The organism is Aquimarina sp. AD1 (assembly GCF_003443695.1).
Taxonomy (GTDB): Bacteria; Bacteroidota; Bacteroidia; order Flavobacteriales; family Flavobacteriaceae; genus Aquimarina; species Aquimarina latercula.
In genome coordinates this window covers 1,985,515-2,043,185 of the sequence record NZ_CP031966.1, presented here as the reverse complement: position 1 = coordinate 2,043,185, position 57,671 = coordinate 1,985,515, and the positions used below count along the sequence as shown (strand labels likewise).

Genomic DNA, 57,671 nt, shown 5'->3' with positions numbered 1-57,671 from the left:
TATTGATTGTCGTCGCGGAATTGTAGTAAATCAATACTTGCAATCCAGTGATCCAGATATTTTTGCTGTTGGTGAGATTGCAGAATTCGAAGGTAATTTATTTGGGATAACAGCAGCGGCTGAACAACAAGCAGATATTGTAGCTAAGTATATTTTAGGAGATTTTAGTGCAATATATAGAGGGTCGGTATTTATGAATATTCTAAAATTCGAAGACTTGGATCTATGTAGTATCGGTAATATTGATATGCCTAAGGATGATCCATCATATGAAGAGGTTATTTTCATGGATGTTGGGAAACGATTTTATAAAAAATGTATCGTTAAAAATGATTGGTTGGTAGGTGCTATTTTGATGGGAGATAAGAGTGAATTTGCAGATTTTAAAAGATTGATCGAAGAAAAGATAGAATTGTCTGAGAAGAGAGAAGAATTACTTAGATCATCCCAACCCGATGAACCTGTGTTGGGTAAATTAATTTGTTCTTGTAGTCAGGTTGGTGAAGGAAACTTGGAAGAAGCTATCAAATCAGGATGCGAAGATTTCTCCGAATTATGTATTAAAACAGGAGCTGGATTAGGTTGCGGTAGCTGTAAACCTGAAGTAAAAGAGGTGTTGAATAATGTAATGCAATTAGCTTAGTTATGGAAGAGTTTATGCATAGAGTAAATATTAAAGGAGGAATTTTATCACCAAGTGAGTTGCAGCGGATTATAATGTATGCAGAGGAACTAGGGTTAGATACTTTTCATTTTGGATCCAGACAAGATATTATTTTTCCTTCTAGAGATAATAGTAATACTGTAGTGGCGGAACATGAATCTTTTAATATGGATTTTTTTGCTCCAGAAGCCGAACAAAACATTAGTTGTTCTTATGTTTCGATAGATATTTTTAATTCTACGGTTTGGTTACGTGGTACTACGTATTTATATATTTTAGAACAATTTAGGTATAAACCAACATTAAAAATAAATATAACTGATCCGCAGCAACAGATGGTTTCTTTATTTTCTGGAGATCTTAATTTTATTGCATCTAGTCAAGAAGATTATTGGTACTTGTTTTTAAAATTACCAGGCTGGGAAGAAGTTTTTTATCCAGTTTTGATTTTTACTTGGGATATAGCTAAGGTAGCTCAAGAAATTGAAAATATTTACAAAAAAGTAAATAACGTAGATGAACTTTTTCAATTCCTTAATGAAAGTATAGATACTAATAACCGAACTATCGAGAAACCGTTAAGTGTTGGTTTTAAGCCATTTCCATATTATGAAGGAATGAATAAAATGGGAATTAATCAATATTGGTTAGGGTTGTATTGGAGAAACAATAAGTATGATCTAAAATTCTTAAAAGCACTGTGCGAGTTTTGTATAGAATATCGTATTGGTAAAATATGTTTGACACCATGGAAGTCGTTTATTATAAAAGGAATTCCGAAGGAATGTAAATTAGCTTTAGAAAAACTTTTGGGACAGTTTGGTATTAATGTAAGACATTCTGCTTTAGAGCTAAACTGGCATTTACCGGTAGGAAGTCAGAAAGCATTGGATCTTAAAAAGTTTTTGGTCATGAATTTTGATCAAAATGATATCAGTACTTATGGAATGACATTTTCTATTAGTATTAGACGCAAACAAAAAAGGTATTTTACATCTGTTGTTATTGAAGAAAATAAAACACCTGAGGCAGTCAAAGATTTTGTAGTAAGACCTACTTATAATGTTTTATATGCCAAAAATTTTAACCCTAACACTAGGCAATATATAGTATATGCTCAGGATATTGATCAAATGGATTTGCCAGGAATATTATTAGAGTTAACTAAAACTTATTTTCAGAATCTAGGAGAAGGAGATGAGGAGAGTTTTGCTGGGATTACTTCCAAGAAGGAGAAAACGGAGATAGAGGTGTTTCAGTGCCAAGAATGTCAAACCATATATGATCCGTTGGTTGGGGATGCAGTATCCACTATTCCAGCTGGAACGAAATTTTCAGAGCTTCCAGATTCCTATCACTGTGCATTATGTGAAGCTCCAAAAGATAGCTTTGAAAAAATGACTTTAGAGATTGTATAATTGTAGTGTACTGCTATTATTTGTTATGAAAATCTCTGTTAGGTGCTATAATATTTTCTTGTACATATAGATCGACAATTGTGCGTACTTGACCAGAAAATTGGGCATGCCTATATCGTAATTCTAAACTGTCTTTATTGAGATATGTGATCTGAAAGAACTTGTAATCTTTTTCTATGTTCATCAATTCTGGAAGTTGATCACTTTTTAATTTAATAAAATAATGCCCTTTCTTATTTTGAATGATTTCCCAATTAGCTTTTAATGATGGTCCACAATCTCTTTGTTTTTCATTATTGTCTTTAACTGTCATATCAGGGAAATAAGTATTTCTGTATGATAAGAAACAACCAGCCATATTCATTCGGGTACCATCATTATGTCGTTTAGCAATTTTCCATGTCTTTCCAGATGTCCCGGCAATTAGATCCACAGCATTATCAGGAATTTGATAAGGTTTTTTATTGGTGTCAGAACAAGAAGGTACTAAGATCAATATACAAATCAGAAGTAGGATAGGATAGTATTTTTTCATATGGTTAAAATTAGTAAAAATGAGTATCAAAAATTATTCCGGTTTAATTTTTTTCTGTTTACGAATATTAGTTTGAAAGTAATTATATATGACTTTTGTTTTTGGGATACCTTCTTAATATTTATTCCTAAGTTCGCAAGGAATCATTAATGGATTGTATTCTTATGAAAGCTGCTACGGTAAGAGAATTAAAAATAGAGTTAAACAATTGTTCGCAACAAGAATTGGTAGCGTTATGTCTGCGATTATCTAAATTTAAAAAAGAAAATAAGGAGTTATTTACCTATTTGTTATATGAAGCTTCTGATGAGGATAATTATATCGCCTCGGTGCAACAAGAAATTACCAAAGAATTTGGGTTGATTAATACTAGTAGTTATTACTACATCAAAAAAAGCGTTCGTAAGATTCTACGTATTAGTAAAAAGTATATTCGATATTCTGGCAAGAAAGAAACAGAGGTAGAAATATTATTACATTTTTGTACGGAGTTAAAAAAGGTACGCCCTTCTATTAAAAATAATAGAATGCTAACCAATATCTATGATAGACAAATCAATAGTATTACTAAGATCATAGGAACATTACACGAAGATTTACAGTATGATTATGAGTTGGTTTTAGACTCATTGGCGTAATATGCTTTTATGTCAATAGTTTTGTGAATAATTCAGGGAATTTTGCATCTTTTTTTAATAAAACACGGGAAAACACTTATAGTATATAATGATGATTTTGAGTTAGTTTGTATGTGCACAAAAAATAAGTACTAACAATTTTCAACTTAAATTAATCATTATGGGTATTAGTATTAGTATAGTTGCTGGTCAAGATAAAGCAGCATCAAGCGTAAATGCAAGTGGATCCGTTCAACACGTGATTACCGATGAGGAAAGAACAACCTTTAAATTGGGTGATAAACAATTAAAAGATGCTGTAAATAAGTATTTTGGAAAATCTCCTAATGATGCGTACTTACATAGTCCAACTCCCTGGGGAGATCTGTATAAAAAATATAATTGGCCTCAGGTGCAGATGGTTTTGATAGTGCAAAGTGCAGAAATATTAGGAATTACATCAGAACCTGTAATTGTGAAAACACAAGATTTTACAAACAACAGTAGTATAAAAGGAACATTTAATGTTGCGATTTCAGAATCATTAAACAATACTACTTCGTCTAATTGGAGTACAGGAGGTACATTAACCATTGGTCAGAAGTTTAGTTATGGAGTAAAATTTCTTGGAGCTGGAGCAGAAGGAGAAACCTCATTATCTTATAGCCAATCATGGGGAGTTGGTGGTCAAGAGTCTAAATCAATTACCGTAGGTTCTACATCGGGAGTAAGTGTAGAATTGGATCCTGGAGAATCTGTAGTAGCAGAGCTATCTGCCAGCAGAGGAGTTATGAAAGTAAGGATTAGATATAATGCTTATCTGATAGGTAATACAGCGGTAAATTATAATCCTACATATAAGAAACACCATTTCTGGAGTCTAGGAATCGGTGGTGTGATGTCTAAAGGAGGAGTTTCTAACTCAGTGCAATCCACAGAAGATATAGAAATTGGATACTATTCTAATTCTAAAATAGAACTAAAGAATAAAATAAGCGGTAAGATAAAAGCGAGTCATGCATTAGCAGATGCTACTGCTGGCGAACTTACATTAGCTTAACAGGTATATTAATTTTGTTTTTCCCGACTTCGATAGGGTAGTGTACTATTATACTGCTTTGTCGAAGTTTTTTACCCTTTTATTAATTTAAAAATATAATCAAGTTGACTATCCTTGCCTTTAATAAGATCCTCTACAGAAAATAGTATCGTGCGATCAGGAATTACACCAGAACCTTTGGGTAGGCTATTGTCTTTTACATAGTGAGTAATTCGTTCCATAGACATTACCATAATAATCTTAGCGTTAGGTAATTCATAATACACAGGAAACTGTCCGGTATGAGAGTAGTAACCACCACCTGTTTCTTCTCCAACCAAAAGAATATCTGGATCGTTTTTAGCTAATAAAGCAAGTGCCGATCCAGCAGAAAATGTAGTGCCACCTGCCAACATATACACCTTGCCCTTAAATCTATTTTTGTTAGGTACCATCATAGTCTCTAAATCATCAAAATCTAGTTTCCAGCCATCGTATTTTGGATGGTTATAAAACTTGTCTTTCAAGAATTCTTTTTCTCCATACGTTCTCGTAACATATGTACGTTCTGGGATTTCTAAAGAAGATACAAAAGAACTAGTCCGTTGTTTGTATAGTTTATCTGTGATAAAAGAGAAAAGATGTACTGAGTTGGGTCTAAAACCTCCATCATTATTTCTGATATCGATAACTAAATGTTTTATTTTCTTTTTCTTAATTTCTTTAAATAGTTTTGTTAATCGTGATTTAAACGCTCTAATATCTACGCCAAAAGAGTTAGCAACCAATACAGCTGTTTTTAGATCATCTCTATAGTAAACAAAAGGTTCTTTGGTATTAACATGCTTTGAAAAAAAAGCAACTTTATCTGTAGCATTATGATATTTAGAAAAATAAGAGTTACGGTTGATATTTCTGTGTTTGGAATTCACAAAAGATTCTGCAGCTAAGGTGATTGTCTTTTTACTGCCATTAGGTGTTATGTAATCAACTGTATATTCTTTTTGTACGCCATATTCGTACATATAGAATAGTCCGAATTTTAATTCAATGTCTCTATATTTTCTAGTAAGATTATATCCATCAGTGGGAGCATATTTTTTTAAGGCTTCTAAAATAGTTGTAGTCGGAGTATTATTGATAGTGGCTACTTTTGACCCAATCGGTATATCAAAATCATCCGTATCTATATAAAACTCTGCCTGTATAATTTTTAGTATTAGTGGAAAATAGTATTGTGTAGTGTTTAATGTGTTAGGAGCAAAAAGTAATAGATGACCATCTTTTATTTGATCAGTAATTTGTTGCATTTTTTTAAACAGTTCGATATCTGTAATATCTTCGGATAAAGATCCTTTTGTAGTACTTAGTATAGAATCTAGTGTTACTTGATCAATATATTCATAGAGTGCAGGATGTCCCTGTTTTAATATGTTTTCAAAGATTTTAAAATCTTCTTGCGCTTTTTCTGGTGTGAGTGTTTTTTGAGCAAAAAGTGAAGTAGATATAGTAATTAAAAATACAATGCACCAAATGCGATTCATGTGATAAATTTTGATATACAATTTTTAAAGACGTCACTTAAGAAAAAATGTGACAATTTCTCGTTTCCCTGAGGTGTAAAAATAAGAAATTACATACGAGCAATGATTATTTATAGATTAAAAAAAAACAGGTGTTTCGTTAGCACCTGTTTTTCTATATTGTATGTATAAAGTATATTAATTTAATTTTCGTAATTGTTTCTTTATTTTTCGAATTGCGGATTCGATAGACTTTTCTGGTTCAATTACATTATACTCTCCCCAGAATTGTGGGTCAGAGAAACCAGAGGCTTCATCACTAATTACTACAGATGATTTTAAACGATCTTTAGGCCGTAAATTTTCGTTCTCTGGATTCTTTTTCCAATCAGTAACCGCCATTTCTATATTTAGCTTATAGGTAGAGTTAAATAACTTCTTTTTCCAGTTTACCTTAAAAACTAAATCGATTTTACCGTATCCGTAGTACCACCTTCCATTCTTTTCTCTATAATTCATGTTATAAGTGGCAACGGTTGGGTATACTTTGGCTCTGGTAGGTTTTTTTCTAACAAATAATTTACTTGCTTCTTCTCGGTCATCCAACTTAAGACTGAAAACAGCTTTTGTTAATGCTAATGTTTCTGAATCTATATATAACTTTCCGTAGTAATAAAGATCCTTGATGTAAGGTCTTTGTTTAAACTTAAGAACATAAATATAGCGATCATTAATTTTAGTGGATTTATCAAAGCTGAATTCATAAATTTTCAATATATCCTCTGTGAACAAAAGGTCTGGGTTTTTCATTACATCAATGAATAAGGTACTTGATGGTCCACCTTGAAGCTTTAGTGTTAGTGTATCTAACTTTTTGTAATCAGCGCTTTTTCTGGCTTTGTATAGTTTAATAACATCATTTTTATCAGATGCATAAGGCTTTTTATATACATCTACAACCGCTTCGGAAAGCGAAACATACGTTCGTCTCCTTTTTATAGTTTCTCTGTAAAAAGCTGTCATAATTGTATTATCACTTTGATAATTAGCACCACGTTTTTTCATTACTGCTTTAATAAGAGCTTCTGGATCTCTAGGGTCAATATTTATTTCTGTAAGTTCTGTGATTGATGCAGATAGTTGGATTTTTGTTTTACTACCTTTTAGTGTGGACAGTGATACTATTTTGTCCTTATACCCCAAGAATGAAACAGTAATATTGGCACTGGCGTTACTTTTTGGAACTTTTAACAAAAATTCACCTTCGTTATTTGTAATCGTAGAAATGTTAGTTCCGTTAAGAGAAACTGTTGCAGAAACCAAAGGCTCATTATCGGTTTTGTCTACTACAAATCCTTTATATTCATTGTAGTTTGCTTCATTGGGGATGCCAGTGTCTTGAAAAAAGCTAAACGCTTGAAGACTATTAGAATACCCAATAATTAAAAATATACTAAGTAAAAAGGTAAAACCATTTTTACTTAAAAAAGTACTTTTTTTATTCATATCATATTCGTTCAGTTAATACTATAATTCTTAAATTTTTGAGGTAAAATGTAAAGTATACAATATACTAAATTTACGAGTGAATTTTAATGTACAATAGTTAAAAATGAGCTAATTATGAGTTTGTAGGTACTAGTTTTGTTAATTGCAAAGTGATAAATTTCAGTTAATTATCATTAAAAAAGGATTCGGTTAATGAGTGATTCTCTTGTTGAAAAAGAATATGAATAAATGTGTTAGTGATATCCACTATGATCACCAAACCAATTTTTGAGCTTTATATTTAATATCTCTGTAGTAAAAGGTTTGGTGATATAATCATCTAACCCTTTTGCAATAAATCGTTCTGCGTCTCCTGGTAATGCATTAGAAGTAATTGCGATCACTGGAGGTACTTTTTTATATCCTTGTCGGATTAGTTTGCAGGTTTCTACACCATCTAGTTCTGGCAAGTTGATATCCATAAGAATAAGATCGTATGTATCTTCTTCAAACATTTCTATTGCTTTTCTACCTGTTTTAGCAACATCAGCAGTACATCCCAAATATTTAAGTATTTGTTTAGAAACGATAATGTTTGTTTCTGAATCTTCTACTAGTAAAGCATGAAGATTAAATTTTTGATCATTACTTTTATCAAAAGCTTTCTCCGTAGATGGTATAACAGCGTTAGATATTTTTGTTTTAAAAGTGAACCAGAAGTTACTTCCTTTTCCGATTTCGCTTTGCACTCCTAGTTTACCATTCATTAGGTCGACTAACTTTTTGCTTATTGTTAATCCTAACCCAGTTCCTTCACCCACAAGAATAGCTTCATTATGTACTTGGCTAAATCTGTTAAATAATGATTTTTGGTCCTCTTTGCTTATACCAATTCCAGAATCTATAACTTCTATCTTAAAGGTTAATTCGTCATTTTTTTTAGAAACCAACGAAGACTTTACGGTAATGGTACCTTTATTGGTAAATTTAATAGCATTACCAATTAGATTAGAAATCACTTGTTTTAATCTATTATCATCGGCATAAATTTGTTCTGGTAATGTGTCCGGATATTCAGAAATTAAATCAATACCTTTCGCTTTGCTATTAGCAAGGAATAGGTCAATATTTTGATGTATTAATTTTTTAAGATTAATACCTTTTGGGGATAAAGAAAATTTTCCTGCTTCCATTTTGGATAAATCCAGAATTTGATTTAGAATATCTAATAAATTCTGTGAGGATTGGTGGATAGTACTTACATACTCCTTCTGTAAATCATCTAATTTTGTGTTCTTGAAAAGTAAATCAATCATACCAATAACTCCAACCATAGGAGTTCTGATTTCATGACTCATATTAGCTAAAAAATCTTGTTTAAATTTTGAGGCTTGAAGAATCTGCTTATTTGTACCTTTCAGTTTATCTAAATTACGCCCACCAAACATTGCAAAAAGCCCTAGAAATATGGGTGCAGTATCTATTATATAATGTATCGGGTGTGTTTTTTGTACAAATAGAATAGATTCCAATGAAAACTCTAAACCTAATTTAGAAATATCTATACTGGTAGCAACAATCGGGAACATTAGTCCGAATAACATTCCGTAAAAGGTATATTTTGCGGCTTCAGATTTTAACCATGATTTTTGACTCATAGATGGTTTTTTGACTACGATCTTACGTTAGTTAATGATCCGATAAGGTGATTTTGGGGCCTTACTGGGATATATGCTAAATATAGTGGTTTTTTTGTAAATGAATAATATCTACTTTTTCGATTACTAGCCGCCGATACTAATCATGCTTCTATTTTGAGAATGAAGTTCCGGGTTTTCTAGTTTATCAGGAGTATCCATTCCTCCTCGAGAAGCAAATTTATGCTTTAGAGCAGATTGTATTGTTGGAAGTATTGATTGATTATCCCTAAGTGGTTTTAATAAGGAAAACTCATTATTAGAAAATAAACAGTTTTTTAGTTTCCCATCTGCTGTAATGCGTATTCTATTACACGTATCGCAAAAAGGATTCGTAACAGAACTTATAATAGCAAAACTACCTAAATGCCCATCAATTTTATAATTTCTAGCAGTGTCATTAGGTGAGTCTGTTAATCTTTTCAGTTGCAACGGGAAAGTATAATGTACTTTGTCCAATATCTCTTGCTGTGTCACTAATTTATCCATATTCCATTGATTACCATCAAAAGGCATGAATTCAATAAATCGAATAGTAAGATTTTGATTCTTTGTTAGATTAATAAAATCAATGATTTCGTCTTCATTGAAATTTTTTATTAAAACAATATTTAGTTTAACATGAAAACCTTCCTTTTGAAAAAGTTGAATGGTATTCCAGACTTTATCGAATTCATTTCGGCGGGTAATCTTCTCAAACTTATCTTTATGCAGTGAGTCGATACTTATAGTAATTGTAGTAACATTGTTTTCTTTTAGTAATGGAAGAAAACGATCTGCTAATATCCCATTGGTAGTAATTCCAATCTCTACTGGGAGTGCGGCTAGATTTTCTAAAATTAAAGGGAAGTCTTTTCTTACCATTGGTTCTCCGCCGGTTAACCTAATCTTAGTAACACCAATATTAACAAATTCTTTTGCAATTGTATGGATTTCATCTGATGTCATTAGATGTTCTTTCGGTCTCAATGGTATTCCATTAGCAGGCATGCAATAGGTACATCTTAGATTACATTTTTCTGTCAAAGAAATTCTAAGATATGTGTGTTTTCGACCGAGATTATCTGTTAATATGTTCTGATTATTTATATCCACTTTCAATTAAGATTAGTTTCCATCGTGTTTAGCTCCTTTTAATATTCGAAAGGTATGCAATACAGCAGGGAAAATAGCTTCCATAGATTCTTTTGCTCCATTTGTTGATCCTGGTAATGCAAGTATTAATGATTCTCCAATCACACCGGCAACACTTCTAGAAAGCATAGCATATGGCATCCGATTTTGACCATAAGTTCGGATTGCTTCTTCTATTCCAGGAATTCTACGTTCTACTAAAGGAAGCAGTGCTTCTGGTGTTACATCCCGCGGTGATAATCCGGTACCACCAGTAAAAATGATAAGATCATTTTCTCTTAATTGCTTTACTTGCTGTTGTATTTCATTTATCTCGTCTGGGATTATTGTATATGTGCTAATAGTAACCCCACACTCTTCTAATTTTTCTATAATTGCTTTACCTGCTTTATCTTCTTTATGACCCTCAGAAATTGAGTCGGAACATACAACAACTCCGGCTTTAAAAGGCTCTCCGTTATCTTTGTAACTGGATTTTCCTCCTCGTTTTTTAAGCAATTTGATATGCCGGATTTCTACATTTTTGTCAACGGGCTTGAGCATATCATACATTGTGAGAGCTACTACAGATACTCCATGCATTGCTTCAACTTCTACACCTGTTTTATAAATGGTTTTTACCGTCATTTCTATAACAATTTCTAGATTATTAATTTTATAATCTATACTAGTGTATTCAATAGGTAAGGGATGACAATCAGGAATCATATCGCTGGTTCTTTTAACAGCAAATAAACCTGCAGTTTTAGCCATTTCAAAAACATCTCCTTTAGGAATACTTTTAGAGATAATGGCTTCTATAGTTTTGGAATTTCCGACTTTAACAATGGCTTGAGCTACTGCAGTACGAAGAGTATTATTTTTATGTGTGATGTCTACCATTCTTAATTATTTACTTTCCAAACATGGGTTTCGTCTTCAAAAATTTCTTTTCCAAATACAGGGACATCTTTTTTTATTTCTTCTACTAAAAACTCCAATGCTTCAAAAGCTGCTCTTCTATGCGGAGAAGATACAAATACAAAAAGACAAATTTCGCCAGCTTTTACTTTTCCTAAACTATGATAAATATGCATACAGGTAAGATCATATTTATCAAAAGTAGCTTCACGTATTTCGTGAAATTTTTCTTCGGCCATATCCTTATATGCAGAATATTCAATCGCTTGTACAGTATTACCTTCAATCTCATCTGCTCGTACTTGACCTAAAAAAATATCGTGAGCACCAATGGTTGTCTTAGTTTGATGTTTTTCGATAGAGTTTGCTATAAAACTTGGACGTATCGGTCCTTCTACAAAAACAGTTTTTCTTTTTTCCATGTATTACTTTTTTTAACCACCAGAAAACGGAGGTAATAATGCTATCTCACTTGTGGAGCTAAGTAGTGTATTATTTGACTTAATTTCTTTATCAATCGCAATTTTAAATGATAATCCTTGCAATTTTTGATATTTGTTTTTCAGTAAATTTTCTAATTGATCTACTTTGCTACCTTTTTCTAAAGAAATAATTTCTTCTTTGCAATTAGTAGCTTCAGCAATCATCCCGAAATATAAAATCTTTAATTCCATTGCGTTGCCTGTTTATATTGTTGCTGTGTATTTATGTTTTTTACGTACGGAGCTATAGTATCTTCTATAGGAATACTTTTTACTTTTAGTGTAGATAGTGTTTTTCTTAGGCTTAAACGTTTTTTATTAATACTTTCTAGAAAAGTATTAATAACAGATTCATTATATAACGTAATCAATGGAATATCTTGGAAAGTGATTATATCAAAATTAGGTTCATACGCTGAAATTAATTTATCTAGAACCATATGATTAACAAAAGGAACATCACAACTAAGTACTAAATTCTGTTTTGTTCTAGTATGTGTTAATCCAGTATAGATCCCTCCAACAGGTCCTAAATCAGGAATTATATCCGAAATACACGGATAACCAAAAATAGTATAAGCTGGATTATTAGTAATGATTAGAATTTTGTCTGTAATTGATTCTAGTGCCTTTAGAATATGAGCTATAAAAGGTTTTCCTTTGTGCAGTTTTAAACCTTTATCTTCTCCCATTCTACTACTCTTACCACCAGCTAGTATAATACCTGTTATGTCTAAACCTTTTAGAGAACTCATAATTGTAGCTCTTTTAGTTGTTGATCTAAGAAATCCCAGCAATTTTTATTTATGTTTTCGAATGCATTAATCATTTTTAGGCCGTATTCAGTTATTTCTGTACCACCACCACCGCTTCCCCCTGTATTTGTAATCACAACAGGAGTAGAAGCATTTTTATTAATGGAATCAACTAAATTCCAAGCTTTCTTATACGACATCCCAAGAGATTTTGCAGCTTTAGAGAGAGAACCTTCAGTTTTTATGGCTTTTAGAATTTTAATTCTTCCTTCGCCAAGAAAAACACCCTTCTCACCTTCGATCCATATCCTGCTTTTTATGTGGTACATGCTAGCCGTTGTTTCCTGCAAGATATAACGAAAAAAATAAAGAATACACTCTTTCAGAAATTTTTATGATTTATTCAAAATAGAAAGAGTTTGATAAGGTAAATTGAAATTATAGTTGTGTTCTTTTTTGAAAACATAAAATTAATCAGGTAACAAAATAGTTTCTACCAAAGAATCTTTATCAACTTTACTAATATTTTCTGGAATAAAAACTAAAGCATTTGCTACAGCATAGGAATATAACATGGCAGAACTTTGACCATCTAGAATTTCTACAGTTTCATTAGAAACTTTAGCTTTTAAAAACTGTGCCCGATCTCCTTTTTTGATAAAATCTTTTGTTAAAGATTTCATAGTCCTTTTAAGACCATCAGAAGAGGAATCACCCATTATTTTTTGAATAATAGTAATTACATAAATATAAAAGCAAGTAAGAGAGGATGCAGGATTACCGGGTAAAGCAAAAATGAATGTTTCCTTATTTTTTCCAAAAAACAATGGTTTACCAGGTTTTTGTTTGATTTTATAAAATAATTCTTCGGTGCCAAGTTCGGATAAAGCTTCTTTTACAAAATCATAATCACCTACAGAAATTCCTCCACTGATTAATACTAAATCATTGTTTTCAATAGCTTGCCTGATTGTTTCTTTTGTACTTTCATATTCATCCTGAACAATATATTTATTAATTTCTTTTATTTGAAATTGCTCTAGAACAGCTTGTAGTTGAACAGAATTACTTTCATAGATTTTTCCTTGTTGTAATTTTTGTCCAGGCGCTATTAATTCATTTCCAGTTGTTATTATCGCTACGCTTGGGGGAATAAAAACTTCCAAATCAGTAATCCCTAATCCTGCTAAAAATCCAATACCAGCAGGAGATATTTTTGTTCCTTTTTCTAATGCAATATCTCCTTTTTTTATCTGTTCTCCAGTGGCTCTAATATTTTGGTTTTGGTGTATTTCTTCATTTATGGTAATAGTGTTTTCTGATCTTATTACCTTTTCTTGTATTACTATAGTATTTGCATTATCAGGAACTCTTGCACCTGTAAAAATGCGAACTCCTTGTCCTGGCAATAATGAATAATCATCTGCATCACCTGCTTTTACTTCACCAATAATTTGATAGGTGTTTTTATCATGAAGTAACAAGGCGTATCCATCCATCGCTGATTGACGGAATGGTGGCATATCTATGGGAGTGGGAATATTTTTGCTAAGCCTTAATCCATTAGTATCTTTTAATAAAACGGTTTTTGTTTTAGGAGTATAAAGTACTTCAGAGATTATGGACAATGCTTTTGATACAGAAATCATTTTAAAATTATTTTATATCAAAAATATTGCTTTGTTTGGAGGTAACCTAAATTTTATAACGCATAAAAAAAGCACGGCAATAAATACCGTGCTATCATAAAACCTTACTTTTTATGATTGATTTAACCTTTAAAAACGATTTTTTTTAGTTTGTAACCTTCAATTTTGATGAAGTATGTTTTTGGATCTCTATAATTATGAATGTAATCATCAATTATACCGTGATCTAATAATCTACCTGTTAGTGTATAAAGACTATAGTTAAGACCTTGGGGAACTTCTTTAATGTCTTTAAATGTTTCTAAACCAGTACTCTGTTGACAAGTTGAATCCGCTAGAAATCTATCGATAAAGGTAACTCGTCCTTTTTTCTCTCCTTCTAAAGTAACTGTTGCTGATTCGTCTACGTCAAGAATTCCGCTTCCAGAAATATCTCCTAATATAATTAAGCACGCATTTCTGATTTTAATTCTTGCACCGTTTTCGATATGTAAACTTTCTGTTATAAAAATAACACCTTCTTCGGTATTCTCGTCTAAACCATTAATTATGGTGTTCTCAGTCACTGACATTAATTTATAAGAAATGTCAATTTTTACATTCGCAAATGCAACACTTGCGAAAAGTAATGTTAATAGGGGTAATAATTTTTTCATAAGGTTCAGTTTTTGGGTTAAACTGCAATTAAAAAAGTAAGTCTTTTCTTACCAATCAAGTGTTTTAATCGTTGTAAAACACATAATCAACGACAAGATACAACTTTTTATGTTAAAACCGTAATTTTTCGCATTTAAATATTGATTTTATTACCATAGATTTTGCAAAAATTCTCATTTAACCCATAAACACTGGTGTTTAGACAAATGTTAAATTTTAAAGGTTTATTAACAAATTGATTTCCAATTTATTGCTTTTAGTGATTTTCGCTGTAAAATGATAGACCCCGTTTTTTTTAAGTTTATTTTTAAATATTAGTATATGATTTAAGGATATTTAATTTTAAATTTGATTATAATGATGATCAAACTATTATTATTTTCCCAAGGCTTTAATATTTGGTTTAAAAACCTACTAAGAGAACTTTCTAATAATATAATCAGTCTTTTTTTTATTGGGTCTGTTTATTTAGCTTTATGGCACTTTCCGCAGACAGTAGATTTATTATTAATTCTAAATCAAGCAGATGCTTTTTTACTAGAAGTTCCATTATATTTTACGCTACTTATTATTGCTGCATTTTTAATTTGGAACGCTCCTAAGTATTTTTATTTTCACAATTATAAAGACATTACTCTTACTAATCTCATAGGGTTTATTCCTAATCAACATTATAAATTTCAGGATAGAAGTGAATCTGCTAGTTATGCTTACATGACTAGAATTCATATGAGAAAAACATTACCAAGAATTTTAGCAATTTTATTATTAGCCATATCTGCATTGAGTATTCTTAATGCAATGGAGTTATTTGGTTTAGAAAACACATATACGGAATTTTTAAATCCTACAAATACATTAGTCTTGATTGTTTTTTTGCTATTGTTATTGTCTGAACCTAAACTATACAAGGTGCTAAAGGATTTTCTAAATCGAAGTGCTAAAACTAAAGTTTTTATTTTTATAGTTTCTATTGGATTAATGATTTTAATTATATCATTGGGAACACTAAATACTCAGACAGAGAAAGATTTAGGGAATCTTTTTCTTTCTAATAGTGCATTGGTACTGTTGTTTTTTACTTTGTCATTTAATAGTTATAAGTTCTTAAAGCATTTTCCTAAAAAGTTCTTTTATACTTTTATTCTAATGTCTGGGTTCATTATGTTAATGACATTTCTATTATTTAATTTTTATCCTAGTCTGGTAACCGGAATAAATCCATTATCCGTTTTAATTCTTTCGCTTTTAAGTCTTTTCATGATTTGTTTTATATTGATTTTGATCGGGAAAAAAATACGCCTTCCTTTATTATCAATTGTAACGGTCTTTTGTATTTTCTCTGCCAAGTTTTTTTCAGACACTTCGGATCATTATCAACTTAATTTGATGGAAACAAATGTTGATAGACCTTCATTAGATACTTATATATATTATTGGTTAAAGAGTAGGGAGAACATCATTAATGATAGTGAAACTACTTTTCCAATTATTATGGTTTCTGCTGAAGGAGGAGGGTCGAGAGCGGGACTTTGGGCTTTTTTAGTACATAGTTATTTATATGAAAACACAAAAGGGGATTATTTTGAAAAACATTTACTTTCATTAACAGGAGCCTCTGGCGGTGGTGTTGGTAATTCCATGTTTTTTGCAGAAGCTAGAAATACCAGTTTAGAAGGAAAAAAATCAAGCTTTAAAATTGATGAGAATGCTCATAAACCTATTGTAAAGTATAAAGCTAGTGGTATTTACAAGGAAAATTATTTATCGGTAGCATTGTTGTCTTTATTAGGACGCGATTTATTTAAGGAAGTCACTAGTTTATTTAAATTTAAAAATAGAGGGCAATTATTAGAAGAACATTGGAACCAAGCTCATGAAAAATACTTTTTAGATTCTAAAGGTAGGAGTATTATAAATAAAGAGTTTCTATCTTTTTACGATAATATTTTTACCGGTGATACCATGGATTTGATTTCTCAAAAAATACCACCTTTATTGTTTGTCAATACTACACATACGCAAACAGGAAATTATAATATTATTAGCCCAGTAGAATACTCTCAAGTAAAAGAATTCACGGGAATGAATGATTTTTTAAGTACTATACAATCTAGTTATCCTAATAATTCCATTGCACTTTCGACTGCGATGAGGATTAATGCAAGCTTTCCATTTATTACTCCTGTTGGAGAAGTTAGGAATAGGACACAAAAGGATATATTCATTTCTGATCAATATGCAGATGCAGGATATTATGATAATATTGGAGGGAGAGTATCTATTGGTGTTGAAGAAGTGCTTAAGAAAGTATTAAATGATTCTTTTCCTTTGTTGAGAAAGAAAGTGAAAATTAAACAGTTGATTATCACTAATGAAGAAGAACTAAAAATAGCGAAAACAAGCACCCAACTTTCAGCCCCATTAACAACTCTTAAAAATGTTAGATATGGTCATACAAAAGAGGTTATGGAAAAATTGGGAGATGATTATGTAATTAGTTTAAAACAAACAGAAATTATGCCTTTCTCCATTAATTTGTTAACAAGAGATATTAATAAAGAAGAACTTTTTATAAGGCCAGTACTGCCGCTAGGGAGATATTTATCTACCGTAGCAATTAGGTCTATGGAAGCTAGATTAGATTCAGTAAAAGTGGATTTGGATTTAATTACACAATAAGCAAGTCAATTGTCGTTTTTTTTTGTACATTTGTCAATGTAAAAAATTCTTTTGGTTATGAGCGCAGTATCACCGTTAGATTATGATGGTTTAGAAAGTAAAGGGTTATTGAGGTACCTAAATATTGATATTCCTTTGCACAATGTTTATGATTTTATTGAACTATCTCGTAATGGTATTGATAAGCGAGCATTATTACATCTTGCTAAAACGATAGATTTTGATTTGAGTGAGTTGGCCCATGTGTTGCATTTGTCGGAGCGCACGATACAGCGTTATGAGCTCAATAAAAAGTTAAGTACCGAAGCAAGTTCAAAAGCTTTGCAATTGGCAAAACTTTATGCGAGGGGAGAGAATATTTTTGGAGACTTAGATCGTTTTAAACGGTGGATGGAACATCCAAATGTTGCGTTAGCAACTAAAAAACCCAAAGAACTTCTTGATACCACTTTTGGATTTCAGTTATTAAACGAAGAGTTAATTCGTATAGAGCATGGAATTTTTGCATAATGTTGGTATATAGAATTGCTAAACAAAAGTATATAAAAGACCTTACCGGTATTGGAGCTAAAACCGTTGGAGGCAGATGGAACCCAAAAGGGGTTGCTGTCCTATATACAAGTACTACTGCGGCTCTTTCTGTTTTGGAAGTTCTAGCACATTTACCAGCTGCATATTTTCCGGATGATATGGCTATAGCCACCATCGAACTACCGGATGATAGAATTTCTACAATAGATATTAAAGAATTACCAAAAGATTGGAATAAAATACCACCTTCTACAGGAATTCAACATTTTGCTTTAAATTGGATATCGGAAAATATAAATTTAGGATTAAAAGTTCCCAGTATTATAGTACCAAGAGAGCAGAATCTTCTTATTAATCCATTACATCCAGATTTTAATTTGGTAAAGCTAATAGAGATTGAACCTTTTAGTTTTGATACACGACTACTTAAATAATTTCCTGTATTTAATTTTTAAAACCAATATTTACAGACTTAATTCTAAAAAATAATGATCATTATTAATGATGTTTTGTAGCTAATTTTTTGTTAATAAGATAATGTAACTTACGGTTTAAGCATTGTTTTTCAACGGTTTAATGGTTTTGTTTTTGTTTTTGATTAGTTAAATTTTTAAAAAGAGCTTCCTGTATTTTTACAATTTGCCTAACTTGCAAGATTGGATATGAGTAACGAATCCTCAATTTTTACGTCTTATTCCAAAGAACTAAACTTAATTTATTAATAAAATGAATACAAAAATGAGAAAAGTGTATTTTTTGGCTGCATTCGTCATTGCATTTGTCAGTTGCAAGAATGAAACCAAAAAAGAGGAAGAAAAGGAAACCGAGGCTGTGGCCGAAGTTGAAAAAGTTCCAGGTATCGTTTTGGACAATATGGACCCCACCGTTAGTCCAAAGGAAGATTTTTATAACTTCGTTAATGGTAGTTGGATGAAGAATACAGAAATTCCGGAAGATAGAACTAGCTGGGGTGGTTTTGGTGTATTAAGAAAATCTACGGATAATGATGTTTTAGAAATCTTGGCTAAAGCAAAAAAGAGTGGAAAATATAGTGCAGATACTGATCAAGCTAAGGCTTTAGCAATTTTCGATACTAAATTAGATACTACAGCTAGAAATGCTGCAGGAGTAAAACCACTTCAACCAGCATTAGATGCTATTGCGTCTATTAATAATCTAGAAGATCTTCAAACAGTATTGGCAAAAAACCCTTCAGTTTCTTCACCTTTTATTGGATTGGGAGTACAGGCAGATCTTAATAATAGTGCTATGAATGCAGTATATCTTGGTCAAAATGGCCTTGGTTTGCCAGATAGAGATTATTATTTAGATCAGGACTCAAAATCAAAAGAAATTCGCGAAGAGTATAAAAAGCATATTGTAAGAATGCTTGGGATGTTAGGAGATACTGAGGCTGATGCAAAAATTGCGGCAGATAAGATCCTAAAGATGGAAACTCAACTTGCAGAACCAAGACTAAATAAAGAAGAGAGTAGAGACGCTCGTAATTATAATAATCCAAGAACGCTTGCAGAAGCGGATAAAATGTTGTCAACTTTGGATTTAAATAAAATGATCTCGGATCTTGGTGTAACTAAAAAATTCGATACTATTATAGTTGCTCATTTGAGATATACAAAGTCTTTAGATGGTTTTTTTAAAAATACACCTATAGAAGATATCAAAACACTTGTAAGATGGGATACCTTTAATAGCGCTACAGGTCTTTTATCAACTGATATAGAAAAAGCAAACTGGGAATTTTACAGTAAATATTTAAGAGGTCAGAAAGAGCAAAGACCGGCTGATGAGCGTGCTTTAGCAACTGTTAATGGAACAGTAGGAGAAGCATTAGGTCAGTTATATGTTGACGAAAAGTTTCCGCCTGAAGCAAAAGAAAAGGCAGAAAAAATGATTGCTAATGTTATCACAGCTTTTAAGGCTAGAATTGAGCGATTGGATTGGATGAGTGATACCACAAAGGTAAAGGCAATAGAAAAACTTGATAAATTTACAGTTAAGATTGGATATCCAGATAAGTGGGAAGATTATTCTAAGATGACAGTTTCTGCGGATAAATCTTATTTTGATAATATGGCAGCTGTTAGCAAATGGGCTCAGGATAGACAATTTGATGATATTGGAGAACCAGTAGATAAAACTAAATGGGGAATGTCTCCACAAACCGTTAATGCTTATTTTAATCCTCTTAATAACGAGATTGTTTTTCCTGCGGCAATATTACAACCTCCATTTTATAACTATACTGCTGATGAAGCTGTAAATTATGGAGGGATTGGAGCTGTTATTGGTCATGAAATTTCTCATGCTTTTGATGATTCTGGTGCTCGTTTTGATGCAGATGGAAATTTATCTAATTGGTGGACAGAAGATGATCTTAAGAAATTTACCGAAAGAGGTGATGCTCTTGCTGAACAATATAGCGCAATCGAAGTGTTAGATAGTGTATATATCAATGGTAAGTTTACTCTTGGAGAGAATATAGGAGATCTTGGAGGTGTATTGGGAGCTTATGATGGATTACAGATGCATTTAGCAGAAAATGGGCGACCTGAGGATATTGATGGATTTACTCCAGAACAACGATTTTTTATGTCTTGGGCTACTGTTTGGAGAACGAAGGTTAGAGAAGATGCGTTAAGAACGCAAATTAAGACAGATCCACATTCTCCTGGAACTACTAGAGCAATTCAACCATTGTTAAATGTTCAAGCATTTTATGATGCTTTCGATATTAAACAAGGAGATAAAATGTATTTAGAGCCGGAGAAGAGAGTGAATATTTGGTAAACAAATAAAAATAAATGAAAAGCCCTGATGATATCAGGGCTTTTTTTATTGAAGATTTTTAATTTTCTTTTATTTCATTCATTAAAAGAAATGCATCATTTACATATTCTTTTTCTAAAAAAAGAGTGAAGTAATTAGAAGTCGATATAATTTCAAAAACTGGAATTCCTTCATATGCTAAAAGCTTAAATATATAGAAATATAATCCAATCGATCTAGAACTATCATCAGGAAGAGCAATAGACATAGAAGATAAATCATCTTTGACGGATATACATGTTTCATCCTTAAAATGATCTTCAACCACTGACTTAAGGGATGAAGAAACAAGTATATTACTTTCTTGGAAATTACTAGAATATGTGAAATAGGTTTTTGATTTATCTTTCACAGTATTTAATAGATTAGATTGACTGGTAAGAATTGTATTAGAGTTTAGAAAAGCATATTCTGTAATTCCTGACCTTACCACAATATCGCCTAAGCTTCCAAGATTTTCTGAATGTTTAATTCTTTTAGGATGATATCTTCGTAAAGCCATTACAATGGAACCTGACTTTACGGGTTTTCTCATTTCTTTTTCTACTTGCGGCAATAGATCGGTAGCGAGTGAACTAAAATTAATAATATCTCGTGATAGTGCGTCTTCCAAAAATGGCTGATGCCTCAGTATATTGTGAACACAATCTGTAATAGTTTTCATTCTGTTAGATATTTAACATATTGTGCAAATATATACTTTTTTTATCAAAATATTTATTCTTTATGCTCTATTGTCTAATTATGCATTGTAAAAAATAAAAATTGCTATGAAGATTTTAAAGTTTGGAGGAACATCTGTTGGGTCTGTAGAGAATTTGTATAAAGTTAAGGATATACTTATAAGTGATAATGACCAAAAGATCGTTGTATGTTCTGCGATGTCTGGAGTTACTGATCAGTTGGTAAATTTAGTAGCATATATAAAACTAAAAGATGCAGAAGGTATTACTAGAAATCTTCATAGATTAGAGAATAAACATTTAGAGGTAGTTGATACCTTAGTAGATGACTTAATGCTAAAAAATAGTCTTAAGGATGGAATTTCTTCAATGATAACAGAAATGTTAGAGTTGTCTAACCAGGAATATACAGAAGTGTTAAATGCTAGGGTTCTTACTTTTGGTGAGACATTGTTAACCTATATTTTCTCGAACTTTTTGAGTACTATTGGAGTTACCAATCAATTAATTTCGGCAAAGGATTTTATGTGTGTTGATAATGTGGATAATCCAAATATTAAAAAGGTCTCTCAGAAATTAAATGAAGTTCTGGAAAGCAATGAAACTTCTAATATATATATAACGCAGGGATTTGTTTGTAGAGATCATTTACATCAAATTAGTACGCTTAAAAGAGGAGGTAGCGATTATACCGCTACTATTATAGGTGCTGCACTAAATGCCAGTGAGATTCAAATATGGACAGATATCGATGGGTTACATAATAATGATCCTAGATATGTAGAAGGTACAAACCCAATTGCTCATCTTACATATAATGAAGCTGCGGAATTAGCATATTTTGGAGCTAAAATTTTACATCCACAAACAGTTTCTCCAGTTGTAGATAAAGATATTCCTGTACTATTAAAAAATACGTTCGATCCTAAGGCAGCTGGAACAGTAATTTCTAATAAAACATATAGAAAAGGATTAAAAGCCATTTCTGCGAAAGATGGAATAACAGCCATTAAAATTAAATCAAATAGAATGTTGATGGCACACGGATATCTTAGAAGGATTTTCGAAGTTTTTGATAATTATCATACATCCATTGATATGATTACTACATCAGAAATAGCAATTTCTTTAACGATTGATGATGTTACTCACATTGATGAAATAGTAAAAGAAATAGAGGGGTATGCAGAGGTTACGGTTGAACAGAATCATAGTATTATTTGTATTGTTGGAGAATCTGTAATTAACGATAAAAATTCTCATAAACTTTTTGAAATCCTTAATTATATACCTGTTAGAATGATTTCTTATGGCGGGAGTAATAATAATATATCTATTCTTGTAGAAACTAAAGATAAAATACCTACCCTTAGGTTTTTAAATGAGAGGTTGTTTCTTTCTCATCAGGAAGCAGTTCTCTAAATTGTTTGTTATGTAATATGATGAGTCTTAAGTAAAAGGAAAAACGCAGTATTTGTATTGTTTTTTCAAGACAATAAAATTTTACTTTTATAAAGATTATTATTTTTTTATTTAATCCCAACAATTAACCAGGTTGGGATTTTTTTAATAAATATAGGGTAGAAAGATAATTAGCTGTTTTATATATAAACCAATAAACTTAAACCACTTCCAATGTTAAAGAGAATCGTAGAAAAATATCGTCTAGAAATTGTTTTGTTTGTTTTTTATTCGGTTGTTACCTTTACTTTTATTAAGTTGTTTTTATTTTAAAGTAATTCGTATCAACGCATTAATTTTAATAGGGCTGATTATTTTCTGTTTTTTTGTTGGTTGTAAGTTTCTATATTTTGGGTAGTAAAATTTCTTACGACTACTAATTAAATATTGCCTTTTCGTAAGTCCTAAACAATAGTATTTATAGGGTGTAATAATTAATACAGATCTAATCTGTAATCCCTTTTTATAACAAGTTTTTAAAATTTTTTGAAAAAAATAGTGATTTGCCAGTAACATATAGATCGGAAATGACATATACTTATAGCGATGGTATCACATAAGGAGATATTCTAGTTATAATTTAAAAAAAGAATATGCTTATTAAGGTCTTTGGAAGTGCCGTTTTCGGTGTTGAGGCTACGACAATAACTGTAGAAGTTAATATAGATAAAGGGATTGGATATCATCTAGTAGGATTGCCTGACAATGCTATTAAAGAAAGTAGTTTTCGAATTGCAGCTGCACTACAGAATAATAATTATAAACTTCCAGGTAAGAAGATTACCATTAATATGGCTCCCGCAGATCTTAGGAAAGAGGGATCAGCATATGACCTAACATTAGCTTTGGGTATACTTGCTGCCAGTTCTCAAATTAAGGGAGAACATATTTCTGATTATTTAATAATGGGAGAATTATCGTTAGACGGAAGTCTTCAACCTATAAAGGGAGCTTTGCCTATTGCTATTAAAGCTAGAGAAGAAGGGTTTAAAGGATTTATTTTACCTACTCAAAATGCAAAAGAAGCTGCAATAGTGGATAATTTGGAAGTTTACGGTGTAACAAATATTAAAGAAGTTATAGATTTTTTCGATGGAAAAGGAACTTTGAATCAAACCGTTGTGGATACTAGAGAAGAATTTTATAAAGAACTAGATAATCCAGAGTTTGATTTTGCGGATGTAAAAGGGCAAGAGAGTATAAAAAGATGCATGGAGATTGCTGCTGCAGGTGGTCATAATATTATTTTAGTTGGACCCCCAGGTAGTGGAAAAACAATGTTGAGTAAGAGGTTACCAAGCATATTGCCTCCAATGTCTCTTCAAGAAGCATTAGAAACGACGAAAATTCATAGTGTTGTTGGAAGAATAAAAGATAATGTTGGATTAATGGCACAACGTCCTTTTCGTAGTCCTCATCATACAATATCTAATGTTGCTTTAGTTGGTGGAGGTAGTTATCCGCAACCTGGTGAGATTTCTTTGTCACATAATGGTGTTTTGTTTTTGGATGAACTTCCTGAATTTAAACGAGATGTATTAGAAGTTATGCGTCAACCATTAGAGGATAGAGAAGTAACAATTTCTAGAGCTAAGTTTACTGTGACTTACCCATCCAGCTTTATGTTAGTAGCGAGTATGAACCCAAGTCCTGGAGGGTATTTTAATGATCCCGATGCGCCAGTGACTTCTTCTCCTGCAGAAATGCAACGATACCTTAGTAAAATTTCTGGACCTTTATTGGATCGAATTGATATTCATATCGAAGTTACTCCGGTTCCTTTTGATAAATTAAGTGAAGAAAGAAGAGGTGAGAGTAGTGTTATGATAAGACAACGTGTTATTAAAGCTAGAGATATACAAACAAAAAGGTTTCTAGATTTAAAAAACATTCATTATAACGCCCAGATGGGTGTGAGACAATTAAGAGTTTATTGTCAATTAGATGATGCTTCAAAAGAATTATTAAAAACCGCTATGGAAAGATTAAACCTTTCGGCTAGAGCGTATGATAGAATATTAAAGGTTTCTAGAACTATCGCAGATTTAGAGGGTTCTCAATCAATTAATGGAGATCATATTTCTGAAGCAATACAGTATCGAAGTTTAGATCGTGATGGGTGGTTGGGTTAAATTTTATTGGATAGGCAGAAATTTTTTTACATTATAAGTAGGGTAATTTTTGCTAAAACTGTTGTAACTAGACAAGACATTTTTTTTGAATTAAATAATTCTATATATTTTAAAACATTTATTAATCTTTTGCACAAATTATGAAAAATTTTTATCTCTTTTTCGCTCTACTTTTTTTCGGAATAATTAATGCTCAATACAATCAAGATGCTCCTTGGATGCGGAACCTGAGACAAAGTAAGACCAACAAGGAATTAAGACCTACTTTTCAAGAAATTCAACAAGCTTTTAATGATTATTGGGAAACAAGAGACCCTAGTAAGAAAGGTAGTGGATATAAACCATTTAAAAGATGGGAATATATTTGGGAGGATGTTGTTGATGGAGAAGGATACTTGCCAACTCCTGAAGATAAATGGATTGCTTGGGAACATAGGAATGAAATAAATAATAAATTAATATCTACAGATTTAAGTAATTGGGAAGCCATAGGACCTTTTACCCATACAAATACAGGGTCTTGGTCTTCAGGTCAAGCTAGAATTAATGCTATAACTGTAGATCCGAATGATGCAAATATTTGGTATGTAGGTACTCCTGCGGGAGGATTATGGAAATCAGTTAACGCTGGAAATGGATGGATGCCTTTAACAGATAATTTACCTCAAATAGGGGTTTCAGGAATTGCTATAGATTATTCTAATTCTGATATTATTTATATCTCCACAGGAGATGATGATGGAAATGATACTTTAAGTGCCGGTGTTTTTAAATCTACAGATGGCGGACAAACTTGGAATCCGACTGGATTGGCTCCAAGTAATACACCATTGTCAATGAATGAAATTTATATACATCCAACCAATTCTAGTATATTATGGGTAGCTACTAATACAGGAATTTTTAAATCAATAGATGCAGGTGTAACTTGGAATGTTACTTTACCAGGAAATATTAAAGATATTAAATTAAAACCAAGCGATCCTAATGTAATATATGCTGTAACTCCTAGCGAATTTTATAAATCGACCAATGGAGGAGATTCCTTTAATATTATTACCAATGGAACTCCAACAGGTAGTGGTAGAATGGTAATTGAGGTAACACCTGCAAATAACGAATATGTCTACATATTAAGTGTTAATGCGGACGAATCTTTTCAAGGTGTATATCGCTCTGAAAATAGTGGAGAGTCTTTCTTAGAAAAAAATAGTTCTACGGATGTTATAGAAAGTCAACAAGCTTTTTATGATTTAGCCTTAGGTGTTTCACAAACAGATGCTGATGAAGTATTTGTAGGTTGTCTTAATGTTTGGAAGTCAGATGATGGAGGTACATCTTTTAGTAAATTAAATGAATGGTCTTTCCCTCAAGGTGCTTCTTATACGCATGCAGATATACATATGATTAGATCTTTTGGAGGAACTGTTTTCGTATGTTCGGACGGAGGTATTTATTCATCTACTAATGGTGGGAATGTTTTTACAGATCATACAGCTGGTATTCAAGCAAGTCAATTTTATAAAGTGGCTGTTTCTCAAAATGATCCAAATAAAATGGTTGGAGGATTACAAGATAATGGAGGGCACGCATATAATAATGGAAATGGAAATTGGCTTAATTACTATGGTGCAGATGGAATGGATACAGCAATTGATCCAACAAATGATGATAAGTATTACGGATTTATTCAAAATGGAGGAGGGCTATATTTGTCTTCGAATGCAGGTAGTAGTGGTTCAGGAAGTGTGCCCCAACCAGCTGGATCTAATGGGAATTGGATAACGCCATTAGCAATAAACGCAACAGGAGAGTTATTTGCTGGTTATGATAATTTATATCGTTTAAATGCAGCTGAAAATGGATGGGTACAATTAGCGGATTTAGGAAGTTCAGCAAGTCAAATGGAAATAGCGTCATCTGATAATGCAATTATGTATATTTCAGTAAGTAGTACACTTAAGAAAACAACTGATTCAGGAAATAATGTTGTAGATGTATTTAATTTTGGAAGCAGAATAAGAGGAATAGCTATTCATAATACAGATCCTAATATTGTATGGGTTACTACGGCATCTGCCGTTCATAAGTCAATCGATGGAGGAAATACTTTTAATAATATTTCTTCAAATTTACCAATAAATGACAATTACTTTTTTATAAATGATATAGTGCACCATTCTGGTCAATCACAAGATCCAATATACATAGGTACGAGTATTGGTGTGTATAGGAGTGTTAATGATGGATCTTGGACTCCATTTTTAAATAATTTACCAACTACTATAGTTAATGATTTAGAAATTAATATAGCTGATAATTCCATTACCGCAGCTACTTATGGAAGGGGTATATGGAGATCTTCACTTCCTAATTGTCTTACAATTACTGCAAAACAAGAATTGTCAATAGATAATGGAGCTGTTGAAGAAGGGTCCTTAGTAGGCTTATGTACTGGACAATCAATCAAATTTCAATTAGATGTACTTACAGGAGCTAATCCAACTTATGTTTGGTCTGGACCAAATGGCTTCTCTAGTGCAGATGCGTCTATAACAATTAATGATCTATCCTTAAATGAAGCAGGTCAATATTTGGTGACAATTGATTCAGATGGAACGTGTGGATCAATTGAGTATGCATTTTCGTTAGACTTGGAAGAAGCTTTACAACCTTTAGTTTCTGATATTGATGTTTGTGCTAATGATCAAGCAACACTTACAGCCTCGGGGAGCACAGATTATAAGTGGTATACTGCGGCTACAGGAGGTGCTGAAATAGCAACAGGGACATCTTTTATAACCCCAGCTATAACAGGTCCTACTACTTATTATGTTTCAGGAGTTTCTTCAGTAATAGTTTCAGAGAAAACACCTGCGCCAGATATTAGTACAGCTGCTGATTATGATTTTTCTCAGGGGTTGATTTTTAATACGAATGATGATATTACTATTGAGTCTTTTATGATGTCAGCTATGTCTGCTGGATCTAGAACTATACAAGTTGCTGATGCAGCTGGAAATGTAGTCGCTTCAACTACTGTAGATATTCCATTAGGGGAATCGTTAGTAATTGTAAACCTTAATGTTCCTAAAGGGAATAATAATATAATATCTGTAACAAGTGATTTAGTTTCATTAAGAAGAACACCTGCAGGAAATGGAGTTAGTTATCCTTATACTTCACCTTCCAATGTAGTTTCAATTGTTGGAAACACAGTAAATGCATTAGAATTCTATTACTTCTTTTATGATTGGAATTTTACATCAAAAGGAGGGAGGTGTGAATCGATTCGAACACCTGTAAATATTAACATTGCAGCTGATACTCCTGATTTATCGGATGGAGACACAGTATATAGTATTGATGGAGGAACAGCAGTATCATTTAGTGACGGAGAAACAATTGAAGTTTTAGAAGATTTAAATATAGAATTGACAATACCAGCTTCTCCGTTTAATGCTTCGGTAGTTTGGACTGCACCTGGAGGTCAAACATATAATACCGATAGTATTAATTTTGATAATATAGAACTTAATGGGGATGAAGATGGAGATTGGACAGTAGAAGTTACTTTTGGAGCAAATTGTGGGGTAGCACAACAGGTAATTAATTTTACTTTAAATGTCGAGCCTACTACTCTTAGTGTTGAAGATTTTAATTTAGATACTATAAAAATCCATCCAAACCCTACTCGAAGTAGGTTGTACATAGATAATACAGTTAACTTTGTTAATCCTACTATTACAATTTTTGATATAAGAGGAAGGAAATTAAATAAAACTCTTGATATCCAGAAAATAACTTCCAAGCAGGTTGAATTGAATATATCATCTTTGTCACCTGGAGCTTATTTTATTGTAATAGAAAATGATCAAAGAAGATTAATTAAGAAAATGGTTAAAGAATAGTCAATACTTAATTAATTTTTATAATTACGAATTATAAAAGCTTTATATATTTTGTATTGTTATATATAATATATATAGCTTTTCTTTTTTTAAGTTTAATATGGAATGAGATATAGAGTAATGTATTTATAAAAAAAATATTATAAAGGGATTTATATTAGGATCAACAGTTAAAATAAATAAATCTTAAAATTTTAATGTATACAGAAACTTTTTTGAATAAAAAACGACCTTTTTAACGTTTTTTTAATAATATAACAATATAAATACTCATTTCCTTAAACTACATTTAAACCTTAATCAAAAAAATAAAACATGAAAACTCGAATATCTAGGACGCTTTTAGTAGCATTATCCTTTTTATTTGTTTCCGTTATTTCTTGTAAAAAAGAAACAGCAGAAACTAAATCAGAAAACGAGGAAGTTGGTAAATTATCTATCGATTTCGAAAAGTACGAATTAGAAAATGGCCTTCAGGTTGTTTTACATCAAGACAAATCAGATCCTATTGTTTCGGTTGCTATACAATATGGTGTAGGATCTAATCGAGAAAAAACAGGAAGAACAGGGTTTGCTCATTTATTTGAACATATGCTATTCCAAGAATCGGAAAACGTACCTCAGGATCAGTTTTTCAAAAAGATTCAGGATGTAGGAGGAACTCTTAATGGAGGTACTTGGCAAGATGGGACTATATATTACGAAGTGGTTCCTAAAAATGCAATGGAAACAGTAATGTGGTTAGAATCTGATAGAATGGGATTCTTGATTAATACAGTTACCGAAAGTGCTTTTAATAATCAACAAGAGGTAGTTCAAAATGAAAAAAGACAACGAGTTGATAATAACCCTTATGGTCATACAAGTTGGGTAATTGATAAAAATATTTTTCCAGAAGGTCATCCTTATAATTGGCAAGTGATAGGGGAGTTAGTAGATCTTCAGAATGCTACGGTAGAAGATGTAAAGGAGTTTTATGATAAGTATTATGGTCCAAATAATGCCACACTGGTATTAGCAGGTGATTTTGAAACAGCTGATGCTAAGGCAATGATTGAAAAGTATTTTGGTGAAATCAAAAAAAGACAACCAGTAGAAAAATTAAAAGTTCAGAATGTAACTTTGTCAGGGACAAAGAGGTTTATGCATGAAGATAATTTTGCTACAACTGCTCAACTTAATATGGTATGGCCAACTGTAGAACAATATACAGATGATGCATATGCTTTAGATTTTTTAGGAGAATTGTTGTCCGAAGGAAAAAAAGCTCCATTGTATAAGGTGTTAGTTAAAGAAAAAGAATTGACATCGGATACAAATGCTTGGAATCGTTCTATGGAAATAGCTGGTAAATTTAGAGTTAATGTTACCGCTAATGAAGGAAAAAGCTTAGCAGATATCGAAGCTGGAGTTTTTGAAGCGTTTAAGAAATTTGAAGAAGAAGGAATCACAGATACGGATATTGAAAGAATAAAGGCCGGTCTAGAGACTCAGTTTTATAATGGAATAAGTAGTGTTTTAGGAAAATCTTTTCAGTTAGCACAGTATAATGTATTTGCTGGAGATCCTGGATTTATTACCCAAGATATAGAAAATATCAAAGCGGTTACCAAAGAAGATGTATTGAGAGTATATAATAAGTACATTAAAGGAAAACCTTATGTTATTACGAGCTTTGTTCCTAAAGGGAAAGTTGATTTAGCAGCCAATGATTCTGAAAAAGCTGCTGTTGTAGAAGAAGAAATCAAAGAGAATGTAGAAAACGCAGTGGCAGAAACAAAAGAAGAAATAGAAAAAACACCATCCGCTTTCGATAGATCTGTAGCGCCTAAAGAAGGAGAGTCTCCTAAGCTTAATATTCCATCTTCTTGGAATACAACATTAGCTAATGGAATGAAAGTATACGGAATGGAACAAAATGAACTTCCTTTAGTGAATTTTAGTTTAGTGATTTCTGGAGGTCATTTATTAGATTCTTTTGATAAGGTTGGAGTTGCAAACCTTATGACTGACATAATGATGGAAGGAACTGCAACTAAAACTCCAGAGCAGTTAGAAGAAGAAATAGAATTGTTAGGAGCTTCAATTAATATGTATACTACAAGAGAAGCTATAATCATTAGTGGAAATACATTAGCACGTAATCTAGATAAAACGATAAACCTTGTAGAAGAAATTTTATTAGAACCTAGATGGGATGAGGAAGAATTCGCAAGAATTAAGACTAAAACTATTAATGGAATAAAAAGATCAGCTGCCAACCCTAATGTTGTTGCAAGAAATGTTTATAATAAGGTATTGTATGGAGATAAACACATGTTTGCATATCCAACTAGTGGAACAGTAACTTCGGTAGAATCTATAACTATTGATGACTTAAAGCAATTTTATACGAATAATTTTTCTCCATCCGTAAGTAAATTTCAAATAGTTGGTGATTTAAATAAGGATAAGGCTATAGCTTCACTTAAAAACTTAGAGAGTAAATGGGCAAGTAAAGAAGTTACTATTCCTGAGTATGAAATTGTAAATAATAGAGATAAAGCATCTTTGTACTTTGTAGATATTCCTAATGCAAAACAATCAGTTATCAATATTGGGTACTTATCTATGGCTCGTACAGATGAAGATTATTTCCCAGCTACGGTAATGAATTATAAGTTAGGAGGATCTTTTTCCGGAAACGTTAACCTAATTCTTAGAGAAGAAAAAGGGTATACTTATGGTGCAAGATCAGGGTTTAGTGGAAGTAAAATTCCAGGAACATTTACCGCTTCTTCTAGTGTACGTACCAATACTACTTTTGAATCAGTAAAAATATTTAAAGATGAAATCGAAAAATATAAAAGCGGTATTTCTGAAGAAGATTTGACATTTACTAAAAATGCTTTAATTAAATCAAATGCACGTAAATTCGAAACTCAATTCGCATTATTAGGAATATTACAAGAAATGGGAAGATATGACCTTCCTGCTGATTATATAGCTAAAGAAGAGTCAATTATTGAAGGAATGACTCTAGAACAGCATAAAGCACTGGCTAACAAATATCTGGATGAGTCTAAAATGGCATATTTAGTTATAGGAGATGCTGCTACTCAGTTTGAACAATTTAAAAATGCTGGTTTTGACGAAGTAGTAATGTTAGATAAAGATGCTAATGAAGTAAAATTATCTGATGTAAAGATGTAATTATTATATCAACATATCATATTTGGATAAAGGAGAACTTGAAGTTCTCCTTTATTTTTATTGACTATTATGTTTGATTTTTATTTTTTGCACTAATCGACAAATGTATTTTCTAAATTCCATATTTCTTATACCATAACCATCCAATCCAATTAACTCAACATTTCTTGAGTCCATTGATTTTAAAGAAATATAAAACAGAGAGTATCCATCCCTTTTGAACCAGATTTCATTTTCTTTTCTTAAAATTTGATAAGAACTACACTCTTCGGAAAAAGGAGATTCTTTAATTAAAGAATAATTTTCATAATTTATACATTCATAATGTTGCTCAATTTTTGTCCAATAGAATTGATAATATATTACTATAGCAGTAACAATTATGGTTAGTAAAACGATTGTTAACATGATTTGGGAGTTTCTGGAAGAAGTATTAATAATTTCCAATGGATTGATTTATAGAATAAAAGTTTAAATCTTTAGATTTATCATCTAAAATTAATTCTCGCTTTTCTATATCATCTTCAAATGTTACTATTTTTCTTAATTCTCCGAATTCGTTATATGTTTTCCAGGTACCTTGTCTCTTACCTTTAGTAAATGCTCCTTCAATTTTTATTTTTCCATTAGAATAAAAAGCTTTCCATATCCCATCTTCATCACCGTTATTGTAGTTTTCGATAAATATTAATCGTCCTTTTTGATCATAGATTTTCCATTGACCATGAATTTTATCATTATTAAATACCCCTTCTTTTTTTAATTGGCCATTATCATAAAATAATTTCCAGGTTCCATGTAACTTGTTGTTACTTGTTTCTCTAATTTCTTTTATAGAGCCATTGCTGTAGTAATACGTATTACTATTACTTTTTGGTTTTATTATAGTTTTTGAAATACCATTAGTAGAAGTTCCATTGGTTAAAGGTAATGACTGCTGCGCTTTGACTCTAGGAAGAAATATTAAACTAATGGAGAATATTATTTTAATTAATGTGCTTTTCATAATAAAAATGCTTTTTGTTTTTGAACACTACAAAGGTTCGGAATAAAACGTTTTTTTTTCACACCTCTTTTAGTGAAAATGTATTCACGGTTTTCAGGGAAGAGCACTCTGGTTTTGTAAACTATTTTGTTAACGATAGTATAGTAATACGGTATTACAAAACAGTAATTTGTTAGGGATATTTACCCCTATATAGTAAAGTTGTTTTCCTTTACAGATTCCGTGTTTTAACTATACCAAATGATCTGTCTAAAACATAATTTTATAACATCTTAATCAAACATATAATTCCCTTTTATTGGTTGAGAATATTCAAACCCCAATGAATTAGTAACCTACCCCGAATTCTTTAATTTTTTTAGTATGCAAGCGATCTTATATATCTAACGCTAGATGTAAAAGATTTAGATACAAATCAGTTAATTCGATAATAAAAGGATATGATATTCGAAGTGTTACAGATTATTACAGAGGAGGTTAATAATTTTTTCAACATAGAAATTGAAGAAAAACCAGTTTCATTAGATAATATAGCTTTTGTGGAGTCTGAAGATGATGAACCCTCGGATAGCAATAATATTGTTCTTTCGCTACTACATACAGAAGAAGAATCCACCTTAAAAAATATTCTAAATCATAAAATAGAAGGCACAAAAGTGGTCTATAAAAACAACAAAGTTAATTTGAATCTTTATATAATGTTTTCGGCAAATAGGAATGATTATAAAGAATCATTAAAAAGTATTTCAAGAGTGGTAGAATTTTTTCAATCCAAGAAGATTTTTACACAATCTAATACAAATTTTGACAGGGATTTGGATGGAATGGATCAGATAGGTGATTTTAAGTTTACAACAGAGCTTTTTACTCCATCATTTGAAGAAATGAACTTTATCTGGGGAACTCTAGGGGGTAAACAATATCCTTCAGTAATATATAAGGTTAGTGTACTGGAGATAGAAAGAGATGTAACACAATCCGAAGGTAGTTTGATAACAGAGATTAATGGAAGTTTAAAACGTAATTAATTGGCTTTTAGTATTTTATATAAAGAGATGTTTCAGGTGCAGCTGCATCATTCATATTTTCTTGATAATGGATCTATTTCATTTACCTCGATGAATAATGAAGAGAAGGTTATACGATTAAATAAGTATGTTTTTAAAGATTTTTTGAAAGTGGTTCCAACAACTGCTACGCAAAAGGTTTTTAGAGATCATAAAATTATTATGAAAGAGGGGACGGATGGTTTTATAGTACTTAACAAGGTTGTAGAAGAAAATGATGATTATAAATCAACAATTTTTCTCGATGATAATCTAGGGTTTACATTCCTCATATACAACAACGATTACCTATTTGATAATTATACAGAGTTACCCAAAGAGAAAAATAGATTGTACTATTTCTCAAATATAAAACCAAGTACAGAATCCGATCCATATACATATATCCCTTTAAATTCATCTAACGATCTAATAGATCAGGATTATTTGTTATCAGAAGAAGGTTCGCAAGCAATTTGGTATAACATATTGCAGGAGAATGGTGATGCAAGTACCAATCCTTATTTAGAGCTATTGGCAGAAGTTGAGGAAGGTGATTTAGCAACCGATGAAGCTAAGCATCTATTAAACCAAGCTATACAATCAGAAAAGAGTAAAGGATTGCTCGGCATTATTAAACTTCATACGATAGGGGATAATAGCATGGATCTTATCACAATAGATAACTCAGATCCTAATGATGTGAAAAACTATTTATTAGATCCTAGTCCTTCTTATAAGCTTCATTTTGATAACAGAAAAACAATTTGGAAATATATTAATAAATCTGATGATGAGGAATTAGAAACTTCTTCTGTTCAACCTTTAACCAAAAACGGATTTATCGAAATTGATCCTGATGCTGATATTGTACCTCCGCTTCCATCGGATATTGAAAAATATACTTTTCCGAATCCAACAGCAGATTTGATAAAGCAAACAACAGATGTAAACACAAATATTACAACAACATATTCTGAAATTTTTATTTAAAAACAATTAAAATTATGGCAACGTACAAAACACCAGGGGTTTATATAGAGGAGATTGTTAAATTTCCTCCATCCGTAGCCCAAGTAGAAACAGCAATTCCAGCTTTTATAGGATACACTGAGAAGGCAACAAAAAAGGTAGCAGATGATTTGTTACAAAAGCCAACCAGAATTACTTCTATGTTAGAATATGAAACATACTTTGGATTTGCATTACCAGAGGTAAATATTGAAGTTACAATATTTGATGCCTTAGTAAATGGAGATATAGAAAGAAATATTACAATTGATAAGGATCAGGTTGTAGCTAATAGACAACCCTATTTAATGTATTATGCCTTACAGATGTATTTTGCAAATGGAGGAGGACCTTGTTACATTGTTTCTGTAGCTGATTATACAGGAGGAAATGTATTATTTAGTGATTTAAATGATGGGTTAGATCTTCTTAAAAAAGAAGATGAGCCCACATTGTTATTGTTTCCTGATGCTACTGCAATTGCAGATCCAAACGAATTTTTCGCATTATATAATAATGCCTTAACTCAATGTAATGATCTTCAGGATCGATTTGCAATCATAGATACCTATAGTTATGATGATACTAGTGATGCTCCAATTGTAGCATTGCGTTCAGGAGTAAACCTAGAAAAAGATTACCTAAAATATGGTGCTGTTTATTACCCATATTTAGAAACCATTCTAGATTATAGTTATGATGAAGCTAATGTTGCTATTAGTCATACCAGCGAAGATGAAACTCCAGAGAGTATTACTGCAATGGCAACAGCTACCCAGAGTACTTCAGACATACAAACTGTTTTAAATGGTATTCCAGCTTTAGTCATTGCGTTAACAGATGCAGATACAGTTTTACAAGCAGGTACTAATGGAGAAGCCAATACTAATCGAACTACTATTACCGATACAATCCAACCTATTGTTGATGCACTTAATAGTGTAGTTAGCTCTGGATCCAGTGCAGCGACTGATGGTAATGCAGTAGGAGAAGCTGGAGTGACTGCCGCTGCAGGAGCATTGGATGCAGCAATAACAGGAGCGAGTGCTATTCCAACATTAATCACAGCTTTAGAAGGACATATTACTGATATTAATGGGGCAGCCAATAGTGCACCTGGTGGTGGAGTAGTAAAAACAGAATCTACAGCAGCCGTTACAGCCGTTGCGACCATAGAAGCAGATATTCAGGCAGTGATAGCATTAATAACACCTGCATTAACCGATGCAATTACCGCAGCACAAGCAGCTGATGGCGTTATAACTGGTTCTCTTGATGGTCAAAATCTAGCAGCTATTGAGAATATAGATAGTGCAACTTATAACCTAATTAAAGTAGAATTAGGAATCCTTCCTCTTGAGTTACCACCAAGTAGTGCTATGGCAGGGGTATATGCAAGAGTAGATAGTGATAGAGGAGTCTGGAAAGCGCCAGCAAATGTTGGAGTAAATTATGTAATCAAACCTTCTATAAAAATAACCAATGAAGAACAGGATCGATTAAATGTAGATACTGTAGCAGGAAAATCTGTAAATGCAATTCGAACTTTTACAGGAAAAGGAACTTTGGTTTGGGGGTCAAGAACCTTAGCAGGTAATGATAAGGAGTGGAGATATGTGCCAGTAAGAAGATTTTTTAATATGGCCGAGGAATCTATCAAAAAAGCTACAGAACAATTTGTTTTTGAACCTAATGATATGAATACGTGGGTTAGAGTAAAAGCAATGATCAATAATTTCTTGACACTACAATGGAGAGCAGGAGCATTAGCTGGTCCTACACCTGATAAAGCATTTTATGTAAATGTGGGATTAGGAGAAACGATGACAGCTGATGATATTCTTGATGGAAATATGATTATCGAAATCGGAATGGCGGTTGTTCGTCCAGCAGAATTTATCATTCTTAAGTTCTCTCATAAAATGCAAGAAGCTTAATCAACTTATAATAATTTAAATCAACAACATAAAACATAGAAATCATGGCAGAATATCCATTACCAAAGTTCCATTTTAAGGTAACAATTGGAGGTGACACCGAATTAAATTGTACCGAAGTATCTGGTTTAGACTTTGAAACTGAAGTAATAGAATATAGAGGAGGAGCGGATAATGACTACTTCAAGAAAAAACAACCAGGGATGACCAAGTTTGCTAACATAGCAATCAAAAGAGGAACTTTTGTTTCTACAAAAGGACAGTTCTATGATATGTGGAAGAAGAATGTATTCTTTCAAGAAGGCGAAGAGAAGTTTAGAAGTGACCTTACCATTAGCTTGTTAGATGAAAAACATGAACCTATATTAACTTGGGAAGCACAAGATGCTTGGTTACTTAAGATACAATCCACAGATCTTAAGGCTGATGGAAATGAGATTGCTATTGAATCGGCAGAATTTGCAATTAACAGTCTTAAAATAGCATCTTAATGGCAACCTATTATCCACCCGTTGGCTTTCATTTTAGTGTCGAGTTTACTGGTTTATCAACTAGTGAAGTAGATCATCAATTTCAGTCTGTAGCTGGATTATCGGTAGATGTAGAAACAGAAGATGTTACTGAAGGTGGAGAAAATAGGTTTAAGCATAAAATTCCGGTTAGAACAAAATATCCAAACTTAGTTTTAAAAAGAGGCTTATTGGTAGATTCTAAAGTAATCAGTTGGTGCAAAGATGCTGTCGAAAACTTTGAGTTTGAACCTATAGATCTTATTGTTAAACTTTTAAATGAAAATCATGAGCCGTTGTTGTCCTGGAATATTGTGCATGCCTATCCAATTAAATGGTCTATAGCTGATTTTAATGCTCAAGAAAGTAAAGTGGTTATTGAAACCATAGAACTGGTGTATAACTACTATAATACAATTTGATAATCATGGGAGCGATCGAAATTAAAGAATTACATATCAAAATAAATGTAGACAATGATCAGAAAAATACGGATGCCCCAAAAGGAGATAAACCATCAGGAAATAAGGATATGATTGTTGCAGAATGTGTAGAACAAATCATGGAGATCATTTCAAAACAGTCTGAACGATAAACAATGAGTACTGGAGAATTAAAAAAATTAAAGGTTGTAGCCTATAGTGATCCACAATTTAATGATAAAGTTGGGGATGGTGAATTTACCACCTTGGTAAATCCAGAAAAATACACCTTTAATTATAAAATTGAGCAAAACGAGGATCAAGCTTCGGGGACGAGTGATTTATCTCCTAAGTTTAATAAAAAACTTCCAGAAGATCTTGAATTAGAATTTTTATTTGATAGATCAGGTGTTATAATTCACTACGGTAGTGATCCTGGGAGTAGTTCGGGTAATAAAGTCTTTAAAGACGAAGGTGATGGTATAATTGATGATATCGAAAAGTTTAAAAAAGTAATCCTAGATTACAATGGGGACGAACATAAACCAAACTATCTAATGATTTCGTGGGGGACTCTTCTTTTCAAAGGGAGTCTTACCGAAATGAGCATAGAATTTAAACTATTTAAACCTGACGGTACACCGATCCGTGCAGTAGCAAAGGCAAAGTTTCAAGGTTTTGTAGAAGATGATCTTAGAGTAGCAAAAGAGAATAATCAATCCCCTGATTTAACACATGTACGTGTGGTAAAAGAAGGAGATACGTTGCCTTTAATGTCGCATCGTATTTATGGAGATTCTAAGTATTACTTGGAAGTAGCAAGAGTAAATGAGATCACTTCATTTAGACAATTAGAAGTAGGAAAAGAAATTTTCTTTCCTCCAATAGAAAAAACATCATAAAAATGGCTGAAGGCAGTGTAATACAGACATCAAAAAACGCAGACCTTGTTACAAGCAAGGTACTTGTCAACGGAGAAGAGTTGTCTAAGGCCTATCAGGTTAAAACAATTTCTATCCAAAAGGAGGTTAATAGAATCTCTACTGCTAAGTTGATTATAACAGATGGAGAACCCTCTAAGCAAGATTTTGAATTAAGTAATCAAGAACTAGTTGTACCGGGAGCAGAAATCGAAATTACCGCTGGATACCATTCTGATGAAGAAACGATTTTCAAAGGAATTGTCATTAAACATAATATAAAAATAAGAACTAATGGTTCTTATCTTATTGTGGAGTGCAAGGATGAAGCTGTCAAACTTACAATAGGCAGAAAAAGCAAGTATTTCTATGATAAAAAAGACAGTGATATTATCGAAGAAATTGCGGGCGATTATGGTATTGCTAATGATGTAGAGGTTACCAATTATGAGCATAAAGAGTTAGTACAATATAATGTGTCGGATTGGGACTATGTGGTTTCACGAGCTCAAGCAAATGGCAAGCTTTGCTTTGTAGACAATGGTGAATTAAAGGTTGCTAAACCAGATTTTAGTACAGATCCAGTTGAAACTGTAACCTTTGGAGCAACTATTTTAGACTTAGACGCAGAGATAGATGCAAGACATCAGATCGATAAGGTTACTTCTTATGGATGGAACTATTCTGATCAAGAAATTGTTGAGGTAGAAGCAAATGATCCATCAGTTTCTTTAAACGGTAATTTATCCGCTTCAAACCTTTCTTCGGTCATTGCTTTAGAAAACCTAGAATTACGCCACGGAGGATCACTTACTACTGAAGAATTGCAGGATTGGAGTGATGCTAAGTGGATGTTTCAACAATTGTCAAAAGTAAGAGGTAGAGTTAAGTTTCAAGGAGTACCAGCCGTAAAACCAGGAACTTTGTTAGATCTACAAGGAGTAGGAGATAGATTTAATGGAAAGATCTATATCACAGGAGTAAGTCATCACATTGCAGAAGGAAATTGGACAGTAGATGCGCAATTTGGGATCAACCCTAAATGGTTTTCTGAAACATATGATATCAATGCATTACCAGCATCAGGATTACTATCAGGAATTTGTGGATTACAAGTAGGAATCGTAAGTCAACTTGAAGAAGACCCAGATGGAGAAGAAAGAATTTTAGTTCAGATTCCAATCATCAATAACGAAGAACAAGGGATTTGGTGTCGAGTTTCATCATTGGATGCTGGAGAAAATCGAGGTGCTTTCTTTAGACCCGAAATAGAGGATGAGGTGATCGTTGGCTTTATAAATGATGACCCGAATGATGCTGTGGTACTAGGAATGTTACATAGCAGTGCTAAACCTTCTCCTATTACCGCAAGCGATGATAATCATGAAAAAGGATTTGTTACCAGAAGCGAAATGAAAGTACTTTTTGATGATGATAAAAAGTCTATAACTATTGAAACACCTGCAGGAAAAAAAATAGTGTTAGATGAAGATGCAGGTTCAATTATTGTCGAGGATGATAATTCGAATGTAATTACAATTGATAGTTCGGGTATAGCAGTAGAAAGCGCTGGAGATATTAGTCTAAATGCATCAGGAGATGTTAATATCGAGGGAACCAATGTAAATATAAAAGCAAGTGCAGAATGCAAAGCCGAAGGAGGAGCAGGTATAGAAGTTTCTTCAAGTGCAATTGCAACCCTTAAAGGGTCACTAGTACAGATTAATTGATAAGATTTAAAAGGAACCAATAATTATAAACAGATAGACAATGCCACCAGCAGCAAGAATTACAGATATGCATACCTGTCCATTAGTGACAGGAGTAGTACCGCACGTAGGAGGACCCATATTACCACCAGGAGAACCTACTGTACTTATAGGAGGGTTGCCAGCAGCACGAGTTGGCGATATGGCAGTATGTGTAGGACCACCAGATACAATAATTATGGGGTCTGGAACAGTAATGATTGGAGGGATGCCAGCAGCAAGAATGGGAGATAGTACTGCTCATGGAGGAGTAATTGTACTAGGATGTCCTACAGTAATAATAGGAGGTTAGTTATGGAAAATAAGAATTCTTTTTTAGGTACAGGCTGGGGATTTCCACCAGAGTTTAATAAAACAGCAAAACATGTGTTGATGACCTCTAATGAGGAGGATATCAAGAAGAGTTTAGAGATTTTATTGACAACTAGATTAGGAGAAAGAATTATGGTGCCCAACTATGGATGTAACTTAGATGAGCTTCTTTTTAAACCCCTTGATAGAACCTTAAAAACTTTTGTAATTGAACTAATTAAGACAGCAATTCTCTATCACGAACCAAGAATAGATGTAATTAAAATTGATATCTCTGAAACAGATGAATTAGAAGGAAAATTGCTCGTGAAAATTGAGTATTTGATTAGAAGTACGAACTCAAGAAGAAATGTAGTTTTTCCTTTCTATAAAGAAGAAGGAACCAACATATAATGCGCTAATAAATCTATGTGTAACGACGGGAAACATAAAGACAATATAATTTTTAAAAGAAATGGAACCGATCAAGAGGAACGTTTTAATAGCGTCTTGGATCCAGCTAATTTAGAACTTCATGACTTTGATCTTGAAGACTGGTTATTGTTTGCATACAATTTTGCCAAACACATAAATTTCTTTGAAACAAATGATAATCAAATCCCATCTGGTGATTGGCAAGAACTTTTTAATCATTTCGATTTTACTAATCAAGACATTCCTAAAAGAACAGATAGCGATTATCAACTACTAAAAAATAAGATTTCCAAAACAATTGAAGATCTGGAAGCTCAGAGTAGTATCACTCCTCATATGACATTGTTTATATGCTTTTTAAGGTTATTAGAGTTTTCTAAACAACGATTTAATAGGATTACCAAAAGACATCTTGATTTTTTCTACAAAGAAATATTACAGATAGAAAAACTTCCAGCAACAGAGGATAAAGCTCATATTATTTTCGAACTGGCTAAAAAAAGTGTAGAAGAAAGAGTAATAAAAGAAACTGCATTAGATGGTGGTAAAGATGCCAATGGTAATAAACTCATTTATAAAACCACAGAAGAACTCATTGCCAATAAAGCTAAAGTTGGACAAATAAAGAGTTTATATAATGATATCAATCTGGGTGAGATCAAGTATAGTTCAATGGCTAATTCGTTAGATGGACTAGAAGAGGCTTTACCAGATGATGCAAACTATTGGCTTCCGTTTGGATATACATCAGGAGAAAAAGGATATACAGAGTTACCAGATGCTCGATTAGGTTTTGCTATAGCATCACCAATGTTTGATCTCAAAGAGGGAGAAAGAAATATAGATATCACGATTACCTTTACAGAAAACATAAATACTACAACACCTCCTTTTACTCAAGATGATTTATTAGAAAATCTTGAAATACAATGTAGTGGAGAAGAAGGTTGGCTAGGAGTTTTTCAACTAGGTAAGGATGTTCCTTTTAATATTAATGGTACAGATACCAATCGATCATCAGGTATTTTCGGGAATCAATTGCGGTTAGTTTTTCAAATTTCAAAGGATACTCCTCCAATTTTAAAATATGACAACGAAACACTTGGCGAAAATTTTACAACTACTAATCCTATTATTCGATTTTTAATAAAAACAGATAATCAAAAAGGGCATGTACTGTTTAGAAAATTAGTTAAAAAAACAGTTTCAGAAATCAAAATACGTGTTGATGTAAGAGATATAAAATCGCTAACCTTAGATAGTGATAAAGGAGTTCTTAATCCAAATAAACCCTTTTATCCTTTTACAACCCAACCTGTGACTGGATCTTCTTTTAAAATGAATTATCCAGAGGTTTTTTTAAAGAAGTGGGAGACTATTAACGTAAATATTAAATGGAAAAATACACCTGATTCTTTTGTGAAGCTTTATGAAGCATACAAGTCAGTTTACCTTGAGGGAACCAGCAGAAATATCTTTATGGATGGAATGTTTATAGATCCTAATGCGGCGAATTTATCTGCTAACCAACCAGAAGATGGTATTGATGACTTGACAACAGAATCCGCAGAAACTGATATTGTTCTAAATACAAATGTTGAAGACTTAATAGTTCAGGGTGACGATCATTTTAAAGCGAGAGTAGCGGTTTTTCATAAAGAAGAGTGGGATAGCGAGAGCAATCCAGAAAATGTAATTTTGTTTGAGGACCCTGATGATGATAACCTTTATGAAACAAACTTCTCTGTAGATGGTAGTTCATATGAAATAGGAAAGAGCGGTCCGCTGCGATTAACATTAAACCAATCTTTTTTACACTTCCTATTCCCAAGAATATATACCTTGGCATTATCTAGTGATAATGATGAAACGCTTATACCTAATGACCCATATACACCTTTTGCCGATGTTATAACCTTTAACTATTCTGCTGAAGAAAATACTGATTTTACCGCAGACGGAGAAAACGAATATGGGAATAATCGGATACAACTATTTCATGAAGATCCATTTGGACAGTATGAAGAACATTCATATTTAAAAATACAAGCACAAAAGAAGAGTATCTTAACTAAAAATGCAGATACTGGTAGCTGGATTGTACCTGATTATTGTCATGGTGGTGAATTATATATCGGATTAGAAGAAGCAGAAGTTTCACAGCAAATTTCCTTATTGGTTCAAATTTTAGAAGGTAGTGAAAATCCAGATGCAGATTCATTTGTTGGAAAACAAAGAGTAGAGTGGGCAGTACTCTGCAATAATCAATGGATGAACCTAGAAGAAAGCTTGCTGAACAATGGTATTGATAACTTCCTAAAATCGGGTATTGTTAAATTTAGTATTCCGAAACAAGCCACCAAAACCAACACCCGACTTCCAAAAGATTTTATTTGGATAAGAGCTAAAATGCACAAAGATTATGATGCAGTTTGTAAAGTGATTGACATCATGGCTCAAGTAGTATTAGTTCAATTTGAAAATAATAATAATGAACTGGCACATCTCTATAATGGACTTCCGGCAGAATCTATTTCAAAACTAATTAGTAGGGTTCCACAGATAAAAGGAGCTTCACAACCTTACAATTCTTTTGATGGAAAGCCATTGGAGTCTGATGATGAATATTACAGAAGAATAAGCGAAAGATTGCGACATAAAAATAGGGCCATTACACTTTGGGATTATGAACATTTAATTATGCAAGAGTTCCCAGAAGTGTTTAGAGTGAAATGTTTGAATCATACTTCGAATGACTCTTTTTTATCTCCTGGAGATGTAACCTTGGTTGCTATTCCAGATATCGTAGACAAAAATGTTTTTGACATATTCGAACCTAGACTAAGTACAGCAACCCTTAATAAAATTCAAAACTTCATTAATCAATTAAACACCATGCATGTAGAAGCCGTGGTAATGAACCCTCAATACGAGCAAGTACTAATTAGATTGAATGTAAAGTTTTATGAGCAATACGATGAGAATTTTTACCAAAAACAATTAAACGAAGATCTTGTTAAATTCCTATCTCCATGGGCATTTGATACCTCACAAGAAATTGTTTTCGGGATAGAATTAAATCGTAGTGCGCTTATCGACTATGTAGAGAAGCTATTCTATGTGGATTACTTATCCGAATTGGAAATGGCTAAGCATCCTGATGGAGTAGAAGTTCCAGAAAACCCAAAGGATGAAGACTATCTAGAACAATTAGAATTTGTTCAGGTACTTTCTCCAACTAGTCCAAAACATATTTTGGTATCAGCAAAAAATCATCTGATATCAACCGATATTAAAGTTTGTGATCCTATTATAATTGAAGAAGCAGAAACATGTCAGTACTAAACGAACATATTAGCATACCGAAAAAAGTCGCTACACAAGACGATTTAGACTTTTTCTATTTAAAAGAAAAAGGCATCGAATATATAGAACAATTAGGGGGTAAGTTATGGACAGACTTTAACTCGCATGATCCAGGAATTACAATGCTCGAAATGCTTTGTTATGCTATTACTGATTTAGGAATGAGAATTGAGCTTCCTATAGAAAATGTACTAGCATCTAACGATATTACTAAAAATGTAAAAACTCAGTTTTTCAAAGCTTCAGAAGTACTACCCACCAGTCCCGTGACGGCATTGGATTATCGCAAACTTTTTATAGATATAGAAGGAGTTAAGAATTGTTGGCTGGCAAAACATACAAAGAAAGTATATGTTAATTGCAAAGATGATCTGCTATCCTATAATCCAGATGATTTTAGTTTGATCCCAAGCGGGCAAAAAAAAGAATTTATACTCAAAGGGTTATATGATTTATATGTTGATTTTGAGGAGCTAGATCAAGCAGGTATAGACCAGGTAACCATAAAAATAAGAGAACGCTATCATGCGTATCGTAATCTTTGCGAAGATCTAGTTACAATAGAAAAAATACAGGAATTCCCAGTAAAAATTTGTGCAGATATAGAGGTAAGTACAGATGCAGATGAAGAAAAAGTACATGCGTTGATGTTAAGAGCAATTGATGCATATTTCTCAACTACGGTAAATTTTTATTCATTGACTCAAATGCTTGATAAAGGATATTCAACTTTAGAGATTTTTGATGGTCCAGTTTTGCAAAATGGTTTTATAGATACTAATGAACTTATAGAAGCAGATTTACGCAGTGAGGTAAGGCTATCTGATATCATGAAAATTATTATGGGTATTCCAGGAGTCACTAATATAAAAGATATCTCACTTGGATATTGTGGAGATCAAGCTACTGATACTAATGAATGGGTAATATGCTTGGAAGAATATGAAAAACCAATTGTGTGTGATAAAAGCGTTTTTAACTACAACAAAGGATTATTACCACTTAATATTAATAAAAAACAGGTTGATATTTATCTCGAAGAATTAGAGAAAGAAGAACAAGAAGCTATTGCTGAAGCAGGAGCAGATAAAGAACTTGAAATTCCAAAAGGGAAATATCTTAAAACTGATAGTTACACAACTGTTCAAAATGATTTTCCTGATACTTATGGAATTAGTGAGGTAGGATTACCAGCAAGATCATCTACTGTAAGAAAATCACAAGCCAAGCAACTTAAGGGATATCTATTATTTTTTGATCAGATTTTGGCTAGTTATTTTAAGCATTTAGGTCAGGTAAAAGAATTGCTTTCTGTAAGCGGAAATTTAACACAAACGTTCTTCACTCAGGCGATACAGGATATAAAGAATCTAGATGAATTGGTTTCAAATTATCCTATGGATAACGATGAGTATTTAACCAATGTGCTATATGAGGATTTAGATAATAATATTGAAAGAAGAAACGAAATTCTAGATCATTTGTTAGCGCGATTTGCCGAACGGTTTACTGAGTATTCTTTTATTATGAAGTCTATTTATGCTAATACTACCGATGAAGTAGTACTAAGAAATAAAGAAGATTTTTTAAAAGATTATAAAGTAGTTAGCAAGGATAGAGGTAATGCGTTTAACTATTATAATCAACCTCCAGAAAATCTTTGGGATACTTCTAATGTTTCAGGTGTGCAAAAAAGGATAGCTCGTCTTTTAGGTATTAAAGATTATAACAGAAGACATCTCACCGATTCTTTTGTAGAAATATATGACCTAATCAATAGTGATAATCAAAAAGTGTATAGATGGAGAATTAGAGACCTGAATAATTCTATCGTATTATCTGGTACTGAAGAATATTTTGATGCTTCTGCTGCAAATAGAGAACTGTTTTTTGCTGTTCTTCAAATTATTCAAACTAGAGAATTTAAAGTTGAAGAAGTTTTTAAAGAAGGGTTCTCTGATCATGCGGAGATTGATAATATACAGATTCATCAAGCTGATTCGGGTAAATATTCTTATGACATTATTAATCCTGCCATAGAGAATGAAAATGACCCCGATAGAATCATAGCAAAGCGATTTACCTATTATCAAACAAAAGGAGAAATAAAACAATCCATTCTAGATCTTATAAAATTTATGAAGGAAGATTTTACAGAAGAAGGATTATTTATTGTGGAGCATATGATGCTTCGTCCAGATATTAATCAAACAGATGTAAATGAGGGTGTTTTTATGCCAATTTGTACAGATGAGTGTACCAATTGTGAGCCGATAGATCCCTATTCTTATCGTGTTAGTATTGTATTACCTGGATATACACTTAGGTTTTCTAATACAGATTTTAGAAACTACATGGAACGAATTATCAAAGAAGAATTACCCGCCCATGTGCTAGCCAAAATATGTTGGGTTGGGTATAGAGAAAATGAAATAGAAGACCCCAACGATAACGAATTATTACAGTTTGAAAATGCATACAAAGCATATCTTCTGGCAAATACATCTCTTGACCAAGAACAGCCAGAACCAGAACTAATTGAACTTATTGAAGCATTATCTGGTCTTAACAATGTATATCCAACAGGAAGACTATTTGATTGCGACAATGAGAATGAAGAATTATACGGAAGAATAATTCTAGGAAAAACGAATTTAGGATCATTATAAAAAATCATTAAAATGTCAACCAAGCTTTCAACTATAACAACACAGTACCGAAGATTTACAAAAAATCAGGTGCTTACAGAAGGACACCTTAATGAGATCGTAGACTTTTTTGATGATCAAGATCGCTTGAGCAGAATTTGCCTTAGCGGTGTTGGAATTGTCTGTGGATTTAAGGTATCGTGCGATGATGTAAACAGTACAATTTCTATTTCGCAAGGAGCAGGAGTTACTACTGATGGAGATCTTTTTCATCTGTATCAAATTGATCAGGTAGAAGGGACAAAAATAATGGACATAGAAGCTAAAGAATATACTCATTATAAAGTCTACAATAATGAAAAGGCAAATTATACACCTTTTTTCTATGATGATGATACGCAGCTAGAGATTTTTGAATTGCTTACTGCAGAACAAGCCGAGATAGAAAATGATGATCATTTTGTACTTAGCGCACTTCAAGGTAATACTGGCTTGGCAGTAAAAGAAGGAGTGGTATTACTATATCTTGAACAATACGAAAAAGAACTTGATCTATGTGTTAGTCTGTCCTGCGATAATCAAGGACAAGAAATGATCGGTAACTATAAAGCGCTATTAGTAAGCAAAACTGTTGCAGAACAGATTAATGATAATGACCCTATTATAAGTAAAACGAATTTCTCGAATTTGTTTCATCAGTTGCCCGATGTAAGATCCAATCGGGTAGTATGTCAACCAGAGGATTTTATACATTATCAAGAGCTTAAAAGAAGCTTTACTAATAGCTTGTATCAAAATAATGTAGTTGGTGATCTTAGATTTGGTTTTCAGACCTTATTAACAGCAATGCAAATGCCAATATTATTAGGAGCTATAGAAAATAATCTTGAGTCCCTATATTCTTTTACAGGAAGCAATGTTCCGCCTGATTTTCAATATAGACATGATTTACTTAAAGATGTTATAGACACCTACAATGAGATTAAGGAGCTTCTATTTAATATGGATTTTACCTCTTGTTGTCCTGATATTATGTCGTTTCCTAAACATCTTATGCTTGGAGAGGTTGAAAAAACAGGACCATGTTATGAATATAGACATAGTTTTTACAAATCACCACTGCTAACAGATCAAAATGTAAGCACCTGTTCAGATTGTCTTACAGCAGATGGATTAGCACAACCTGGAAATGATAACACATTAGAAGAGTTTATTATCGATCTTGAAGGTAATGAGATTGATATGTGTTATGGCGAAAACTCAGATGAGCAACGATTACATAGTCTCATAAAAAGGGCAGTTCAGTTATTAGCAAATTATAATGCCAATTATACATTTATAAAGATTACTCCTTCTTTTGAACTTGGTAAGCTAAGTAAAAAAGCAATACCTTTTTATAATAACGTTGGCGATCATTTAATTCAATTATGGGATTATGATAAAACAGTGCTAGGTAAGCATAGAAATAACTTAGGCTATCACAGAGATTTATTAAATATAAAACGCCCATTAGAAATCTGTATGGATCATGACTTTTATAGAATCGAAGGACATCAGGGACGAAACTATACAGATGCATTAGAGAGAATACAGGATATCAGAAGAGAACATGGTTTAAGCTTCAATGTCGTAGTATTAAAAATTAATGAGTCTGATGCTCAAGATTTTGTCGAAAACTATACTACATTTTATTTGAATAAGAATCACGGATTCGAACATAAAGGAGGTGTTGCTCCCGGCGGCACATTTGTTATGGTTTATGTAGAAGGCGAATTTAGATCCTATCCGTATCCTTATGGATATGGGTATCCCTATCCATATCCCGGTCTGTCGTTAGCTGGTGATTTCGAAGGCGAAGTTGATGAAGAAAGAAGAGAGGTTCTCAATCCCGTAATTGCTGATTTTACATTACCATATATGTGTTGTGATGAAAACTTTATAACACTTAGTTTACCTACTAGAGAGCTTTGTTTTGATGAAACTACTGAGCCATTACCGTTTCATATAACACCAACTGGTGGATATGTAGAAGCGCAAGTTCCGATAGGACTTCATGGAGGAGTTACTGTAAATCAGTTCGGTGAGTTTGTTTTTGATCCTAATTTGGTTAGCGAAGAGTTGATTGGAGAAACAATCACATTTACTGTAAACAATTTTGCCACAGAATGTGAGATTGTTATTACCAGAAGACCAGAATTTGGAATTGAAGTTGCTAATATCTCGGAAACAACCGAAGACAATCAGGTTACGGTAACCTTCAATATTACGGGAGATAATCTTGAAGAGAATTTGGAGTACACATGGGATTTTGGAGATGGATCGGATCGTGTTGAATCAACCGAAACTAGCTTAGAACATACCTATCGATTTGAAACTTCTGGAGTATTCACATTTACAGTTATAGTGCAAGGAGGAGTAAATGATTGTGCTAATCGAGAAGAAATAGAAGTTGCTATTGAAATCGTAGAAGAAATCGTGGTAGAAATTGAACCCACTATTATTTGTAGAGGAGATGATGTATTCTATCCATTTACGGTACAACCAGATGGAGCACAAGTAACAATTACAGGCAATGGGGTTTCTTTTAGAAATGGTCGTTTTGTATTTAGAGCTACAGATGTACCATCTTCTGTAAGTTCGGTGCCAATCTTGATGAATGGAGAAGTTTCAGGAATAGTAATAACAATAGAAGAACAACCATCAGCACAGTTTACACATTTGATTGAAGAAAATACTTTGGTATTAAATAATACTTCTGATATAGCAGATCGATATCTATGGAATGTTGCAGGAGAAGAAATTGAACGTACCAATAGATCACAAGTAAGAAGATCTTTAGATCTATATGATGCATCTTCTATAGAGGTTTCTCTAAGTGCTATAAGCGAATTATGCGGAGAACGATTAGATGGTCCAAGATCTATTAGTATAGGTTCTGATGAAGGAGAATTCACTTGTGTAGATATAGTAAGTGGTTTTGTTAGAGGTATGATAACGGAATTTGAGACAATTCGAAATTCTGGAGCACTAGAAGGATTTGGAGAAGAAACTATTTTGGCTTTTGATAGCATAGAAGAACGGTTTAATGCTGTGATCCAAGATGTAGAATCTTTTACATCAGGTGATAACAACAATTTGTTGTTTGATATGTTTGATGAAAACACTTACAGGGCTTTATTAGAAGGAGTTAGAGGAGCAAGAGCAGAAGAGGAATTAAGTATGTTAAGAGTGTTGATAGAGGTGTATACGCAATTATTCTATAATATATTAAGATGTCAAAGCCCAACGCTTCTTCAAGAATCTATAGAACAAATCTCTTCTATAGCTAATCTGATCAACACCACTTTTGAAGAATTTAGAAACTTAGAATTTAATCCAGATATAGATGGTACACTTAAAGAGTTTTTAGAAAGTATAAAAGAAGCATTTATAGAGTCAACATTTTTAATTAGTCAAATAGATCAGCAATTAGAAACATTAGGAGGACGTGGACGTAGCTAAAAAACATATTATTAATAAAGTTTTTATTGAAGTAAGTACTAGTTCTAATAAAAGAGCATATTACTTCAAGGATAATATTGACCTATTTATTAAAGATTATGTGCTACCACGTCTACTTATCTCCTTTGATGATTTAGGGAATAAAGATCCTGACCATTTTACACAGCTAGAGCGACTAGATGTAGAACTTGAGATAAAACCTAGTCAAAACCTGAAAGGATTAGAAGAAGATATTGCTCATCAGATTACAAAAAAAATATATAAACTAAGAGGAGAAAAACCGTTTAAAGCTAATAAAAAGGATATTTTAAGATTATTAAAAAGAGAAGAAAGAAGATTCGAAAAATTCCTTCATTTTTTAGAAAATGGTACCCATAGCTGGTTTAATACATCTGATGAGTTATTAAATTTCAGTGAAAATTTATCCATATTTAAAGATGAACGTGGGTTTAAAAAACTGTCAACAGTTATTCAAAATCCTCTTTCGCGAAAAAGGCTGATTTTACAGTTTACGGATGATGAAATTCAAAAGATTTTTAATCATTTTATAACAGACAATCAATCCGAAAAAGAAGCATCACAGAAGCCAGATATGGTTAAAGAGCTAATTTTAAAAGGAAGTATTGATGGCAAAAAGTTTACGTTAAAAGAAAGGTTTTTTATTTGGGATATTGTATTCGATGTACTTATAGAAGATGTTGATACGTTAAAAATTTCAAATAAGTTCACCCAATTAGTATTAGAAATTACAAAATGGGAAATAAGTAAAAATAAAAGGTATGTAAGCACCTATTTTCTTGAATTACTTACGACAACACCAGCACTAACAATAATCCAGAATTTACCAAAAGAAATTAAGAAAATATCCCAAGTATTAGGTTTTTATCAAGACAATATAGCTCAATCTAGTGAGAAACATAAACATACGGATAGGGAAAGTTCAATAGAGGAAAACATCCAAAAAGATGAGATAACATCAATACCTTATAAAAAGATACAAAAAGGAAATGAAGACAAACTAGATACTACTCATTTTAATCCTATAAAATCAGAAGAAAAAGATTACAATATGGATGACAGTCTTGAAATTCCTGAAGATTTCGAAGACGTATATGTAAACCATGCCGGTCTTGTACTTGTGCATCCGTTTTTGAGTCAACTTTTTAAGAGTTGTGAGGTAATCAATGATCATAATGAATTTTTAGATAAAGAAAAAGCAGTGCATATACTGCACTATCTTTCTACAGGAAAGGAACAACAGCTTGAAAATAATATGGTGTTCGAAAAATTTCTATGTAATCTTCCTTCAAAATATCCAATCAATCGTTTTGTACCACTTGAGCCTAAAGTGAAAAATCATGCAGATCAAATGCTAACGGCACTGATAGGACATTGGGAGGTAATAAAAAACTCTTCTAATGACTTGTTAAGAAACGAATTTCTACAACGTTCTGGAAAGTTAATGCATACAGAAAGTCGTCCCCGAATTATTTTAGAAAGAAAAACTCAAGATATACTCATAGATAAGATTCCGTGGAATATATCAATGATAAAACTGCCTTGGAAAAATAAAATCATTTTTGTGGATTGGTAAAATAAAATTTATGGAATTAGCGATAGAAAACATATCATATGAAGAAGAAGATAGAGCCAATATCTATTTAGAACAACAAGCTGTATTTGAGAAAATTTTTCAATTATTAGATAGTTCAAAGATTGCTTTTGTAGGAGGTGTTGCGGATTATATAAACCTAAGATCTTATTATGAAATGCCAGTTCACGATTTGGACATAATTTACCAAGATGAAAAGGATTTGACACCTGTTATTGAGAAGTACAATCTAAGACGACATGGGATTAATTTTTATAATATAAATGAATCCAGAGAAGTGCTGGTTTCTGAAATTTTTATAAATAAAAAGAGAGTTCATATTGACTTTTTTAAACGAAATTTTTCTAAGATGAGATTACAGGAGTCTTACTTACTTGGAACCAAAGTTCTTCATACTTCTTTTGATGAAATGATGAAATTTCATAATGATCATATCCCTTTACTAACTTCGGATACAATGGGGGCAAATTACGAATGGAGAAGACTTTATAAACATAGTAAAAAAGCCTCATTGTATAATAATGTTCGCTACTTAAAAGAAAAAGGATTACTAAAGCAGTTAACAAAGTAACTTATGATTGAACCACGGATAATATTTAGTTTAAACACCGCTCCTATTGTACAGAATAGATGGAACATGGGAAATAGGTTTAAAGAAACGATCTATATGACTGCTCTGAGTATATTATATTGTCATTTATGGTATAAAGATGTAGAATTATATGTAGATGAGAATGCTTATAGGTTTTTATATATGTTGCCATGTCGTGTAACAAAACTCCCTTTTTTCCATGATAAAGATTTATGGTCTGCATCAAAAATAAAAGCCATTCAATTGCAGAATAAACCCTTTGTTCATCTAGATACAGATGTGTTTATCAAAAGTAAAATAGACTTCAACTTTGATAAAGTATTATTAGAAAGAAAGGAAGGAGGATATGGCATACATTATAAAAAGCAGGTTGAATTTTTTAATCAATTCGTTATGGATCAACCATTTTGGAATAATGACCTTGGATATTCTTTTAGTTGCGGGGTACTAGGTTTTAATGACCTTTCATTGTGTAACAAATTTGTCCATGCATATTATGATATAGAAGAAGTATACAAGAATGTTAGAGAGCAATTTAAACCTTTAAAGCGTAAAGGATACGAACCTGTTATTTTAATAGAACAATATACGCTTGCTTGCTTATTGGATCATGAAAACACAAAACCATCATTGCTGCTTAACGGAAGAAGTATTGCAGAACATTCTAAACAAGCTGAAAAGATCGGATATAGCCACCTTTTTGGAGTAACCAAGTATAAGAAACATATTATAGAAGAGATAGAATACAGGTTGTTTAAGATCTTTCCGTACTGGTATAGTCAGGTGAAAACAGCATTAGAAAAACAAAAAGTAATTCAAAAAAAGCACTCCAATAGCAAGGTGGCGTAAACACTATTCGGTAATATCTGAACTTAAAAAAACAGTATTATGAGGTTACAAAAGAGAAGAAAATCGAGCCCCAAACAGCAGCATGAAAAGCCTTTCATTCAACCAAAACTCAAAGTTGGAAAACCAGGCGATAAGCATGAGGTAGAAGCAGATCAAATGGCCGATCAGGTAGTGAATAAAACTAATGATGCAGGAAGTGCTGTCCAGAAAAAAGAGGCTACGGAAGAAGATAAGGTGCAAGCCAGTATGTTTAAAGATAGAGGAGAAGGACAAGTAAGAAGAAAAGAAGAAGAGGAACCAGTACAGAAGATGGAAGAAGAAGAGCCTGTTCAGAAACAAGAAGAAGAGAAACCTGTGCAAGCTATGGAGGAAGAAGAACCTGTTCAGAAACAAGAAGAAGAGGAACCCGTGCAAGCTATGGAGGAAGAAGAGCCCGTTCAGAAACAAGAAGAAGAGGAAGCAGTACAGAAGATGGAAGAAGAGGAACCTGTTCAGAAAAAGGAAGAAGAGGAACCTGTCCAAGCCAAGGAAGAAGAAAAAGTGCAAAAAAAAGGAACGAATCAAAATGGGAATACCAATATAGAATCAAGATTAAAAAGTAGAAAAGGTAAAGGAGTAAAGCTCTCAAGAGCTGTGAAAACAGAAATGGAGTCAGGCTTTGGGGCTGATTTTAGTGCTGTAAACATACATACAGATACAGAGGCCGTTAAATTGAGCGAAGCTCTGGGAGCACAAGCTTTTACACACGGTAATGATATCTATTTTAATGATGGTAAGTTCAATCCAAATTCTAAAAGAGGGAAACATCTACTTGCTCATGAGCTTACGCATACCATTCAACAAAAAGGTAAAATAAAAAAGAATGTACAAAAACATTGGAAAAAATCTCAAAAACACAATGTAGTAAGTAGCAAAAAGGTAAAGGTGGATATCGATTTGGATTTTAAAGGAGCGGTACTTAATAAAAGTAGCAATGCAACATTAAATGCATCTGGATTAGCAAATGCGGCAAAAACACAGATAGAGAATAGTTTTAAAGGTAGTATGACCAAAAGCATGTTCGGATTAGAATTTGAATACGATATCAAAACTACGGCCAATGTTAGGGTAATTAATAAATTGATGGATCTTCAATTTACAAAAGAACATTTATTTGTTGTATTAGATGATTCTCATCCCAAGGTCAATGGGACTTATGGAAGTGGGCCTTTTTATGGAACTTTAGTATATCTTAATGAAAAACATACTCCCGGAATGATATCCGGAGCTGATATGAATACAATTCCGCACGAAGTAGGTCATACTTCTGGGCTTAAGCACCTGATAGAAAAAGGAGAAGAATCAAATCTTGTAGGAAAAATTATTAAAGAACTACATCATAATATGAATAATGATAATATGATGTGGAGAGGAGGAGGTCACCCTACGTATAACGCCGCACAATCAGATAGCAACCTCGTAAAAACCAATGAGGAGCAGCTATCGACGCTTATGCATAATATTAATGCGGGAAAACTCAATAAACTCGATTTTTGGGAATTTATGAATATAATGAAGTAAAAGAGATAAATGTCTAATTAATTTAATATAGAAATTATGAAGGAGTTGATGAATGATTTACACTTATATGAACTAGTGTTATTAGGTTTAGGGGTACTATTGTTTTTGATACTTAGTGCTGGATTAGTCTATTATATTGTAAAGAAAGAAGAAATAAAGAAATTATTGTTCTTTTTTCTAATTCCAATTCTAATGATTGGATATCCAAGTATACAAGAATTTAGTATCTCCAAAGATAAAATAGCTTTTACCAAGTATCATGATGAAGTAATTAGTAACCCTAAAGATTCATTAGCAAAACAGAGGCTTTCGGAGGTAACAGAAAAGCTTCAAAAAAGAGCAAAAACACCAGAGGATATAATAAAAATAAGTGAAGCTAAATTATTATTAGGTAAATCAGAGGAAGCGATTAAATATGCAGATAAAGCTATTCAAAAGCAAGAAGAAGAAAATGCAGAAGAGCGGGCAACTGGTTCGATTACTGATGATAGTATACGAACGAAAACAGCGGTCAAAGCAGTTCAGTTGAAAAACCTAGCAGAAATTCAAAACATAAATATAGAAGAGGTAGATAAAGGGACTCTTCAAAACCAATTAAAAAGTATCACAGTTTCTAGAGATCTAGAGGCCGTAAAAAAAGTAGTTGCAAAAAAAACGTTGCAAAAATATCGGAGAAGTAATAATTAAAATTTAGACAAAACATTTTTATAAAATATGTTTCGATCTGCATCGCCAAATACAGCAAGTGCTAAATCAGGCAATTCTTCCTTATTTCAGAAAGATAAGAATGAGGATGCTTTCGTACAGCCTAAACTTACCGTTGGTAAACCTAATGATAAGTATGAAGTAGAGGCAGATAGGGTTGCAGATACTATTGTAGCTAAAGGGAATGAACAAGGCAATTCTTTTTTTAGCCCAGTTCCGCGTGTTCAAAAACAAAATGAAGAAGAGGTTCAGCAAAAACCAAAAGTAGAGCGCATAAGTCAGTTGGTTCAAAGACAAACAGAAGATCAATCAATCCAACAAAAAGAAGAACAAGAAGAGGTACAAAAAAAACCAGAGGAAGAAGTACAACAGAAAGAAATTATTCCAGAAACTACAATTCAAGAAAAAAAAGATAGTAGTAAGATAACTTCTGATATACAAAAAAAGGAAGAAGAAGTTCAGGAGAAAGAAGAGGAAGAAGAACAGATATCAACTCTTCAAACAGTTCAGAGGAAGTCAAATGAAATTCCGAATACAAATACATCTATAGAATCTCGTTTAAACAGTTCTAAGGGAGGAGGTTCACCATTACCTAAAGAAACTAAGGTACAAATGGAATCTGGTTTTGGTACGGATTTTAGTAATGTAAGAGTTCATACAGATTCAAATGCCAAACAAATGAGTCAGGATATGGGAGCTCAGGCATTTACGCATGGAAATGATATTTATTTTAATGAAGGAAAATTTGACACCTCTTCCAATTCAGGGAAACATTTATTAGCTCATGAATTAACCCATACGGTACAGCAAGGAGCTTCTACAATTAGGAAAAAGCCAGTAGAGGTTATATCAGCTCCCAAGATGATTCAAAGATCAATCTTAGATTATATACCGGATTGGATTCTTGATAATGCTCGTAATATTCCAGGATACTTATTGTTCACTGTAATTATACAATACGACCCCTTGCGAGGACAGCGCGTAGAGCCAACACCAACAAATCTGATAAGAGGTCTTATAGGTTTAGTACCATTTGGGGTAGCAATATTTGATAAGCTTCAAGAATACGGAATTCTCCAAAGAGTATTTGATTGGGTCACGGGAAGGTTAAGCGAGTTGAACCTCACAACCCAAGGATTATTAGATTTGGTGCAGGAGACTTGGGAAAATAATTCGGTGACATCGTTTGTCGGGGCATTAAGAGAAGAGTTTAATGGACTTGTTAATAGAATAACAACGTTTGCAAACTCATTGATAGATCAGATTATTACTTGGATAAAAGAGGCTTTAATTGATGTGGCTGAACCAATTTTGGCAGAGAATCGTGCTTGGTCATTGATTAAAAAGATCATACACTATGATCCACTAAGGGACGAAGAAGTAACCGCTACTACTGTAGAAATTTTGGAAGATTTCTTAATGCTTATCGGCAAGGAAACTGAGTTGGAGCAAATGCGAGAAAGGGGCACCTTACAAGAAACAGCCGATTGGC

At 32.5% G+C, this 57,671-nt stretch carries 46 protein-coding genes (2 of these 46 only partly in view); 31 read left to right on the top strand and 15 right to left on the bottom strand.

All coding sequences use genetic code 11. From position 1 onward, the window contains the following. Together D1815_RS09115 and D1815_RS09110 are read left to right on the top strand one after the other, a co-directional pair. Positions 1–643, top strand: the 3' end of a protein-coding gene (locus D1815_RS09115; protein ID WP_118386692.1) for a nitrate reductase. 2,876 nt of this gene lie to the left of the window's left edge; 643 of the gene's 3,519 nt are visible here — the last part of the coding sequence; the start codon falls outside the window, past its left edge; the stop codon is at positions 641–643. Between the two features lie 2 nt (positions 644–645). Further along, positions 646–2,082, top strand: coding sequence for a rubredoxin (locus D1815_RS09110; protein ID WP_118386691.1), 1,437 nt, complete (start codon positions 646–648; stop codon positions 2,080–2,082). A 16-nt stretch (positions 2,083–2,098) separates the two neighbouring features. On the opposite strand, the gene D1815_RS09105 is transcribed toward D1815_RS09110, so the two are convergent. Continuing rightward, a complete protein-coding gene (locus D1815_RS09105) occupies positions 2,099–2,617 on the bottom strand; it encodes a lipocalin family protein (RefSeq protein ID WP_120650350.1) in 519 nt (172 codons plus the stop codon). Positions 2,618–2,781: 164 nt separating this feature from the next. Between D1815_RS09105 and D1815_RS09100 the strand changes: the two genes are divergently transcribed. Both D1815_RS09100 and D1815_RS09095 read left to right on the top strand, forming a co-directional pair. Beyond that, a complete protein-coding gene (locus D1815_RS09100; protein ID WP_118389940.1) occupies positions 2,782–3,255 on the top strand; it encodes a hypothetical protein in 474 nt (157 codons plus the stop codon). A 160-nt stretch (positions 3,256–3,415) separates the two neighbouring features. Next, a complete protein-coding gene (locus D1815_RS09095; protein ID WP_108802483.1) occupies positions 3,416–4,294 on the top strand; it encodes a follicular epithelium yolk protein subunit in 879 nt (292 codons plus the stop codon). Positions 4,295–4,365: 71 nt separating this feature from the next. On the opposite strand, the gene D1815_RS09090 is transcribed toward D1815_RS09095, so the two are convergent. From D1815_RS09090 to D1815_RS09040, 11 genes are all read right to left on the bottom strand, one after another. Further along, positions 4,366–5,817, bottom strand: a complete 1,452-nt coding sequence (locus D1815_RS09090; protein WP_118386689.1) for a S41 family peptidase — start codon at positions 5,815–5,817, stop codon at positions 4,366–4,368. Positions 5,818–5,994: 177 nt separating this feature from the next. Further along, the gene (locus D1815_RS09085) at positions 5,995–7,302 is read right to left on the bottom strand and encodes a carboxypeptidase-like regulatory domain-containing protein (protein WP_118386688.1); all 1,308 of its coding nucleotides are present in this window, start codon (positions 7,300–7,302) and stop codon (positions 5,995–5,997) included. 236 nt (positions 7,303–7,538) lie between these two features. Continuing rightward, positions 7,539–8,942 carry an ATP-binding protein gene (locus D1815_RS09080; RefSeq protein WP_118386687.1) on the bottom strand — a complete coding sequence of 468 codons (1,404 nt, stop codon included), beginning with the start codon at positions 8,940–8,942 and terminating at the stop codon, positions 7,539–7,541. Between the two features lie 126 nt (positions 8,943–9,068). Then, complete coding sequence (moaA, locus tag D1815_RS09075; RefSeq protein ID WP_118389938.1) at positions 9,069–10,076, bottom strand: GTP 3',8-cyclase MoaA; 1,008 nt, start codon at positions 10,074–10,076, stop codon at positions 9,069–9,071. Between the two features lie 12 nt (positions 10,077–10,088). Then, positions 10,089–10,997: a bifunctional molybdenum cofactor biosynthesis protein MoaC/MoaB gene (moaCB, locus tag D1815_RS09070; RefSeq protein WP_027393886.1), complete on the bottom strand. Its 909-nt coding sequence runs from the start codon at positions 10,995–10,997 to the stop codon at positions 10,089–10,091. Between the two features lie 2 nt (positions 10,998–10,999). Then, positions 11,000–11,437 carry a molybdenum cofactor biosynthesis protein MoaE gene (locus D1815_RS09065; RefSeq protein ID WP_027393885.1) on the bottom strand — a complete coding sequence of 146 codons (438 nt, stop codon included), beginning with the start codon at positions 11,435–11,437 and terminating at the stop codon, positions 11,000–11,002. Positions 11,438–11,449: 12 nt separating this feature from the next. Next, complete coding sequence (locus D1815_RS09060) at positions 11,450–11,689, bottom strand: MoaD/ThiS family protein (protein ID WP_118386686.1); 240 nt, start codon at positions 11,687–11,689, stop codon at positions 11,450–11,452. Further along, complete coding sequence (locus tag D1815_RS09055; protein ID WP_118386685.1) at positions 11,680–12,252, bottom strand: molybdenum cofactor guanylyltransferase; 573 nt, start codon at positions 12,250–12,252, stop codon at positions 11,680–11,682. Before D1815_RS09055 ends, D1815_RS09060 begins: the two co-directional genes overlap by 10 nt. Continuing rightward, on the bottom strand, positions 12,249–12,581 hold the full coding sequence (locus D1815_RS09050; RefSeq protein ID WP_027393882.1) for a winged helix-turn-helix domain-containing protein: 333 nt from the start codon (positions 12,579–12,581) through the stop codon (positions 12,249–12,251). Before D1815_RS09050 ends, D1815_RS09055 begins: the two co-directional genes overlap by 4 nt. Before the next feature lie 141 nt (positions 12,582–12,722). Beyond that, a complete protein-coding gene (gene glp / locus D1815_RS09045; RefSeq protein ID WP_118386684.1) occupies positions 12,723–13,901 on the bottom strand; it encodes a gephyrin-like molybdotransferase Glp in 1,179 nt (392 codons plus the stop codon). A 122-nt stretch (positions 13,902–14,023) separates the two neighbouring features. Then, positions 14,024–14,557, bottom strand: coding sequence for a hypothetical protein (locus tag D1815_RS09040; RefSeq protein ID WP_027393880.1), 534 nt, complete (start codon positions 14,555–14,557; stop codon positions 14,024–14,026). 358 nt (positions 14,558–14,915) lie between these two features. On the opposite strand from D1815_RS09040, the gene D1815_RS09035 reads away from it, so the two are divergent. From D1815_RS09035 to D1815_RS09020, 4 genes are all read left to right on the top strand, one after another. Then, positions 14,916–17,240: a hypothetical protein gene (locus D1815_RS09035; RefSeq protein ID WP_118386683.1), complete on the top strand. Its 2,325-nt coding sequence runs from the start codon at positions 14,916–14,918 to the stop codon at positions 17,238–17,240. A 57-nt stretch (positions 17,241–17,297) separates the two neighbouring features. After that, positions 17,298–17,750, top strand: a complete 453-nt coding sequence (locus D1815_RS09030; protein WP_027393878.1) for an antitoxin Xre/MbcA/ParS toxin-binding domain-containing protein — start codon at positions 17,298–17,300, stop codon at positions 17,748–17,750. Continuing rightward, positions 17,750–18,205 (top strand): RES family NAD+ phosphorylase, encoded by a 456-nt coding sequence (locus D1815_RS09025; RefSeq protein WP_027393877.1) that lies wholly within the window; start codon positions 17,750–17,752, stop codon positions 18,203–18,205. The genes D1815_RS09030 and D1815_RS09025 overlap by 1 nt, the downstream gene beginning before the upstream one ends. Positions 18,206–18,509: 304 nt before the next feature. Beyond that, positions 18,510–20,582, top strand: coding sequence for a M13 family metallopeptidase (locus D1815_RS09020; RefSeq protein WP_118389936.1), 2,073 nt, complete (start codon positions 18,510–18,512; stop codon positions 20,580–20,582). A 58-nt stretch (positions 20,583–20,640) separates the two neighbouring features. On the opposite strand, the gene D1815_RS09015 is transcribed toward D1815_RS09020, so the two are convergent. Further along, positions 20,641–21,285, bottom strand: coding sequence for a hypothetical protein (locus tag D1815_RS09015; protein WP_027393875.1), 645 nt, complete (start codon positions 21,283–21,285; stop codon positions 20,641–20,643). Positions 21,286–21,391: 106 nt separating this feature from the next. Here D1815_RS09015 and D1815_RS09010 point away from each other — a divergent pair, with 106 nt between their 5' ends. From D1815_RS09010 to D1815_RS08995, 4 genes are all read left to right on the top strand, one after another. Continuing rightward, entirely contained in the window at positions 21,392–22,726 is a 1,335-nt protein-coding gene (locus D1815_RS09010) for an aspartate kinase (protein WP_027393874.1), read from the top strand. A 632-nt stretch (positions 22,727–23,358) separates the two neighbouring features. Then, positions 23,359–24,897, top strand: a complete 1,539-nt coding sequence (locus tag D1815_RS09005; protein ID WP_027393873.1) for a YifB family Mg chelatase-like AAA ATPase — start codon at positions 23,359–23,361, stop codon at positions 24,895–24,897. 140 nt (positions 24,898–25,037) lie between these two features. Continuing rightward, positions 25,038–28,808, top strand: coding sequence for a T9SS type A sorting domain-containing protein (locus D1815_RS09000; RefSeq protein ID WP_118386682.1), 3,771 nt, complete (start codon positions 25,038–25,040; stop codon positions 28,806–28,808). 315 nt (positions 28,809–29,123) lie between these two features. Beyond that, positions 29,124–32,000, top strand: coding sequence for a pitrilysin family protein (locus tag D1815_RS08995; RefSeq protein ID WP_118386681.1), 2,877 nt, complete (start codon positions 29,124–29,126; stop codon positions 31,998–32,000). 57 nt (positions 32,001–32,057) lie between these two features. On the opposite strand, the gene D1815_RS08990 is transcribed toward D1815_RS08995, so the two are convergent. Further along, positions 32,058–32,408 (bottom strand): hypothetical protein, encoded by a 351-nt coding sequence (locus tag D1815_RS08990; RefSeq protein ID WP_162897355.1) that lies wholly within the window; start codon positions 32,406–32,408, stop codon positions 32,058–32,060. 25 nt (positions 32,409–32,433) lie between these two features. Then, a complete protein-coding gene (locus D1815_RS08985) occupies positions 32,434–33,006 on the bottom strand; it encodes a toxin-antitoxin system YwqK family antitoxin (protein WP_118386679.1) in 573 nt (190 codons plus the stop codon). A gap of 440 nt (positions 33,007–33,446) precedes the next feature. Between D1815_RS08985 and D1815_RS08980 the strand changes: the two genes are divergently transcribed. The 19 genes in view from D1815_RS08980 to D1815_RS08895 are tightly spaced (at most 44 nt apart) and all read left to right on the top strand, a layout consistent with a single transcriptional unit that may run on beyond the window. Continuing rightward, positions 33,447–34,034: a DUF4255 domain-containing protein gene (locus D1815_RS08980; protein ID WP_118386678.1), complete on the top strand. Its 588-nt coding sequence runs from the start codon at positions 33,447–33,449 to the stop codon at positions 34,032–34,034. Further along, entirely contained in the window at positions 34,035–35,045 is a 1,011-nt protein-coding gene (locus tag D1815_RS08975) for a hypothetical protein (RefSeq protein WP_118386677.1), read from the top strand. A 14-nt stretch (positions 35,046–35,059) separates the two neighbouring features. Further along, entirely contained in the window at positions 35,060–37,000 is a 1,941-nt protein-coding gene (locus D1815_RS08970; protein WP_199726717.1) for a phage tail sheath C-terminal domain-containing protein, read from the top strand. Positions 37,001–37,044: 44 nt separating this feature from the next. Beyond that, positions 37,045–37,491 (top strand): phage tail protein, encoded by a 447-nt coding sequence (locus D1815_RS08965; RefSeq protein WP_027393866.1) that lies wholly within the window; start codon positions 37,045–37,047, stop codon positions 37,489–37,491. Further along, positions 37,491–37,931 carry a phage tail protein gene (locus tag D1815_RS08960; RefSeq protein ID WP_118386675.1) on the top strand — a complete coding sequence of 147 codons (441 nt, stop codon included), beginning with the start codon at positions 37,491–37,493 and terminating at the stop codon, positions 37,929–37,931. The genes D1815_RS08965 and D1815_RS08960 overlap by 1 nt, the downstream gene beginning before the upstream one ends. Positions 37,932–37,936: 5 nt before the next feature. After that, positions 37,937–38,104, top strand: a complete 168-nt coding sequence (locus D1815_RS23605) for a DUF5908 family protein (protein WP_162897354.1) — start codon at positions 37,937–37,939, stop codon at positions 38,102–38,104. Between the two features lie 3 nt (positions 38,105–38,107). Then, the gene (locus D1815_RS08955) at positions 38,108–38,833 is read left to right on the top strand and encodes a hypothetical protein (protein WP_027393864.1); all 726 of its coding nucleotides are present in this window, start codon (positions 38,108–38,110) and stop codon (positions 38,831–38,833) included. Between the two features lie 2 nt (positions 38,834–38,835). Continuing rightward, positions 38,836–40,581, top strand: coding sequence for a type VI secretion system tip protein VgrG (gene vgrG, locus D1815_RS08950; RefSeq protein ID WP_118386674.1), 1,746 nt, complete (start codon positions 38,836–38,838; stop codon positions 40,579–40,581). A gap of 40 nt (positions 40,582–40,621) precedes the next feature. Then, the gene (locus D1815_RS08945) at positions 40,622–40,912 is read left to right on the top strand and encodes a PAAR domain-containing protein (RefSeq protein ID WP_118386673.1); all 291 of its coding nucleotides are present in this window, start codon (positions 40,622–40,624) and stop codon (positions 40,910–40,912) included. A gap of 2 nt (positions 40,913–40,914) precedes the next feature. Then, positions 40,915–41,325: a GPW/gp25 family protein gene (locus D1815_RS08940; RefSeq protein WP_027393861.1), complete on the top strand. Its 411-nt coding sequence runs from the start codon at positions 40,915–40,917 to the stop codon at positions 41,323–41,325. 15 nt (positions 41,326–41,340) lie between these two features. Then, entirely contained in the window at positions 41,341–44,691 is a 3,351-nt protein-coding gene (locus D1815_RS08935) for a baseplate J/gp47 family protein (RefSeq protein ID WP_118386672.1), read from the top strand. Further along, positions 44,679–47,381: a hypothetical protein gene (locus D1815_RS08930; RefSeq protein ID WP_118386671.1), complete on the top strand. Its 2,703-nt coding sequence runs from the start codon at positions 44,679–44,681 to the stop codon at positions 47,379–47,381. Before D1815_RS08935 ends, D1815_RS08930 begins: the two co-directional genes overlap by 13 nt. Before the next feature lie 12 nt (positions 47,382–47,393). Continuing rightward, positions 47,394–50,861, top strand: a complete 3,468-nt coding sequence (locus D1815_RS08925) for a PKD domain-containing protein (RefSeq protein ID WP_118386670.1) — start codon at positions 47,394–47,396, stop codon at positions 50,859–50,861. Beyond that, entirely contained in the window at positions 50,848–52,455 is a 1,608-nt protein-coding gene (locus tag D1815_RS08920) for a contractile injection system tape measure protein (RefSeq protein ID WP_118386669.1), read from the top strand. Before D1815_RS08925 ends, D1815_RS08920 begins: the two co-directional genes overlap by 14 nt. Before the next feature lie 10 nt (positions 52,456–52,465). Next, positions 52,466–53,044, top strand: coding sequence for a hypothetical protein (locus D1815_RS08915; protein ID WP_118389934.1), 579 nt, complete (start codon positions 52,466–52,468; stop codon positions 53,042–53,044). A 3-nt stretch (positions 53,045–53,047) separates the two neighbouring features. Beyond that, positions 53,048–53,914 carry a DUF6734 family protein gene (locus D1815_RS08910; RefSeq protein ID WP_118386668.1) on the top strand — a complete coding sequence of 289 codons (867 nt, stop codon included), beginning with the start codon at positions 53,048–53,050 and terminating at the stop codon, positions 53,912–53,914. 39 nt (positions 53,915–53,953) lie between these two features. After that, entirely contained in the window at positions 53,954–55,474 is a 1,521-nt protein-coding gene (locus D1815_RS08905) for a DUF4157 domain-containing protein (protein ID WP_118386667.1), read from the top strand. A 36-nt stretch (positions 55,475–55,510) separates the two neighbouring features. Beyond that, on the top strand, positions 55,511–56,161 hold the full coding sequence (locus D1815_RS08900; protein WP_147404092.1) for a hypothetical protein: 651 nt from the start codon (positions 55,511–55,513) through the stop codon (positions 56,159–56,161). 27 nt (positions 56,162–56,188) lie between these two features. Further along, a protein-coding gene (locus tag D1815_RS08895) for a DUF4157 domain-containing protein (RefSeq protein WP_118386665.1) crosses the window boundary here: on the top strand, positions 56,189–57,671 show its start. The gene runs 2,666 nt beyond the window's last position; 1,483 of the gene's 4,149 nt are visible here — the first part of the coding sequence; it begins with the start codon at positions 56,189–56,191; its stop codon lies beyond the right edge, outside the window.

Excerpts from the sequence above, each read along its gene's own strand:
- D1815_RS09110 (WP_118386691.1), top strand. The coding sequence starts at position 646 with ATGGAAGAGTTTATGCATAGAGTAAATATTAAAGGAGGAATTTTATCA.
- D1815_RS09105 (WP_120650350.1), bottom strand. The coding sequence starts at position 2,617 with ATGAAAAAATACTATCCTATCCTACTTCTGATTTGTATATTGATCTTA.
- D1815_RS09100 (WP_118389940.1), top strand. The coding sequence starts at position 2,782 with ATGAAAGCTGCTACGGTAAGAGAATTAAAAATAGAGTTAAACAATTGT.
- D1815_RS09095 (WP_108802483.1), top strand. The coding sequence starts at position 3,416 with ATGGGTATTAGTATTAGTATAGTTGCTGGTCAAGATAAAGCAGCATCA.
- D1815_RS09090 (WP_118386689.1), bottom strand. The coding sequence starts at position 5,817 with ATGAATCGCATTTGGTGCATTGTATTTTTAATTACTATATCTACTTCA.
- D1815_RS09085 (WP_118386688.1), bottom strand. The coding sequence starts at position 7,302 with ATGAATAAAAAAAGTACTTTTTTAAGTAAAAATGGTTTTACCTTTTTA.
- D1815_RS09080 (WP_118386687.1), bottom strand. The coding sequence starts at position 8,942 with ATGAGTCAAAAATCATGGTTAAAATCTGAAGCCGCAAAATATACCTTT.
- moaCB (WP_027393886.1), bottom strand. The coding sequence starts at position 10,997 with ATGGTAGACATCACACATAAAAATAATACTCTTCGTACTGCAGTAGCT.
- D1815_RS09065 (WP_027393885.1), bottom strand. The coding sequence starts at position 11,437 with ATGGAAAAAAGAAAAACTGTTTTTGTAGAAGGACCGATACGTCCAAGT.
- D1815_RS09060 (WP_118386686.1), bottom strand. The coding sequence starts at position 11,689 with ATGGAATTAAAGATTTTATATTTCGGGATGATTGCTGAAGCTACTAAT.
- D1815_RS09055 (WP_118386685.1), bottom strand. The coding sequence starts at position 12,252 with ATGAGTTCTCTAAAAGGTTTAGACATAACAGGTATTATACTAGCTGGT.
- D1815_RS09050 (WP_027393882.1), bottom strand. The coding sequence starts at position 12,581 with ATGTACCACATAAAAAGCAGGATATGGATCGAAGGTGAGAAGGGTGTT.
- glp (WP_118386684.1), bottom strand. The coding sequence starts at position 13,901 with ATGATTTCTGTATCAAAAGCATTGTCCATAATCTCTGAAGTACTTTAT.
- D1815_RS09040 (WP_027393880.1), bottom strand. The coding sequence starts at position 14,557 with ATGAAAAAATTATTACCCCTATTAACATTACTTTTCGCAAGTGTTGCA.
- D1815_RS09035 (WP_118386683.1), top strand. The coding sequence starts at position 14,916 with ATGATGATCAAACTATTATTATTTTCCCAAGGCTTTAATATTTGGTTT.
- D1815_RS09030 (WP_027393878.1), top strand. The coding sequence starts at position 17,298 with ATGAGCGCAGTATCACCGTTAGATTATGATGGTTTAGAAAGTAAAGGG.
- D1815_RS09025 (WP_027393877.1), top strand. The coding sequence starts at position 17,750 with ATGTTGGTATATAGAATTGCTAAACAAAAGTATATAAAAGACCTTACC.
- D1815_RS09020 (WP_118389936.1), top strand. The coding sequence starts at position 18,510 with ATGAGAAAAGTGTATTTTTTGGCTGCATTCGTCATTGCATTTGTCAGT.
- D1815_RS09015 (WP_027393875.1), bottom strand. The coding sequence starts at position 21,285 with ATGAAAACTATTACAGATTGTGTTCACAATATACTGAGGCATCAGCCA.
- D1815_RS09010 (WP_027393874.1), top strand. The coding sequence starts at position 21,392 with ATGAAGATTTTAAAGTTTGGAGGAACATCTGTTGGGTCTGTAGAGAAT.
- D1815_RS09005 (WP_027393873.1), top strand. The coding sequence starts at position 23,359 with ATGCTTATTAAGGTCTTTGGAAGTGCCGTTTTCGGTGTTGAGGCTACG.
- D1815_RS09000 (WP_118386682.1), top strand. The coding sequence starts at position 25,038 with ATGAAAAATTTTTATCTCTTTTTCGCTCTACTTTTTTTCGGAATAATT.
- D1815_RS08995 (WP_118386681.1), top strand. The coding sequence starts at position 29,124 with ATGAAAACTCGAATATCTAGGACGCTTTTAGTAGCATTATCCTTTTTA.
- D1815_RS08990 (WP_162897355.1), bottom strand. The coding sequence starts at position 32,408 with ATGTTAACAATCGTTTTACTAACCATAATTGTTACTGCTATAGTAATA.
- D1815_RS08985 (WP_118386679.1), bottom strand. The coding sequence starts at position 33,006 with ATGAAAAGCACATTAATTAAAATAATATTCTCCATTAGTTTAATATTT.
- D1815_RS08980 (WP_118386678.1), top strand. The coding sequence starts at position 33,447 with ATGATATTCGAAGTGTTACAGATTATTACAGAGGAGGTTAATAATTTT.
- D1815_RS08970 (WP_199726717.1), top strand. The coding sequence starts at position 35,060 with ATGGCAACGTACAAAACACCAGGGGTTTATATAGAGGAGATTGTTAAA.
- D1815_RS08965 (WP_027393866.1), top strand. The coding sequence starts at position 37,045 with ATGGCAGAATATCCATTACCAAAGTTCCATTTTAAGGTAACAATTGGA.
- D1815_RS08960 (WP_118386675.1), top strand. The coding sequence starts at position 37,491 with ATGGCAACCTATTATCCACCCGTTGGCTTTCATTTTAGTGTCGAGTTT.
- D1815_RS23605 (WP_162897354.1), top strand. The coding sequence starts at position 37,937 with ATGGGAGCGATCGAAATTAAAGAATTACATATCAAAATAAATGTAGAC.
- D1815_RS08955 (WP_027393864.1), top strand. The coding sequence starts at position 38,108 with ATGAGTACTGGAGAATTAAAAAAATTAAAGGTTGTAGCCTATAGTGAT.
- vgrG (WP_118386674.1), top strand. The coding sequence starts at position 38,836 with ATGGCTGAAGGCAGTGTAATACAGACATCAAAAAACGCAGACCTTGTT.
- D1815_RS08945 (WP_118386673.1), top strand. The coding sequence starts at position 40,622 with ATGCCACCAGCAGCAAGAATTACAGATATGCATACCTGTCCATTAGTG.
- D1815_RS08940 (WP_027393861.1), top strand. The coding sequence starts at position 40,915 with ATGGAAAATAAGAATTCTTTTTTAGGTACAGGCTGGGGATTTCCACCA.
- D1815_RS08935 (WP_118386672.1), top strand. The coding sequence starts at position 41,341 with ATGTGTAACGACGGGAAACATAAAGACAATATAATTTTTAAAAGAAAT.
- D1815_RS08930 (WP_118386671.1), top strand. The coding sequence starts at position 44,679 with ATGTCAGTACTAAACGAACATATTAGCATACCGAAAAAAGTCGCTACA.
- D1815_RS08925 (WP_118386670.1), top strand. The coding sequence starts at position 47,394 with ATGTCAACCAAGCTTTCAACTATAACAACACAGTACCGAAGATTTACA.
- D1815_RS08915 (WP_118389934.1), top strand. The coding sequence starts at position 52,466 with ATGGAATTAGCGATAGAAAACATATCATATGAAGAAGAAGATAGAGCC.
- D1815_RS08910 (WP_118386668.1), top strand. The coding sequence starts at position 53,048 with ATGATTGAACCACGGATAATATTTAGTTTAAACACCGCTCCTATTGTA.
- D1815_RS08905 (WP_118386667.1), top strand. The coding sequence starts at position 53,954 with ATGAGGTTACAAAAGAGAAGAAAATCGAGCCCCAAACAGCAGCATGAA.
- D1815_RS08900 (WP_147404092.1), top strand. The coding sequence starts at position 55,511 with ATGAAGGAGTTGATGAATGATTTACACTTATATGAACTAGTGTTATTA.